This window comes from Acinetobacter sp. WCHAc060042, assembly GCF_003231195.1.
Taxonomy (GTDB): domain Bacteria; phylum Pseudomonadota; class Gammaproteobacteria; order Pseudomonadales; family Moraxellaceae; genus Acinetobacter.
The window spans coordinates 1-44,569 of record NZ_QKVN01000031.1; the positions used below are offsets into that span (position 1 = coordinate 1).

Sequence of the window (44,569 nt, forward strand, 5' to 3'; positions counted from 1 at the left end):
ATATAATCTATTTTGTATTGATGATATCTACTTATAAAGTTGAAATTACGTAATGTCTATTTTTGGATTTCATTTAAATATATTTACTAAATAAATCTATTTAAATGAAATAAGACTGTCCATATAGAACAGCCTTATTCTATTTAAAGCTAAAATTTTTTAAAATAGAGCAATAATGCTTAACTAAAGAATATTAGCCCCTTTTAAAAAGTGCTCACGTGCTCTAATACGTTCAATCCATGCTTTTAAGTGTGTATGATCATGCTGACGTTCAACATCTAAATTGAACCAGTGATTAAGTGCTAAGGCCAAAGGAATATCGGCAACACCAAAATGAGAGCCAGACAAATAGGGCTGTTCAGCCAGCTCAGTATTGGCAACATCCAGTATTTTTTCTAGTTTTTCTGCTGCGACCTTAACCGCGGCTAAATCTCTTTTGTCTGGTGCTTGACGAACCAAATTAAAGAATACAATCCCAAACACAGGCAGGACGGTGGTGGTGTACCAGTCAATCCATTTCTCTGCACTAAAGCGTAAGCGTGGATCTTCAATCCATAATAAATTTTTTCCATACACTTCAGTTAGATAACGTAAAATAGTGTTGGACTCCCACAGAACTGTGTCACCGTCTTGAATGACAGGAATCAGGCCATTGGGATTGAGCGTTAAAAATTCAGCTGTATCCGTCAGGCCATACTGCTGACCCGCAGGAATGTGTTCAAACTCAAGTCCAAGTTCGGCTGCTAGCCACAGTACTTTGTGGACATTTAAAGAGTTAGGCCTACCCCAAATAGTGATGCTCATATATTTTTCTCAGAAATTTTAGAATATAAAAGTGCGTTACTTTGGTGGAATCTAGCATTTAAGCAATCGTCATTCTGAACAGTCAAAAGACCTAAGCGATATTGCAATTTCACCAAAGTATTTAGATTTAAAAGATTTTAGAAGCGGTAATTAACACGTCCGTAGTAATAACCACCATAGAGTCCAAAAGGTGAAAGCTGTGCATAGTAATTCTCACCTAAGCCATCAACAATGTTGGATTTTTCAGGGTAAGTGTTGAACAAATTGTCTGCACCTAAAGTAAAGGATAGACTGTCCGTAAAGTTATATGTGGCATCTAGATCCACAATCCATTTGGCACCAAAAGTTTGATCTGTAGCTGCTGTTTCACTGCGTGCAATGTAACTACCATAGCGTGATAGGCGAGTATTTAAATCCAGTTTTGCGTATTGCCAATTTGCAGCCAACGTGAATTTGGTTTTCGGATCTGCATCGGTAATCATGCCCTTGGTACGACGGGTGATACGATCAATATTGATACCGTCCAATTGACTTGGATTATCCGCGATGGCTGTAATATCTGTTTCATTCCAGTTGAAACCTAAGCTCCAGCGGATACGACCATATTTCTCTAGTTGTTGGGTGTAGTCTGCAACAACATCGACACCATTGGTTTCTGTATCAAATAAGTTGGCATAATAGGTGACATAGTTGACGTTGGAAAAACCGTTTGCTGCCAAGATGTTATTGATGCCCGTTCCTGTAAGACCTGCCGTAGATGCAATACGATCTTTCAGCTCTATACGATAAGCATCGACTGCAAGATTAAAGTTTTTAAATGGGCTATAGGTTAGGCCTAGTGAAAAGTTGGTCGATTTGGTTGGATCCAGTGCTTCTGCACCGAGAGCTTGACCTAGCGCAGAGTCGGTACGTACCGACTTACTGTAGACATCGGAGCGAACACCATTGTTTACAGTACTGACAATACCTGTACTGGCAAAACCTTGTTGGTATAACGAGGGGGCAATAAAGCCTGTGCTGGCTGTTCCACGTACCGCCAGTTGAGGATTGAACTCATAACGGCTGTTAATTTTACCGTTAAAGGTATCGCCTGAACTGTCATCATAATGCTCAAAACGACCCGCTAAACCCACAAACCAGTTGTCAGTCACATCTAAACCTAAGTCTAAATAGGCGGCGGTGTTACTACGGCTAATATCGGCTTCATCTTCAGGTAACAGTACACGAGCACCAAAAGTTCCCACAGTCGCAGTTAAACCCGCATTATCACCTGTAGGAATAATATAACCGCCATTTTTATAGGCTAAAGGGTCGGTGGCTTTAGAAGACCAACCTTCTTTACGATAGTCTAGTCCCCAAGCAACATTTAGTGGCGTTGCACCAATTCCAATATCAAAGGTCTTTTTAAAATCAAGATTGCTGACCCATTGATAGGCATCGTATTTTTGTAAGCCAAATGATGTTGGGCTAGACGGACCAAGAGATGGATTTAAGTTGTTTTCAGTAGAGTGGTCTTGTGTATTTTTACCATAAGAACTACTCACATCCCATGCCCAACCGAGCACGTTATCTCCTTTTAGTCCCCAAACGGTTTGTACATCCGTTTCACTTAAAATGACATCGGGGGTTGTACCATTTGGAAAGATTTCAACAATGCCTGATCTGGAATTTGGACGACGGTAAGATGCACCAGTCGAGGCATCACGCCAGCCCGCAGTGGTGTAACTATATAACGTGGCTGCATCGCTTAGAGGAAGCTCAGCATTTGCAGAAACATTAAACTGTTCAACTGATGGCAGACCTAATTTATTTAAATTACGATCTACAGTTGCTTCACGTGGGTCATCTTGACCATTTACTTTTGAATAAATGTTGCCCGAAACGGCCCCTGCACGGGTGGTAGCATCCTGATTTTTTAGGTCAAAACCAAAATTAATAAATCCGTCTTGACCCAATGGTGCACCAACGTTGGCATTCAGTTGGAAGGTTTCTCCATTGCGGTCAGTGCCTGAATAATGCTCCCGACCACCATAGGTGGCACTAATATTGCCACCATGATCCGCTGATTTGAGCACAATATTGATTACCCCTGCAATCGCATCGGAGCCATATTGAGCGGCTGCTCCATCACGTAAAACTTCAACTCGTGCAATAGCACCAATTGGAATCAGATCTAAGTCCGCTGCTTGGTAGCCCTCGCCAAAACCGTATTTGTTAATGGCCAAAGCACCGACATGGCGACGTTTACCGTTGACCAGCACGAGTGTATGCCCACCACCCAAGCCACGTAAACCCGCAGAACGTGCAACAGCCCCATAACCATCGGGTTGGCTAGGTACGGTAGCCACACTAAAAGAGGGAATCACTTTTGCCAAAATATCTCTTAAAGCAAGGGTGTTACCTTGTTTGACGAGTTGTTCACCACTAATGATGTCCACAGGTGCGGGACTTTCAGTGATGGTACGAATACCACCACGGTTACCTACCACCACCACACTTTCGAGTTGTTGAACATCTTCTTTTTCAACAGGTGTTACATCTTTTTGCTGAATATCTTCAGCATAGAGAGAACCTGTCACTCCGCAAGTTAATGCAAAAAAAATGGATTGATAGAGAGGGGATATTTTAAAACCCGGCTTTTCAGGCAGAGGCTGTTTTAACTTGAATTGCAGCATTATGTTTTCCACTGATGTGATTTGGATGGCTTTGTTTGAATCAATAAACGAAAGAATGTGTATATTCTGTGAGTCAATATATAGACTGTTTTTTTATTGTTAAATATTAAATAGTCATTTTAATATCATTTTTAATTAAAAGTTTTTTTGTATTTTTAAATAAGTAATTCATTATTTTTTATAATAGATTATTTTTTTATTTAAAATTAGTTTTTGCTCTTTTTTATATAACTTTAAGTTTATTTAATATTTAATTTTCAAACCGTAAATTTGTTTAATAGGTTCCAACTTTAAATCTTCTGGAAAATAGAAAATGGGGCTGAGTTATAAATTAAGCATACTGGATAAATGCCCAAAAGCTGAAGGCATCAGTGCAGAACAGTCATTTAAAAATGCATTGCAAATTGCTCAAACAGCAGAAGCGTTAGGTTTCTATCGTTATTGGGTTGCTGAGCACCATTCCACGGCTTTGTTATCTAGTCCATCACCTGAAATCTTGATTGCATGGTTGTTGGCACAGACTAAAAGTATTCGAATTGGCTCGGGTGGGGTGATGTTGCAGCACTACAGTCCTTATAAAGTTGCGGAAAATTTTAATGTTTTGGCCAGTCTTGCGCATGACCGTGTGGACTTGGGTGTAGGCAAAGCACCTGGTGGTTTTCCTGTTTCAACTCAAGCATTACAGCTTGGTTTAGATCAGACACAAAAGGGCGACTTTAAGGCGCAGTTACAAGCATTAGATCATTATTTACATGCAAAGTTAGATCGAAATCAGCCTGATCAGGTTGCTGCAACACCAGCACCTCAGCAACTTGCAGAAAAGTTCTTATTGGGTGCGAGCATTGAAAGTGCTCGACTTGCAGCAGATTTAGGCTGGAATTTCGTATTTGCTGCGCATTTGAATGGCGATGCCAACTTGCTTCAAGATGCTTTGCAAACTTACTCAAGCTACTCCTCTGGGAAAAAGGCGATTGTTGCTGCACAAATTATTGTGGCAGATAGCCGCGATCAAGCGGAAGAACTGGCAGCAGGACTATCTGTTTGGACGTTGGAGCTTGAGAATGGTCAACGCGTAAAGATACCGAATGAACAAAGCGGGCAAGAGTTTTCGAGACAAGCTCAATCTGCAATTAAAAGCCTTAAAAAAGAGCAACTGAATATTATCAAAGGGACGGTCGATGATGTTCATCAGCAATTACATGCTTTGCATCAACAATTTGGTATCCATGAATTTATTGTGGAATCGCCACTGTTGGATCATGCAACACGTCTGAAATCTCTAACTTTACTGGCACAGCATGCTGTGCTTGCAGCCTGAGTTGGGGAAATTGATGCCAAATAGATCATTACTGGAACAGCAGTTGCTCCGTTGGAGACATGAGTTACACCGTCATCCAGAATTATCAGGGCAAGAATTTCAAACCACCGATAAGTTAAAACAATGGCTGTCTGAATACGGCATTGAAACTTCAACTTGGGGTTTAAAAACAGGACTGATTGCGGATATTGGTACGGGTCATCCAATTGTCGCTATTCGAGCAGACATTGACGCGTTACCCATTCATGAAGAAATCGAACAAGACTTTCGTTCGACTCACGATGGGGTTATGCATGCCTGCGGACATGATTTACATAGCTCGACCATTTTAGGCGCTGCGATTTTACTTAAAGCGCAAGTGTCTGAACTAAAAGGTACGGTGCGCGTTATTTTTCAGCCCGCTGAAGAAACCTATAGTGGTGCTTATGAGGTAATCAATAGTGGCGCCTTGGAAGATGTATCCGCCATTTTCGGTTTTCATAATGTCCCTGAGTTGCCTCTAGGCACTTTTGCGACACGTGCTGGTGCATTTTATGCCAACGTTGACCGCTTCAAAATTGTGATTAAAGGCAAGGGCGGTCATGCAGGGCGTCCGCATGAAACCAAAGACCCGATTGTTGTCGCGGCACAGTTGATTAGTGCAGTGCAAACCATTGCCAGTCGCAACATAAATAATTTGGATACCTGTGTGGTCAGTATCACCCAAGTGCATGGAGGCACCAGTTGGAACATCTTGCCAGAAGAAGCGCACTTGGAGGGTACGGTACGAACCCACTCTCCAGAGGTTCGCCTAGCTGTTGAACAAAAACTTAAACAAATTGCACAAGGTATTGCACTTGCTCATTCAGTTGAGATTGCTGTGGATTGGGACAATGGCCCAGCTGCATTAATCAATACTGCAACATGGGCTGAACTGAGTCAAAGCGTTGCACATGCGCAAGGTTATGAGGTGCAAGAGGCGCCGCTTTATTTGATCGGTGAAGATTTTGGCGCCTATTTAGAACAGATCCCCGGTGCATTTGTCAGTATCGGCAGTGCCAGTCACTTCGGTTTGCACCACCCCCAATATCAACCCAATGAATCTTTAATTTATCCAGCTGCTCAGTACTTTGCTGCCTTAGCAACACAAGCACTTGAGTCTATTCATAAACATGCAGAGGTCTAACATGAGTAATAACAAACAAATTCGCCTTGGAACTATCTTACACGGTGCAAACGGAAATATGTCTGCATGGCGCCATCCTGAAGCGGTGGTCGATGCCAGTATTAATTTTGAATTTGCCAAAAATGTAGCGCTTCAGGCAGAACAGGCAAAGTTTGATTTTGTCTTTGTGGCGGATGGTCTATATATCAATGAAAAATCAATTCCTCATTTTCTGAATCGTTTTGAACCGATTACGTTGCTTTCAGCCCTAGCCAGTGTGACGCAAAATATTGGTTTGGTGGGTACGGTGTCGACCTCGTATAGCGAGCCGTTTACCATTGCGCGTCAGTTTGCCAGTCTGGATCATTTAAGTGGCGGACGTGCGGGATGGAATGTCGTAACGACACCACTTGAGGGTACCGCAAAAAATCATACCCGCAAACAGCATCCTGAGCACAGTCAACGTTATGAAATTGCAGATGAATATTTGCAAGTGGCCAAAGGGCTTTGGGACTCGTGGGGTGAGGGTGCTTTCGTTCGCAATAAAGGAACAGGGCAATTCTTTGAACGCAGTAAATTACATACCTTGAATCATAAAGGTAAACATTTTGAAGTGGCAGGGCCACTCAATGTAGAGCGTTCGCCACAAGACCGCCCGATTCTATTCCAAGCAGGGGCATCAGGTGCAGGTCGTGCATTAGCCGCGAAACATGCCGATGCGATTTTTACCCATCAAGCCTCTTTGGAAGAAGCACAAGCATTTTACTTAGATGTGAAACAACAAGTGATTAAGAATGGTCGTGACGCAGATGATTTGCTGATTTTCCAAGGCATTGGAGTCTTGATTGGAGATTCTGCTGAGGACGTAGAGCGTCAATATCTTGAAACTGCTGCTTTGGTGACGATAGAGGACGCACTGAATTATTTGGGGCGCTTCTTTGAACACCATGATTTTTCTCAGTATGAACTCGATGCACCATTTCCAGAACTAGGCACACTGGGTGAAAACAGCTTCAAAAGTGGTACTGATGAAATTAAACGCAAAGCCAAAGCAGAGAGTTTAACCCTACGTCAGGTCGCACTTCAATCTGCCACACCACGTCCACCTTTTGCTGGAACGGTAGAAGAAGTCGCAGATCAGTTAGAGCTGTGGGTAAAAGAAGAGGCAACAGATGGCTTCATCATTGCGGGTGCAACCCCTAAAACTTTAGATACCTTCATCGAAAAAGTTGTGCCATTGCTGCAACAGCGTGGGCTATATCGTACCGAATATCCAGGCACTACTTTACGCTCTAGTTTTGGTTTAAAGCGACCAGACAATCAATTTGAACGATCAGAAAAGGAACAGATTCATGCGGTTGAATAAAACACCTTTGCCAATTGCTTTGGCACTGTTTCTAGGCATTTCTCTGGTTGGATGTGGTAAAGAACAGGCATCTACACAAACGGCCAGCTCAACAGCCGAGTCTGCAAAAGCGACCGATAAAACCGATTTTTATAGCCGTGAGCTTGCAAAGTTGAAAGAGAATATGACGCCGATTCATGTTGCTCACAATGCGGAAGCCAGTCAAAAAATTCCAAAAGATTTTAAGTTTGTAAATTCAGGTTATTTTACCGTTGCGGCTATTTCAGGAGCGCCACCTTTAAGTGTATTGGGGCCTGATAATCAAACCTATATTGGTACTGAAATTGATATTGCCCGTTTGATTGCAGACAGTTTGGGTTTAAAGCTGAAATTAGTTCGAACGTCTTGGGAGGACTGGCCACTTGGAGTGATTAGTGGCAAATATGATGCTGCCATTGCCAATGTCACCGTGACCAAAGAACGTAAAGAGAAATTTGATTTTGCGACTTATCGCCAAGACGTATTGGCTTTTTACGTCGCAGAGAAAAGTAAAGTTAAAACGATCAAAGGCCCTGATGATATTTCTGGTTTAAAAGTGATTGTTGGTTCTGGTACCAATCAGGAAAAAGTACTGCTGGACTGGATTGAGGACAATAAAAAGAAAGGGCTGCCACCAGGGCAGGCTCTTTATTACGATGATGGTGCATCTGCAAGTTTGGCGCTCCAGTCTGGGCGAGTTGATGCTTTATTTGGTCCTAATGTTGCCTATGCATGGCAAGCGGCAAATGGTGCAAAAATCCGTTTGGCAGGGACAGCACTTGGGGGAGGAACACGATCTGCCGAATTGGGTGTCACGCTCAAAAAAGGCAGTGGTTTGGTTGATGCGGTACAGACGGCTTTAAACGGGGTAATTCAAACGGGAGAATATCAAAAAGTCTTAGAACGGTGGGGAGCACAGGCAGAAGCGATTCAACATTCTGTCATTAACCCGCCAGGGCTGGGAGACTAAAATGTATAACGCCCAGACAGCGGTGGCTTTTGGTCTGACACTGGCGACTTTAAGTGTGATGGGTTGCTATAACAATGAGACAGCAACTCATGTGCAAGAAAATCATTTGAAAACTGCTTTTTCGGAAAAAGAGCAACAGACTTTAAGAAATAACATGGTGGCTATTCATACGACTAAAAATCTAGAGGCAATTGCTCAATTGCCTCAAGGTTTTAAGTTTGTAAATGAGGGTTATTTTACTGTTGCTGTGGGAACCAACAGTTTTCCACCCCTCCATGTTCTGGCCGAAGATAACCAGACCCGTATAGGTAGTGAAATTGATATTGCACAGTTAATTGCCGACAGTTTAGGTCTCAAGCTCCGAGTGATTCCAACCTCGTGGGAAAACTGGCCACTTGGTTTGGCATCGGGAAAATTCGATGCTGTATTCAGTAATATTGCGGTCACAGAACAACGTAAGCAGAAATACGATTTTGCAACCTATCGTCAGGATATGTTGGCTTTTTATGTGACCAAAGACAGCAAAATCCAAGCAATTAGAATGCCTGATGATATTGCTGGACTCAAAATTGTGGTTGGTTCTGGCACCAATCAAGAACGGCTACTGTTGAACTGGATTGAAAACAATCGACAAAAAGGGTTGAACCCAGCACAGCCCATTTATTTGGAAGATGGTGCAGCTACGGCTTTGGCATTGCAATCTGGTCGTGTCGATGCCTACCTCATTCCCAATGTAATGGGTGTATGGCAACAAGCCAATGGTGCCAATATTAAAGCAGTGGGCGCATTAGATGGGACGTGGTCGGTTGCTGTTGCTGTGAAAAAGGGTACAGGCTTAGTGAATGCTGTTCAATCATCTATAAACGGGGTCATTGCGAATGGGACATATACCCAAGCCCTATCACGTTGGAATTTACAAAATGAAGGAATTCCACAATCAGTGATTAACCCACTGATTCAGGATAAATAAGAGGTCATTATGCAAGAAAAATTTATCCAAATGCCTGTTGATGTGCCTGAAGCACAGCCTTTACTGGATCAGTTATTTGCTGAATATGAAGAAATTTATGGTGATTTTTTTTCACGTCAAGATGCTCAAGTCATTGATGAACGTAAAAAAGCCACACATCGGGAACGCTATGAAGGGGCGGAAGATTTTTTACCGCCACATGGATTGTTTGTGGTACTGAAACGTGATGATGAAGTGATTGCAATGGGTGCCTATAAACGCTATGACGCAGAAACCGCAGAGCTGAAACGGATTTGGTCACATCAAAACTTACGTAAACAAGGACTGGCTGCAAAAATAGTCAAAGAGCTGGAACGAAGTGCGCTTGCTGCGGGGTATAGCAAGATTTTTCTTACCACAGGGTTTAAACAAATTCCAGCCGTGAAATTGTATTTGAGTCTAGGCTATGAACCGCAGTTTGAACTCACTCCAGATTTTAATTTTGATCGTTATATTGGAGCACCTTTACATGGTGGGCTTCCTTTTAGAAAGACCTTACTGCAAAAGGAGGTCGCATGAGTCTAGAGCATTATAAAATCGTTCCAGCACGTCATCCACTGCGCTACATTGGAGTCGCATTTTCAGTATTAATTATTGCAGTGGTTGCTGAGTCGATTTTTTCCAACAAAAACTGGGGATGGCCTGTTTTTAGACAGTGGTTCTTTGACCCTGCGATTCTTCAGGGTTTGTTGATGACTCTGAAACTGACCTTTTGGTCAATCGTGTTTAGTTTAATTTTGGGCACCATTGTAGCCATGATGAGACTGTCTTCCTCATGGTTAATTCGCTCATTGGCATGGGTGTATATCTGGATGTTCAGATCATTACCACTGCTGTTGGTGTTGATTATTCTCTATAACTTTTCTTATTTATATGAATATATTAATGTCGGTGTACCGTTTACTGACACGGTCTTTGCCCAGTTTAAAACCATCAATGCATTGGATCAATTTTCAACGGCTTTAGTCGGTTTGGTGATTGTACAAAGCGCTTATACCGCGGAAGTCATCCGTGGTGGGATTTTGTCGGTCGATCATGGTCAATTTGAAGCAGCAGCAGCGTTGGGTTTGTCATGGTGGCGTCGTACAACACGTATTATTTTACCGCAATCTATTCGCAGTATCATTCCAGCGATTATCAACGAATGTGTCGGTTTATCTAAAGGCACATCAATTGTGTATGTTTTAGCAATGCCTGAACTCTTTTACACCGTACAAATGATCTATAACCGTAACCAAGAAGTGATTCCATTGTTGATGGTTGCTGCCGTTTGGTATGTCATCGTCACCAGTGTTTTTTCCATCGTCCAATGGTATATCGAAAAAATATTGGCAAAAGGCGAGCGGAAATCAGCCATTAATAGTTTTGCTTTTTTCAAGAAAACGCAGCCACACACGACTCAACCGCGTATAGGAGCTAGTTATGATCATTAATCAAGCAACATCTCCTGCAAATGGTCATATTCAAGTGAGCCACGTATTTAAAAACTATGCGGGACATGCGGCATTACAGGATATTAGCCTTGATATTCCTGCGGGCTCTGTCACGGTAATTATTGGTCCTTCAGGGTCAGGTAAATCAACGTTATTACGAACGATAAATCATTTAGAACGTGTGGATGCAGGATTTATTCAAATTGATGATGAGTTTATCGGCTATCGTAAAAAAGGTGATAAACTTTATGAGTTAAAAGAACGAGATATTTTAAAACAGCGTAAATCTGTCGGTTATGTGTTTCAGAATTTTAATTTATTTCCACATTTAAATGTTTTGCAAAATATTATTGAAGCACCCTTGGCCCATAAAAAACTCAGTAAAGATCAAGCCATTTTAAAAGCCAATCAATTATTGGGTTTAGTAGGGCTAAGAGATAAAGTTGAAGCATGGCCCAAACAACTTTCTGGTGGTCAGCAGCAGCGTGTTGCAATTGCCAGAGCTTTAGCCTTAGACCCTAAAGTGATCTTATTTGATGAGCCAACGTCCGCCTTAGACCCTGAGTTGGTAGGAGAAGTCTTGAATGTAATCAAAAGCTTGGCTAAATTAGGTAAAACCATGGTAATTGTAACGCATGAAATTGCTTTTGCACGAGAAGTTGCCGACCATGTGGTGTTTATGGATCAGGGGAGAATAGTTGAACAAGGTAGCGTTCAACAGGTTCTGGAGCATCCCAAAGAGGAGCGTACTCAAAACTTCTTGTCTCGGGTTTTATAATTTTAAATCTTATTTTTTTAAATATAAATCAGGTAATTTTCTATATTAAAATCGTTAGTGAATGTTAGAGCTGACGATTTTTTTATAAGCTTAATATTGTTGATAAGGTATGATTAAATCAATATAAATAGAATAAATTTCATCCTTTATAATCATTCTAAATTTATTTTTAATAGTGATTAAAATGAGCAGATTAATTTATTTGGATTATGCGGCAACAACACCTATTCTCCCTGAAATATCTCAAGCAATGATTCGATGTTTGTCTGTAGAAGGTGATTTTGGAAATCCTGCTTCACAATCGCATCATTATGGTTGGGATGCTGCAAAACATATCGCCACATCTAGGCAGCATGTGGCTGATTTAATTCATGCCAATCCGCAAGAAATTATTTGGACTTCTGGTGCAACAGAGTCAAATAACCTCGCGATCAAAGGAACTTTAGATCGTTATAAAAATCAAAATAAACACATTATTACCAGCAAAATAGAACATAAAGCCGTTTTGGATACCTGTGCAGACCTCGAAAACCTTGGTTTTCAGGTGACTTATTTACAACCTGAATTAGGTACAGGCGTGATTCATCCAGAACAGGTAGAACAGGCCATTCAACCCAATACGGTTTTAATTTCGCTGATGATGGTCAATAACGAAATTGGTACATTAACTGATATTCAAGCCATTGGACTATTTGCGTATCAGCATCAAATTTTATTTCATGTTGATGCGGCACAAGCTGCAGGAAAAACAGAGATTGATGTTCATGCGATGCATATTGATTTACTCAGCCTATCCGCCCACAAAATATATGGCCCCAAAGGCATTGGTGCGCTCTATGTGCGTCAAGGCATTCAAAAACACATCAAGACCCAAATTCATGGCGGTGGGCATGAACAGGGTTTGCGTTCAGGAACTTTAGCGACACATCAAATTGTTGGGATGGGGGAAGCCTGTAGACTGGCTAAAATAAACTTAGTTGAAGAACAACAACGTATTCAAAAATTCAGGAATCAATTTTTAACGAGTTTACAGGCTTTAACTCCTGTGAAACTTAATGGTCATCCTACCGAACATGTTGCCAATTATTTGAATGTCAGTTTTTTAGGTGAGCAGGCCAATTCTATTTTTTCGGCGGTTAAACAGGTTGCTGCGGTTTCGAGTGGATCGGCCTGTAATTCACATCATGCAACTCAGTCTCATGTATTAAATGCTTTAGGACTGAATGAGGAACTCGCTGCACATACGGTGCGCTTTAGCTTTGGAGCCTATACGACAGATGAGCATATAGAAACAATATTATATAAAGTCCAATTTGCTATAAATTCTAAAGATTTCTGTGTTCAATTATCAGCTGTTTAAATCATCGAAGTTTTGATGAGTTGCAAACGATAGGGGGGTAAAATACCCCTAATATAAAGAGGCATCGTCTCAATTCTTGAGTATGAATGAGTGTATTCGTTGTTTACTCAATTATTTTGGTTTTCTACAGATTGTAATATGACCAATCTGAGGAATATTTATGGAATACTAAGATGAGTGTAAAACGCAGGCTCCAATAAATTGATGAATAAGCAGGGTAAATAATTTAACATTACACCAGGTATGGTGGCAGTCGTAGATATTAAAACAGGGCACAAGACGGTGCTGGACTATTTAATTAAACCGTTTAACAAAGCCAAAGAAGCACTGCGTGAACGCTAATATCCATCCACTGTTTTGAAACAATAAAAAAGCCAACGCATGTAATGTCATCGTTGGCTTTTTTATTAAGTTACGGGTTTTAAGGATAAGCGTTAGAGCTGAAAATTTTCCTGAAATAGACTCTATTGTTAAGAATTTAAGCTTTGGTTTTGGTTGAAACCCAACACAATAAAGCCCCGAGACAGACCATTAAAGCACCTTGCCAAAAACTGAAAGTTAAATGCGTACTTAAAATGACGGCGGAAACCACAGCGGAAAATACAGGAATAAAATACGACGCAGCAGCCAATAGGGTGACATTGCCATGCAATATAGCAATATTCCATGCACCATAGCCCATACCCATCGCAAAGGCTGCAAGGACTAAATAAATGGTGGGTTGCAGTTCAAAATTCAAAGTGCTTTCACCTAACAACAACCATTTAACCCACAGCACAATTGAAACTAAAATGAAAAAGAGCGTCACCCCATTTTTACCATTTGCCATTTTTGCGGTGATGGTGCAATAAGACGCCCAAAGTACGGTGCCGAGTAATGCTAAGCCATAACTTAGAGGGTTATTTTGAACGTTGCTTAGCATGCCCTCAAGGCTTAATCCTTGATCACCGCCTAATACCCAACAAATTCCAACTAGTGAGATAAAAAAGCCGGGTACGATGAGAAAATTGGCTTTTTGTTTATTAAATACAATCGCAAAGATAATGGTAAAGGTCGGCCACAGGTAGTTCACCATACCAACTTCAATGGCTTGTCGACTACTGGTTGAGTAACCAATGGACAGGGCAAGGCAAATTTCATAAGAGACAAACAGTAAACTTCCCCATATCAGATAAGGAAGAGGAAATTCTTTTAACCGAGTCCAACCAAAGGAGAGCAGCAAAAAAACAGAAGCCAATGAATAAATGAGGGCGGCTCCACCAATCGCTCCAAAGCTGTTGCTCACCTCTTTAATCAGAGCAATAATTAAACTCCATAATACAATGGCAGCCAGACCAATCCATGTTGCTTTCGTCGAGTTCATTTTGTTTGTAGTCTTTAACATATTCATTTAATTTGTAAATTCTGGTGAGTATTTCCATTGTCTGGTTTAAATACAGATTTACAGAGCAATTTTAGGGCTACTGAGTGTCGCCGATATTATACGAAAAAATGGGGGGCTAGTCGCTTATAAACCTGATGAAGAATCACGTGAATTTACTTCATCTCAAGGGGCCGTTCATGCTGCTTGAGAATATTTGCCAAGCTTTGTACAGCACGTTCCATTTGCATCAGCTCAAAATCTCCTAAACCAAACACTAATCCAGAGCGTTTACGTTCCAATGAAAAGGTCGGGGAAACCGCTTTAATCGCAATGCCAGCATCTAGTGCCGCTTGAGCGATTTCCCGATCATCCATGTAATCTGCAAGCCATAGCACCATATGCATACCTTGATCTCCAGCTTGTAAATAACCTAAGTGTTTTGCAATATAACGCTCAATCATGCCAATCAAATATCGACGGTTCTCAGCATAGACATTGCGAATCCGTCGAATGTGACGTTCTAAATAACCTTCTTGAATAAAGGCAGCCAGAACATGCTGATCAGCAGAGGGAGGATGACGGTCGATCAGAACACGTAATCCACAAAAAGGGGACACCAAAGCTTTGGGCAGTACGGCATAGCCGAGGCGTAGTGATGGGAACAGTACTTTGCTAAATGTCCCTAAATAGATGACTTGTTCAGGTGCTAACCCTTGCAAGGCTGGAAAAGGTTGACCACTGTAGCGCAGTTCACTGTCATAATCATCCTCAATAATCCAAGCGCTTTGCCCTTTGGCCCAAGCGAGTAATGCGGTTCTTCTGGCTAAACTCATGGGCATCCCAATTGGATATTGGTGAGATGGGGTGACAAAGGCTGCACGGGCATTTGGCGCGAGGTTTATACCTGTATCGACTTGAATTCCTTCTTCATCTACGGGCACACGAACAATATGTAAGGGTTGTATTGAGTTTTCTAATAGGGCAGTTGTCCCTCGATAAGCAGGGTCTTCGACCCAGACCTGATCTTGTGCTTTAAATAGAATCTGACTACAGATATAGAGTGCCTGTTGGATGCCACTAGTAATGACTATTTGTTCAGCTTCACAGTGTACAGAACGAGAGCGTCGTACATAGTCAGCAATCGCAACACGTAAGGAAAATACACCTTGTGGGTCATCATACCCAGAGGGTGCTGCGACGTCCCGTGCGCGGTAGCGATTGCCAAATTTTCTCCAAATATCATTTGGTTGGGTGCGACCAACAGGTACAGAGACTGCAAAGGGAAGATGGGGAAGCGGTTTAAATTCTTTCAATACTTCAGCATAAGCCTGAGCTGCGGGTGTTAGCTGAACGTGAGTAGGATCAGTATTTCTCCGCTCTTGAGCTTGCTGACGCTTTGAACGTGCCAAGTTATCTGAAACAAAAGTGCCTTGACGCGCACGTGCTTCTAAAACGCCCTCAGCCAAGAGCTGATCATATACTTCAATTATGGTGCCCCGTGAGACACTTAATGTGATCGCCAATTCACGTGACGAGGGTAAAGGGTCGCCCGCTTGTAAATCGCCATTTTGTACTGCTTGTCGTAAGGCTTGAATGAGTTGGGCGGCTATTTTTCCCTGTATTTTATTAAGCTTTGTGATAGAGGGAAGTTCTACGACTTTTGCCATTCTTGCCATAATTCTGGTCTACTCAAGGTAATACATACTGGTACTTTTGAATAATCCAATTAAACCAGAGAATTTACAACAACAAATACAGCAATAATGAGCTCAAGGAGGCAAAGCTGTGTATATCCCTGCAGAATTTGAAGTAACCCAAGTTGAAAAGCTACATCAGCTCATACAGAATTATCCATTGGGTATTTTGTTTACCCATGGACGAAGTGGTTTAGATGCAAACCATTTACCTTTTGAGTTACAAGTCGATCATACTGAACTTGGGATGTTACATGCTCATGTTTCTCGACATAATCTTGTTTGGCAGGATGTGAATAATGGGGATGAAGTGATGGTGGTCTTTCGAGCGGGAGATGCTTATATCTCACCGCAGTGGTATCCCAGCAAACAAGAGCATCATCAGCAAGTGCCGACATGGAACTATCGAGTGGTACATGCTTATGGTCGAGTAACTATTCGAGATGATGAGCGTTATGTGCGTGGTGTGGTGGCACGTTTGACACGAACTCATGAAGCAACACAGCCAGAGCCATGGAAAATGTCGGATGCACCTAAGGATTATCTTGAACCCATGTTAAAAGCAATTGTAGGGATTGAAATTGAAATTACGCGTTTGCAGGGCAAATTGAAACTTGGACAAAACAAAGATCAGCGAGATGTTCTAGGTGTGGCAAATGCACTGAAAGAAACCGGGCAGGTTGAGATTGCAGACGCGATGCATCTGATTGCCGCATCAAAAATCAACTCGATCTAGCCACAGACGATCCAATTTAACGAATTGAAATATAAGGAATGAGCCATGCAGTGCTTCAAACCTGTAGTTTTACAGGGTGAACGAATTACATTAAAACCGCTTAAGTTGGAACATGCACCAGCACTGTGTGATGCAGTGCGTGATGGCGAGCTATGGAAACTATGGTATACCCGCATTCCTTCACCTGAGCAGATGACTGCTGAAATTCAACGCCGCCTAGATTTACAGCAGTTGGGGAGTATGTTGCCATTTACGGTGGAAGAACGAGATAGTGGGAGGCTGTTAGGGATGACGACTTTTATGAATATAGAAGCCGAGCACCGCCGTGTTGAAATTGGCTCAACATGGTATAGCCAGTCCGCGCAGCGCAGTTATGTCAATACGGAGTGTAAAAATCTGCTGCTTACGCATGCATTTGATATTTTGAATTGTATTGCGGTTGAGTTCCGTACATCCTCTTTTAATTTTAAAAGTCGGACGGCAATTGAGCGTTTGGGGGCAAAATTAGATGGGGTGCTTAGAAGTCATCAAATTGTACAAAACGATATTTTAAGAGATACGTATGTGTACAGTATTTTAAAAACTGAATGGCCTGCAGTACAACAACATTTGAAGGCACTTTTGAACAAGAGATAACGTTTTGTCTAGCTGACGCGTTTCATGAGAGAAAAATAATACATAAAAAAGCGGCATTACTTTCATATGAAAATAATGCCGTAGTCTTACATCTCGATAATGTTTCTTATGAAGTAAATTATTAATATTAGAACTTGAGTTTTTTAGTAACTTGCTTTTAAAGTTAAAAGGAAACTACGGGGTTCGCCATAAAAATTACCATAACCTGGATAGCCAATAGTGCTGTAATAAGTTTTATCAAAAATATTATTTAAATTAAGTGCAATATTCCATTGGGGATTAATATCATAAGCCACACGCGCAGACCAAACTGCATAATTGGGTTGAACTAATTCAATAGTCGTCCATGCGCCATCAAATTTTTGTGTTGCTGGATTGAATGCTCTCACTGAGCCACTAGCATAGGTTTTACTTTGTGCTATCACACCACCTCCTACTTCCAAACCATCAAGCAATTGATCAAGTTGATATGTAGTCCAAATTTTTAGCAGATTTTTAGGTGTGTAAGTATTGTATGGGTTATCTGTATTGTCTTTTTTCTCATTTTTATTGTAAGTATATCCAACAGATAAATTCCAGTCTGGCGTAATATTACCATTTAACTCAACATCGACACCCTTGCTTTCCATGGTTCCTGTTCCGATATAACAGCATGATGAGTTGCTATTTGGGATACTTGTCCATGTGTTATAAACTTTCTCCTTTTCTTTTTTAATATTGAAGTAAGCAATAGATGCAAGTAGGTTCGAATTAATCTGATGTTTGATCCCCAATTCAATGTTGCGACCTGTTAAAGGATCGAGCCCAGGACCATCGGCTGCAATTAAATAATTACGTTGATTCTTATAAATTTCCGCATAACTTGCATAAGTTGTAGTTGATGGGAAAATATCATATGTAATACCATAATAAGGGACGAAGGTTTTGTCTTCCGTATAAGTATTTCGAATATTTGTTTTATGATTGTCAATAGTTAATTCATCTTTGAAGGTATATCGACCACCAATAATTAATGCTAAATCGTCAATCGGTCGTACTTTTAGAGAGCCATACAGTGCTGACTTACTGCTTTCATTGGTATTGTTTGTGCTCCATGTCGCAGGTGGATAATCCCATTCTGGAGGTGCAACACGGTTAAACGCATCTCCATCTGCATAATAGGTCCAGTTTTGTTTATAATCTTTTTGATTATTGGTATGGTCAATACCTAAGATAAGATCTTGTTTTTGTTCAAATAAATTAAAACTACCTTGTAAGTTTAGATCTAAAGATGTTTCTCTAAAGCTGGTATCATCTTGATAACGCCACCATTGGCTTTGATGAGTGTCATAGCTGACGGCACCTTCCATTTCAGCGCCATTAATAGCATCATCACCAATGTTGTGACGGACATTTAACTGTGTTTTCCAGTCATCATTAATTTGGTGTTGTAGATTGGCAAAGAGGGCAATATTTTCACGCTCTACCCAGCTCCACGGTGCACCCATTGTCGTGCTGCGTGGTAAACCTAAATCTGCGCCATCCTCCCAACGAGGTAAACTTGCATTAAAAGCGTCGGTTTTATCTTTCTGATAGCTTACACCTGTAAATAGTGTGGTTTCTGGCAATAAGTCAAAGCTTAATGCACCATAAATCATTTCACGACGGTTATGTGTTGGTTTGTAGAAAAAGTCCTGATCTTGGAAAACTGTGACCAAGCGACCTTTAATACTTTGATCTTGTGTTAATGAACCTGTTGCATCTAATTCAGTGCGATAGTTATTCCAACTACCTGCAGAAATCATGCCGTTAATGGACGTTTCAGCTTTTGGGCGTTTTGAGGTTAGATTAATAACCCCCCCAGCTTCACCTGCACCAAATAGACCATCTGCACCACGGAGTACTTCTACAGACTCGTATTGCGCCAAATCAGCACTGTTACTTCGGTCCTGCAGGCTGGATGCACTACCACCATCGTAACGAATATTTTCAATCTTTAGACCGCGAGCACTGTAGTTATTGTTCAACCAAAGTTGCTCACGTGTTACACCTGTTGTTTGTACCATTACATCATCAAGCGTTTTTAAACCTTGCTCATCAATACGTTGCCGAGACATGACGGTTACAGAGTGGGGAACATCTTTAATGTCCTGAGCTTGTTTTCCAACATTGGTTATATTCTGACTAGTAGCTTTAAGGGAAATAGTTGCAAGTTGAGCTGATCCATCTGGATTCGTCGCCTGACTACCTTGAGCATTTTTATTGGCTTGGCTATGAATAGCTTCGAGTTGAACATCTCGTGTTTCAGCTTGAACTCGTTGTTTCGCTTGAATGCTGTAACCACCATGATTTACTTTTACTGCAACCAAAGCATAAGGCTGTAATAATACAGCCAGAGCCTCATCGACTGCATAATTACCTTTTAGTGCTTTGGCTTGCAAACTTGAGAGTGTCTTTGCGTCATAGCTGATCGTGGTACCCGTTTGGATTGCGAGTTGCTTCAATGCCTGATCCAAAGGGAGTTTTGTAATATTCACAGGATAAGTTGTGGCAGCATAAATAGCAGTAGTGGTAAGGCTTCCTGCCATTAGTGGCATGCCCCATAAAACTGCCCGAATAGCCATTGCTAATCTACTTTTTGCCTGATAATCCTTCATGCGGTGTTCTCGACTGGGAGTGTATTTCTGTATAAGTCGAGTCAGCTCAAAAAAAGGGTCATATTTTTATCTTTTTTTTATTTTTAATAGATATGAACTGTAATAATCCAGCTCAAGCTGATGGGTATAGGCCAAGTTCTCTAGGCTTTGTTTTGGGTTTTTTAATGAAAATACGCCTGAAACATGCACATTTTCAAGCTCAGGAGCGAGAAAATAGGTTCCATTTTGATAACGGTACAATTCATCTAGCACTTTTTTAAGTGGCCATTGCTCCACAACCAGTAGATGTTGCGTCCAATACGGTTGCTCATTCTTCAGTGGATTGATGGCTGAAATTGTATCGGCATCAAAACTGGTACGTTGGCCTTGTTGTAAAAGTTTGCGTGTATCTGTTTTGGCAGGATATAAGGCTACCGCATGTTCATAAACTTTGACTTTAGTGCGATATTCATCTTCTTGGCGAACTGTAAACTGTGTACCTAAGGCTTCAATCTTTCCATCTTTGGTCATGACTATAAATGGGCGATGCTTCGGATCTTTTGCCGTCTGAATATAAATCTCACCTTCAACCAATTCAACTTGTCTGGTTTGTTTTGAAAAGTCGATATTGACATAACTATTACTGGCTAAAATCAATTCTGTACCGTCCGCTAAAGGCACAGTTTTAATTTCACCCACTTGGCTATGGTAATCAGCTTGTAGCTTTGCCCAAGGGATACAATAAAGGCTTAAGCCAATAATGCAGAACCCTGATAATCCAAACAGCATATTGTGCTTTAAAGAGGTGCTAAATGTATGTTTAGACTTAACTAAGGTATCTGGTTGGAAAGAATTGGGTAAATCAGACAATCCTTGTGTAAAACGTTCAATCTGTGAAATAGCCAAAGCATGTTCTTTATTTTTTGACTTCCACTGCTCAAATTGCTCTCGTTGTTCCTCGGTTACCTCTCCAGAATGAATCAGTACCAGCCAATCGGCTGCTTCATCTAGGATATGATTAGGTAAAGAAGAGTGCTGTGGCATAAGTGTTATAATAAGATGAATTAATCAACAGGATTATAAAGACTTATACAAGCTAAAAAAGCCTGTTTCATATCTCTTTTTACCGTTGCTTCAGAAATATTCAATTTCTCACTAATCACCCGATAGGTGAGACCATCTAACTGGGACATTAGAAAGACCTGTGCTGTACGCGTCGGTAGCTTCTCAAGCATGCGATGTACTTGATAAAGCGTTTCTCGAATGCACACCTCATGCTCTGCCGAAGGGTAGTAGTTTTCAGGTAACTGAGTCAAAGCATCTAAATACAACCTTTCAACATGTTGATGTCGCCAGTGATCAATAATCACATGTTTTGCAATACCCATGAGCCATGCTTGAGGCTCTTTAATTTTTTCAAAACAGTATTCACTTTTAAGTGCACGATAAAACACCTCCTGACTCAGGTCTTCAGACTGATGATGATGTTGCAATTTATGTTTAAACCATGACAACAGCGTGGTTTGGTGTGTGCTGTATATCTGGCTAAACCACATTTTTTTTTGGACATTTAAGTTCATATTTTCAACTCATGACCCTAGAAAAATATCCTGAATCTCACCAGTAAAAGTGGAATAAGTAAATGAATGGTTGAATATTAATGATAATCATTATTAAATGCAATTACAAAACGCAACATTTACTGTGAGCTTTTTTAGGTTTTCATCCGTCTTATAAATAGATATGCGTGATTTGTAATAAGAAGTGTCAATTTTTTAAATACTTAATTTGATCAAATTTTAAAAAATTGTATGGGTCTTATCGTTTTGAACAGTACGTGTTGGGCGAGAATTTTTTGTAATGAATAGGAAATGTAATGAGTGAGCCATTGAACAATAACGACCCAGCAAAGCATTTTCTTCATCGTCGAACATATTGGATTGGATTGATTATTGTCATTTTGTTGTTAGGCATGGGAGGGCTGTATTGGAAAAATACTATGTCGCAGCCTAGCGAAGAATATAGTCAATGGGATAAACCTGTGCCTGTACGTATCGTGTCTGTACAGCGACAAGACTTGCAGGTGGAAATTAAAGCCATCGGTACAGTTGTTCCGACCCATACAGTGAATGTGCAAACTCAGGTTTCTGGTGTTCTCAAGCAGATTTATTTTAAAGAAGGTCAGACGGTTCAAAAAGGACAACTTCTTGCTCAAGTTGACCCTGCACCATTTCAAGTGGCTTTGGCACAGGCAGAAGGCACACAACAGCAAAACTTAGCGCAACTCCGAAATGCAGGAACGGAGTTAGCACGTTATCAACTGCTTTTTAAGCAAGACTCAATTGCTAAACAACAAGTAGAGCAACAGCAAGCTTTAGTCAATCAGTTGAAAGGGCAAATACAGGCCAATCAAGCTGAGGTTGATGCAGCCAAATTACAATTGTCTTATACCAAAATTTATTCGCCGATTAATGGTCGAGTTGGTTTTCAGCAGAAAGATGCAGGTAATTTAATACAGGCCAATGACACGACAGGTTTGGTCAGCATCACTCAAGTTCATCCTATTTATGTACAGTTTTCAGTGGCTGAACATGATTTGGCTCATTTGCGTAACAACATGAAACAGGGACATCAAGTCCCAGTCAAGGCATGGGATAAAGCAGAACAAAAGCAGCTTGCGGTTGGTCATGTACAGGCGTTGGATAACCAGATTGATGCCAATACAGGCACATTAAAGATTAAGGCCATTTTTGATAATCGTGATGATGTCTTATTTCCCAATCAGTTTGTCAATGTTCGTTTAAATGCACACACTATTCGAAACGCTGTCAGCATTCCAAGTGACGCCGTGCAACATGGGGCCAAAGGGACTTATGTGTATATCGTTAATCCGAAGAAAAAAGCAGAAATTCGTATGCTCACTTTGGGTTTAAGTTCTAACGGTCAGATTCAAGTTTTAACAGGCTTAAACGGAACGGAGCAGGTGGTTTTAGAAGGGATTGATCGTCTTGCAGAAGGCAAAGAAGTTCAAATTGTCTCGGATCAACCTCAAGCGATGGCCACATCAAAACCTGCTGTTGGATAAGACATGAATATTTCAAAGTTCTTTATTATCCGTCCAGTCGCAACCACGTTGTTGATGTTGGCATTGCTGTTTAGTGGACTATTGGTTTGGCGACTTTTACCCGTATCAGCCCTACCACAGGTCGACTATCCCATTATTCAGGTCTATACCTTTCAGCCTGGGGCAAACCCCGACACGGTACAACGGACTATCACTGCACCGCTTGAACGGGAAATGGGCAAAATTGCGGGCTTAAAACAAATGTCTTCGCAGAGTTCTGTCGGGGCATCTGTCATTACCTTACAGTTTGAGTTAAGTGCTGAACTGGGTGTAGTGGAGCAAGAAGTACAATCTGCACTAAGCACTGCCAGCAGTAAATTGCCAAGTGATTTGCCAACACCACCTGTATATCGAAAGGTCAATCCGGCCGATGTGCCGGTCATTACCTTAGCAATTAGTTCAGAAACTTTACCCCTCACCACGGTTTATGACATGGTGGATACTCGGGTGGCACAAAAGCTATCTCAACTGACCGGTGTGGGTATGGTGAGCCTTGCTGGTGGGCAACGACCAGCAATACGGGTGCAAATGAATCCTGCTGCACTTGCCGCTTATAAAATAAGTGCCGAAGATGTCCGCACGGCAATCAATGCCGCCAATGCCAGTCAACCCAAAGGCAGTTTTGATGGGCCATATCGCAGTACCATGCTGGATGCCAATGATCAAATTCGTTCAATTGGAGACTATGAAAGCCTTATTTTACGCTGGAATAACGGTGCCCCAATTCGATTAAAAGATGTGGCACAGGTGATTGAAGGCAGTGAAGACCGCTATATGGCGGCATGGGCAGACAGCCAAACTGCCATTTTGGTGAATGTACAGCGTCAACCGAATGCCAACGTGATTCAAGTGGCCGATCAGATTAAGCAATTGTTGCCTGAGCTGCAAAAGAACCTGCCCGAAAACGTCAAAATTCGAGTACTGACCGACCGTACAGAGAGTATTCGTAGTTCAATCCACGATGTGCAAAAGGAATTAGTCTTTGCGGTTTGTTTAGTCGTAATGGTAACTTTTCTCTTTTTGAGAAATTTATCTGCCACCATTATTCCGAGTATTGCCGTTCCACTTTCAATCATTGGTACGTTTGTACTGATGTATTTTTTAGGTTTTTCAGTCAATAACCTGACTTTAATGGCGCTGACCATTGCCACAGGCTTTGTGGTGGATGATGCGATTGTGATGTTGGAAAATATTGCACGACATCGTGAAGCTGGTGAGAGCCTCATGCAAGCGGCATTCAAAGGGTCGAAGGAAATTGGTTTTACGCTCATTTCTTTAACCATTTCATTGATCGCAGTTCTCATCCCGCTACTGTTTATGGGTGATGTCGTCGGACGTTTGTTCCATGAGTTTGCAGTGACTTTGGCGGCTGCAATTGCAATTTCTCTAGTGGTCTCTTTAACCTTAACGCCAATGATGTGTGCTTATTTGCTCAAAGGCAAAGCTTCACTAAAAGAAGCAGAGCATCAAACTTCAGCGAATAGATGGAGTCTAGATGGCATTATTCAGCAGTATGGAAAAGCTTTACAATGGGTATTTCGGCATCAAACCCTGACACTGACAGTTATGCTCAGTACAGTGTTATTCGCAGGGTTCTTGTATTGGATGATTCCGAAAGGCTTTTTCCCTGTGCAGGACAGTGGCGTTATCCAAGTAGTGACTGAAGCCCCAGACGATATTTCATTTCAAGCCATGAGTGAGCGCCAGCAAGCACTAGCGGCTAAAATTTTAAAAGATCCCGCTGTTGAAAGCCTGTCTTCATTTATTGGTATTGATGCCAATAACCCGAAACTCAGTAATGGCCGAATTCTTATTAACTTAAAGTCCCATGCAGAACGAGCGGGTGCAGATCAAGTGATGGCACGTCTGCGTGAAGAGTTGGTTCATGTTCAGGGTATTCAAGCTTGGATGCAACCTGTGCAGGAGCTAAGTATTGAAGATAAAATTAGTCGAACTCAATATCAGCTCAGTTTGACAGCAGCAAAAAACACAGATTTAGCGCTATGGACACCTGTCTTGGTAGATGCTTTACGCCAACAACCTGAGTTTGCAGAAGTGAGCAGTGAAAATGCTGGGCAAGGTTTACAGGCGTATATTGATGTCAATCGAGATGCAGCAGCGAGATTCGGCTTAACAGTAGAAGACATTAGTTTGGCTTTGCAAAATCTATTTGCACAGCGACAAATTGCAACTTTATATACCCAGTCGAATCAGTACCGCATTGTGCTCGAGCTGGCGCCAGAATTAACTCAAGGTATACAAGCTTTAGAACAAAGCTATATCCATAATGCCAGCGGAGAGCCGATTTTACTCAGTTCTGTGGCCAGTATTGTGCAAAAACGTGTCCCAATTATTTTACAGCAGCAAGCTCAATTTCCTGCCAACGGTATCTCTTTCAACCTTGCAACAGGCGTCGCTTTGGGAGATGCCATCCAAGCCATTCAACGTGTGGAACAGCAGCTCAATTTACCTGCTGAAGTTAAGCTTCAGCTACAAGGGGCGGCTGCTGCATTTGAAAACTCGCAACAGCATACCTTTTGGTTGGTGATTGCAGCGATTGTGACCATGTATATCGTGCTTGGGATGTTGTATGAGAGCTTTATTCATCCCATCACTATTCTTTCAACCTTACCGTCTGCCGCAATCGGGGCTTTATTGGCGCTGTTTATGGTAGGTCGACCACTCGATATGATTGCTTTAATCGGAATTATTTTATTGATCGGTTTGGTGAAGAAAAACGGCATCATGATGGTGGACTTTGCTTTGGCAGCGCAGCGCCAAGAGGGTCTTTCACCTCAGCAAGCGATTTATCAGGCAGCGTTGATGCGATTCCGCCCCATTTTAATGACGACATTGGCGGCATTGGTCGGTGCAATTCCACTCATGTTGGCATCTGGTTCAGGGGCTGAATTACGCCAGCCTCTGGGGATTGTCATGGTTGGTGGTTTGATTTTAAGTCAGGTGCTGACCTTATTTACCACGCCTGTGGTCTATTTGTTTTTTGACCGTTTACAGCATGCTTTTCAAAAACCAAAGCTGCCTTTAGCTGAATTTGATGAAACAAGGAGCGAGTCTTGAAACTGCTCTCTGCTTTGGTTCATCGTCCTGTTGCCAGTGTGTTATTGGGCATAGCGATTGTATTGCTTGGTGTATTGGCGTATTTCCGCTTACCCGTGGCGTCCTTACCTCAGGCAGATATTCCGACCATTGTGGTGCGGGCCAGTTTACCTGGAGCAAGTCCTGAAAGTATGTCGGCAACCGTTGCAACACCTTTAGAACGGGCCATGATGGGCGTTTCTGGGGTAAAAGCGATTAACTCTTCCAGTAGTCAAAATGCAACGCAAGTCACTTTGCACTTTGACTTAGATACGGACATTAATGAAGCGGCGAGAGAAGTACAGGCTGCGATTAATGCTGCAATGTCGCAACTTCCATCAGGGATGCCCAGCCCACCTGAATATTTCAAGGTTAATCCAAGCCAAAGCCCAATTTTTTATTTGGCATTGAGTTCAGAGCATTTATCTGCGGGTAAATTATATGAAATTGCCAGCAATCAACTCCAGCCCAATCTTGCGCAGATAAGTGGTGTCGGTGAAGTTGAAATTGATGGCGCATCTATGCCAGCGGTGCGGATCACCTTAAATCCGAATGCACTTATTGTACAAGGCGTTTCATTGGAACAAGTCCGTACTGCAATTGAAAAAAGTAATACAGTACAAGCGTTGGGCGTGGTTGAAAGAGATCAACTTCGTTGGCAAGTTGCACTGTCGAATGATTTAAAACAGGCGCAAGATTTTGCCAACTTGGTGATTCATCGTAACGCACAAGCAATCGTACGTTTAAAAGATGTGGCTGAGGTGCAAGATTCTGTTGAAAACCGCTATGTCAGTGGTTTTCATAATGGTAAACCCGCGGTGATTATCAAAATCAGCCGTCAACCCAATGCCAATACTGTTGCGACCATTGATCAAATCAAAGAAAAACTGCCTGAACTAAAATCACTCATACCCGCAGACACACAATTGACTACGGTGATGGATGGTTCTGAAATCATTCGCGCAGGCTTAGCGGAAGCCCGAGATACGCTGTTGTTTTCCATGCTGTTGGTGATTATTGTCGTTGCTTTAATGTTAGGGCGTGTACAAAGCGCCTTTGTACCAAGTATTGCCATGCTGGTGACGTTGGTGGGTGCTTGTAGTTTGGTGTATTTGGCAGGTTTTTCGCTCAATAACCTCTCCATTATGGCGGTGATTGTCGCTATTGGATTGGTGGTGGATGATGCGATTGTAGTGCTGGAAAATATTGAGCGTCATATTGAGCAGGGAGACTCTCCTGTACAGGCCGCCATTAAAGGGATTCAGGAGGTGGGGCTGACTTTAGTGGCCATGAATTTGGCATTGGTGGTGATTTTCATTTCAGTGCTGTTTATGGGCGGTGTGATTGAGCGGCTGTTCCGTGAGTTTTCACTGACCTTAGTTTTTATTGTAGTGTTATCCGTTTTTGTGTCCTTGGTGTTAACACCAAGCTTATCTGCACGTTGTTTAAAACCGTTAGAGAGCGACCAACATCAGCCTTTATATCAATTTAGCCATCGTTGCATGCAGCAGTTCAATCATGCTTATTTAATATCTTTAAAATGGATGCTAGCACATGGCTATGTCGTGATTTTATTTTGGCTAGGTGCGATTGGGGCCTCATTCTATGTCTATCAGCACCTCCCTAAACGAGTATTGCCTGAGCAAGATACAGGACGAGTTGAGGCTTTTATTCGTGGTGATGACGGGTTTTCTTTTCAAATTATGCAACCCAAAATTGCAGCCTTTAGCCAAAGCTTGCTGAGTGATCCTGCTGTAAAAGATGTGGTTGGAACTTCAGGGGGAGCAGGTGGAACCACCAATTCCTTTTTCATGGTGAGTTTAAAACCCAAATCGGAACGTGAGGGGCAAAGCTCACATGCCATTGTCGAGCGTATGAAAAAAAATGCGCCGTGGCAGGCTGGAGCAATTTTCTCAGCACGTGTGGAACAGGAATTAGAACTGGATGATCCTTTTTCAAGTGGCAGTGGGCAAGATTATATGCTGTTACTACAGTCAGACGAGGTTGCACAGCTACGCAAATGGGTGCCGAAAGTTGCACAGGCCATGCAAAAACTGCCTGAACTTGAGGAAGTCGAAACCATGGGGGATGAAGGTGCACAGCATGTCACCCTAGATGTAGACCGTGAAGCAGCACGTCGTTTGGGCGTTGATATTGAAAGCATTTCGAGTGTATTGAATAATTCATTTTCACAGCGCCAGATTTCAACCATTTATGATCAGACCCAACAGTTTCATGTGGTCATGGAAGTAGATAAACACTTCACGGAACATCCTGAATCCTTAGCCAATGTACAGGTTCCCAATAAAGATGGACAGGCTGTGCCACTGCGTAACTTTGCGACATGGTCTTATGGAATTACCAATGATCGGGTGTATCGACGTAATCAATACGCCGCGATGGGTATTGGTTATGTGGTGAAACAGGGCTATAGCTATGAACAGGCTGATGCCGCGATCCGATCTGTCCTCACTGAAGTGATGTTGCCAAACAACGTTTTTATGACCACAGATAAAGATGTCGAGGCAGAAAGTTTACAAGCGGGATTAAGCACCCCCTTACTGATTCTTGCGGTGATTGTGCTGATTTATATCGTGCTTGGGGTGACCTATGAAAGTGTGGTGCATCCATTAACGATTTTATCGACTATACCTGCTGTGGCTTTGGGTGCACTGTTGACCTTATGGATATTTAACTTTGAGTTTACCCTGATTGCATTATTGGGCATGTTTTTACTTATTGGTATCGTGGTGAAAAATGCCATTTTATTGATTGATTTTACTTTATATGAACGGCGTGCAGGAAAGTCAGCATTTCAAGCTGTGTTGTCTGCTGCGGCTCTACGTTTTCGTCCGATTTTAATGACCAATACTGCAGCATTATTAGGTGCGATTCCGCTGGCTTGTAGTTGGGGTGAAGGGGCAGAGTTACGTCAACCTTTGGGTGTGGTCATTGTGGGTGGTTTGGCGCTTGGACAGCTTTTAACTTTGTATACAACGCCTGTTTTGTATTTGCTCTTTGAAAAATGGGCTGAATCTTGTTCAAGATTTAAACGTAAATTTGTGCTGCAAAGCTTAGACAAATAGATAAAGAAATAGGAAAATAGAATGTCAGGTTTGGTTTATAAAAATGTCTTCAGCCTAAGTTGTGTATTGTTGTTGACTGCATGTAGTTCTACGGCGGTCGTACGTCCTCCTGAATATAAAACACCGATGATTCAAGCGGCTGATCAATACAAATATGCGGTGCTTAATTGGACAGAAACCGCAAAGTTAAAAGGTAAGACAGCTGCATGGTGGGACATTTATCAAGACCCTATTTTAAGTCAACTGTTGCAACAGTTAAATGCAGAAAACTTAAATCTAAAACAGGCCGAAGCACGCTATAGACAAGCCAATGCTTTACTTGAGCAGCAAAAAGCCAGTCGTTCTGTCAATCTAAGCTTAGAAGGCGCTGCCAACCGTAATGGTGCAAAGCATGTTTCTCCAAATAGCCAGTTTAGTACAGGGGTTCAGGCCAGTTGGATTCCCGATGTGTGGGGACGTGTAGCAAAAGCGATAGAGGAACAACAGGCAAATTTAGAAGCGGTGCAGGCTGACTTAGCCGCAGTCAAGTTAAATCAGCAGTTATTGGCGACTGAGGCTTATTGGAACATTCGTGTTTTGGATGCGCAGCTTGATGTATTACAGCAGACCCAAAAAAGTTACCTACGTTCGGTGCAAATTTTAAAAAACCAATATACAGCAGGGATGATTGCGCGGGCAGATGTAATACAGGCAGAAACGCAGTTGAAACAAGTGCAAATACAGCAGATCGAAACGCAGCGTGAACGCAATTTACAGGAAAATGTGCTGTCAGTCTTACAGGGTAAAAGTGTGGCTCAGTTTCAATTGGCAAAACGTCAGCAACGTTTGAGTATTCCTGCTGTACCTGCGCAGCTACCCAGTCGTTTACTCATGCAACGTCCCGACGTGATTCGTGCAGAGCGGGAGCTTGCGAGCACACATGCGCAGTTGGGTTTAGCGCAAACGGCTTGGTTACCAGATCTTAGTATTGGTCTTAATGCGAGTTTAAATAGTCAAGTGTTGGGCCAATTGTTCCAAGCCCCTGCATACTTATGGTCTACGGGATTAGAAGCGGCTTCGGTTATTTTTGATGGTGGAAAACGTCAAGCTGAAATTGCTCAAGCGCAGGCAAGCTATGACGAAAAATTAGCAGCCTATAAGCAAGCTGTACTTACGGGCTGGAAGGAAGTCGATGATGCCTTAATGCAGACTTCAAGTTTGAAGCAACAACAATTGGAACAAGCTCAGTTGCTACAACTGAGCAAAGAAAATGAACAAGTGGTGATGCGACGTTATAACGCAGGTTTAGTGAGTTATTTGGAAGTGGTCACGGCGCAGAATTTAAGGCTACAAGCTGAACAGAGCACATTAGAGTTGCAACAAATCCAATTAAAAAATACAGCGCAATTAATCACTGCATTGGGTGGAAATATTTCCTAAACCTTGATTTTTTCACATGTTTATTGACTCAAATGGCAAAGCCTTGCATCTTGGTTTTCAGATGCAACGCTTAAACTATTTATTTGAAAGTAACAGTGAAACAGAAAGTATGTGTAATTGGATACTGATTATAATGAACAGACTGTTTATAAAAAAAGTGCGCCTGACACTGCCCCAAAGAGCATGACCCACAGTGGATGAATTTTTTTAACTAAGCTTAAACCAGTAGCGACGATAACGATTGCGATGAGTAACCAGTTCTGAGCAGATGCAGCGGCAATAATATAGGCACTAACCAAAACCAAACCGACGGTAATGGGTTTCAACGCCTTTTCAAACATGCTACGTAGTGGGTGATCCTTAAACTGATTCCAAAATTTGAGTGCAAATACAGTCAGTACAGAAGAGGGCCCAAACTTCGCCAGTGAAGTCACGAACAGCCCAGCAGGCCCAGCCACATGCCAGCCGACCAAAGGTACAATCATCATATTGGGGCCTGGAGCCGCTTGAGCCATGGCAAACATGGTGCTGAACTCTGTAGCAGTAAGCCAGCGATGCACTTCAACCACCTGATGTTGCATCTCAGGCAAAATGGCATTGCCTCCACCAAAGGCCAATATAGAAAGCTGGGTAAAAACGATGGCTAAGGTGAGTAAAATCATGCGTTTTTTCCTCTTTTTTTCAAGCTTAAGACCGCGACATTGATGCCTACTAAAATCAGTAAAGTCAGTGCCAGTGGAATTTTAATGATCAACATAAAGACGATGGTTAGCGCGATAGTAAAGATTGTGAGGTAGCTTTTCAGAATCGGTTTCAACATTTTTAAACCCATGGCAAACAGTAAACCTGCTGCCGCTGCTGCCAGCCCCTGAATCATGTGCTGAATCACGGGGATACTTTGAAATTGTGCATAGAGTTCATACAGCAAAATCACAATCACCGTCGGTGCAAAAATTAATCCGAGAACGGCACTAATCGCACCTTTAACTCCCTGAAATTCATAGCCAATCGCAACAGCCATATTGATGATGTTTCCACCAGGGAGGATTTGACAGACACCCAATAAGTGTGTGAACTCTTCCGTGTTGAGCCATTTTTGGTCTTCTACAACCATTTGGTGTGCAAGTGGCAATACACCACCAAAGCCCATGAGTCCCAGCTTCATAAAGCCTGCAAATAGTTCCCGAGAAGTCGGGTGGGTTATTTGTTCAGCAGGGAGCACTTCAGTGTTCATGTCTTTCACCTTTTGTTGAATGAGCTCAGTATGAACCTGTAGAGATATGTTGAAAAATGCTATTTTTGACGTTATATATACTGAAAAAGTATGTTTGATGGGGCAGACATGATTGATATCCATAAACTCAGAGCATTTGTTGCAGTGGTAGAAGAAAGTAATATTTCGCATGCCGCTGTTCGTTTGAATATGCAACAACCACCGTTGACACGGATTATCAAAAGCTTGGAAGAAGAACTGAATGCGCAGCTATTAAAGCGTTTGCCGCGTGGTGTTGAGGTCACAGAAGCAGGTAAGGTTTTGTACAAAGAAGCCCTTGCGATATTAGCGCATGCACAGTTAATTCCCAAACGTGTGCAGGATATTTCTTTGGGGGTCGAAGGTCAGATTAATATTGGCTTTACCAACTCGGTTGGCTTACATCCATTTTTACCAGCGTTGCTGCGTAACTTTCGGGAAACTTTTCCACGTGTTTCAATTCATTTGGAAGAAGATGGCAGTAGCTCGCTGATTGATTCCATTAGCAATGAAAAAAATGACATTGTGTTCTTACGAAAACCTGCACCTATTGGCCTCGGTTTAACCAGTTTGCATGTACTGGATGAGCCGCTCATTGTGGCTCTACCCAACAATCATCCTTTGGCTGAGCAAGCCGAACCGATTCATTTGCTAGATCTTGAACCGCATGATTTTGTGCTATACCGACGTTTAGCTGGGCAAGATCTATTCGATAATATTTTGGCCAGTTGTTATCAAGCAGGTTTTAGTCCAAAAATCGTACAAGAAGCGCCACGTTTAACTTCAAGTTTAAATTTGATTGCTGCCGGAATTGGCTTATCCATCGTGCCTGAAGCCATCCGTGACTTTTGGAATAAGCAGATTGTTTATAAAGCGCTCAAGGCCAATAATCCGTGTATTGCACCGATTTATGCAGTGTATAAAGAAAATATAGATCACATCCGTTTGCAGCACATTTTAAAATTATTACAATAATCTGTTGTATATCTAGCACTTTATTCTGCCTGACAAGCGCTGACTTAAAGTGCTAAGGTAGAGTATTGATGTGATGTATCCAAGTTTTATAGATATAAGGAATGCTCGTACAGAGTAAAAATATAATATTTAGTGATATGAGGTGTTTAGCCCATGTTTTTTAATAAAGTTTCCTTTGCACTTACAACTGTGCTTTCTTCCTCTGTGTTGTTGACAAGCGGTTGTACATCCAGTCCGTCTAGCACGGTTTCAAATACACAACAACAAATGAAAAATGCCTTGTTGGTCTATGGTGGCCCCATTTTAACCATGCAAAGCATGCAGCCCAGCTATGTCGATGCCATGTTAATTCAAGATGGAAAGATCCGTTATACAGGTGCATTGTCTGAGGCTGAAAAGCTTGCGCCACAGGCGAAACGTCTGAATTTGAATCACAAGACAGTCATCCCAGGCATTATTGATGCCCATAGCCATTTAAACTCTGTCGGTATGCAGCAAACCGTGGCTAATTTATATCCGCCACCAGATGGCAAGGTGGTGAGTATTGCCACATTGGTTCAAGAAATGAAGGCGTGGGCAAAGCAAAATCCACAGTTTATAAAAGCCACTTCTGGTTGGATGATTGGCAATGGTTATGATGACGCCCAGCTACAAGAGAAAGTTCATCCAACAGCCTCGGACTTAGATCAGATTTCAACGACTCAACCCGTGCTGATTTTGCATCAATCAGGACATTTGGCTTCTGCAAATCACAAGGCACTCGAATTGTTAGGCATTAATGAAAAAAGTAGCAATCCTAGTGGTGGGGTGATTCGACGCGTGGTCGGGACAAATATTCCAAATGGTGTACTGGAAGAAAGTGTCGTGATTGAGGCAATGATGCAAGCTTTTAAAACCGTACCACCTGAAATCATGCAACAGATGGCATTGACTGCAGTACAGACCTATATGGCAAATGGCTATACCACGGTACAAGAGGGACGAGCTGATCGTGGCACTTCAGAGCTTTGGCGTAGTTTGGCCAATCAAAACAAATTAGCGATTGATGTTGTCTCTTATCCCGATATTAGTTCTGAACAGGCATATATGCTTGAAAAAGGGGTAAGTAAAAACTATGTCAATCACTTTAGAATTGGTGGCGTGAAAATTAGCTTAGATGGTTCACCCCAAGGTAAAACAGCATGGTTAACCGAACCTTATGTGGTTCCACCCGAAGGGAAAGATAAAAACTATCGTGGTTATCCTGCATTTCCAGAACAAAAAACAGTTCAGCAAATGATTGATTTGGCTTTCGAGAAACAATGGCCTATTTTGGCACATGCCAATGGTGATGCCGCGATTGATCAATACCTCAATGTGATTGCTAATGCGCAAAAGAAGTATGATGCTTCAAAGCGACGTGATGTGATTATTCATGCGCAAACCATGCGTGAAGATCAACTGGATCGGGCGAAACAGCTTCACCTAATTCCCTCATTTTTTTCTTTGCATACCTACTACTGGGGGGATTGGCATGTGGCACAAACATTAGGTGAAAAGCGTGCTGAACATATTTCACCGACAGGTTCAGCTTTAAGAAAAGGCATGATTTTCACAGAGCATCATGATGCTCCTGTCATCCCACCGAAAAGCATGATAGTACTGGATGCAACGGTTAATCGCACTACGCGAACAGGCAAAGTTTTGGGTGAGGCGCAGAAAGTCAGCCCGTATATCGGACTTAAAACGATGACAGACTGGGCTGCATATCAGTATTTTGAAGAAGATATTAAAGGCACTTTAAGTACAGGGAAATACGGTGACTTTGTTATTTTAAGCGCCAATCCAATCACTATTGAACCGTCTAAAATCAAAGACATCAAAGTCCTTGCAACTTATAAGCAAGGACAGTTGGTTTATCAACGATAAAGTTGTTTAGCGGCGGCTAAACCTGCGACTGAAAAGGTCATGAGATGTTTGACCAAAAGCGCAGGTTCAACTTTCGAAACATTTTTAAGTGGCCCAGGTAAGTTTGAATCAGCGATAATCAGCATCATGCACGGTGCAACTGTGCTCAAAACGCAGGCTAATAATGCAGGGTGGTTTTCATCAATACCTGAGACTTGGCTAATGATCTTTTTGATTAATAGAAATTTTCTTGCGCCCTCAGTTTGCATAAAATCGTATAAATGTGTGGTGGGCGAAAAAAGTTCCCGAATAAATACTTTGCTGTGCCACACATCCGTTTCAACCAATTTGCTGATCAGGGTTTCAAAAAAAACTTCTAGTTTTTCAGTTGGGGTGCGGGAGCTGTTTAATAAAGCCAACAGCTTTTCTTCATCAATATAATGCGTATGTGCTTCGGCTAATACGGCACGATATAGACCATCACGACCGTCGAAGTGATAGTTAATGGCAGCCAAATCGACTTCGGCAAGCTTCGCAATCGCTTTGCTGGTGGTTTTTGCAAAACCATTCTGAGCAATTAAACGACCTGCTGCATCCAAAATTTTCGACTTGGTTAAGTCACCATCGCTACGTCCAGCTCTAGACATTGTTTACTCTGCGTAAAAAATTATGAGAGGAGTATATCTTTTTTTACTTAATTATTGTAGTTTAAATTTAATTTAAATTTAAACTTGTATTAAAAATAAGCAAAGGTCTGGTGTGCATGAAAAAGAGTCACGTCGCGGTGCTGATTGGATTGGTCTTGCTTGGATCGGCAGTCGCATATTGGTGGTTGAATCGAGATAAGGACGATGCGCAGCACATCGTGTTGTATGGCAATGTTGATATTCGACAAGTCTCTCTTGCTTTTGAAACCGCAGGGCGTATTAAAAATATGACTGTTCAGGAAGGCGATCGTGTCAAAAAAGGCCAAGTGCTAGCGCATTTAAATACAGAATCTTTAAGTATCCAAGCCCAACAAGCGGATGCGCAATTGCAGGTTCAACAGCAAACTTTAAATGAGCAAGCCGCGGGCAATCGACCTGAAGAGATTGCCCAAGCAAAGGCACAAGTTGGATCAGCTAAAGCACAACTCGAAAATGCCGATAAACAATATCAACGTCTAGCGGTGTTAAACAATAGTTCGCTAGGCCAAGCGGTGAGTAAGCAAGAAGTTGATACAGCTAAAAGCACTATGAAAACAGCCGAAGCAGCTTTGCGTGAAAGTGAAGCCAATTTGCAGTTGCTGTTAAAAGGGGTGCGCAAAGAAGATCGCGAAGCGGCAAAAGCACAATATGATTCGACTAAAGCGAGTTTGGATTTGATCAAATATCAAATTGCACAAAGTGAATTACGCTCACCTGTGGATGGTGTTGTACGGGCACGCTTACAAGAGGTGGGCGATATGACGACATCTAGCAAATCGGTTTATACCATTGCTTTAACTGATCCAAAATGGGTACGCGTCTATGCCAGTGAGACAGAGCTTGGACAAATCAAAATGGGTTCAACGGCCACCATTTTGCGTGATTCACAACCAGATCAGCCAATCACTGGAAAAATTGGTTATATCTCCTCTGTTGCTGAATTTACCCCGAAAACCGTTCAGACCGAGGACATTCGTACCACGTTGGTCTATGAAGTTCGTATTTATGTCAATGATCCGAATGACCAGTTGAAAATGGGACAACCTGTGACGGTCAATATTGATAAATCTTCCAAAGCAAAAACAAGCGAGTAAGTCGATGTCTTCAGATTGCGTGATGATCGCTCAGGATTTAAAGCAAGTTTTCAAAGCTGAGCAAAAAGGCGCTGAAGATGTGTATGCGCTGCAAGGACTGAATATGCAAATCAAGGCAGGACAATTGGCTGCTTTGGTTGGGCCTGATGGCGCGGGGAAAACCACATTGCTGAGATTGATTGCAGGTTTGTATGAGCCTACTGCTGGAAGCTTGGAAGTTCTTGGGATTGATGTGGCCAAAGACCCTCAGTCTGTACAAGATCGTATCAGCTATATGCCTCAGAAATTTGGTTTATATGAAGATTTAAGCATTCAAGAAAATTTAGATTTATATGCCGACCTACATGGTGTACCTGCGGATGTACGTAAAGAACGCTTTGATCGCTTGCTTAAAATTACCGATTTAGCACGATTTTCAGAGCGACCTGCGGGGAAGTTATCTGGAGGGATGAAGCAAAAGTTGGGCTTGGCTTGTACTTTAGTTCGTTCACCAGAGTTATTACTGCTCGATGAACCCAGTGTTGGGGTTGACCCGCTATCACGCCGTGATTTGTGGATCATCATTGAACAGTTAGTGAAAGATGAGAACTTGAGTGTCATTATCAGCACAGCGTATATGGATGAAGCGGAACGTTGTCATGATGTGTATGTCATGTTGGAGGGGCAAGTCCTCAAACAGGGTTCACCTGAAGCACTGACAGACTATGCCAAAGGTCAAACATGGCAAGTGAAACCGAGTCAAGGGATGAAGGCGAGGGTGTTACAAGCACATCTATTGGATAATCACAAATACATTGCAGATGCAGTGCCTAAAGGCGATGTGGTACGTTTTATTACCCGAACTGAACATCCGATTCTTCCGCCTGATCAACTGCCACAAGGTGTTGTTGCAGAAGCGAGAGCAGCAGAACTTGAAGATGCATTTATGTTGCTTTTGCATGAAGCAAAGCATGTAGAAAAAAACACCGTAGACTCAGGTGTGGCTGAGAATAACGATCTGGCGATAACAGGATTAAACACAGATCAAAGCTATGCCCAAAGCAATGAGCAGAGCATTAATGCAAACATCGTTCAGACCAAGCCGATCAATGCTGAAAAAGTCCCGAATACGAAAGTGCGTTTAGACAGCAACGCAGATTTAGATAGTAAAGCAGAAGCACCTGTCATTGTGGTTCAGGGTCTCGTGCGTACATTTGGTGATTTTACCGCCGTGGCCAGTACCTCGTTTGATGTATCACGTGGGGAAATTTTCGGATTGCTTGGGCCAAATGGTGCCGGCAAAACCACGACGTTTCGTATGCTGTGTGGTCTGCTTCCTGCCAGTAGTGGTGTACTCGAAGTAGCGGGGATGAATCTGCGTACAGCACGTGCACAAGCGAGAGCCAAAATTGGTTATGTATCTCAGAAATTCGCCCTATATGGCAACTTAAGTGTTTTGGATAACTTAAAGTTTTTTGGCGGTGCGTATGGATTATCAGGCAAACATCTAAAGCAACAAATTGATCAGGCATTACATCAGTTTGAACTCAAGCCACATGCTAAAAGTGGTGATTTACCCAATGGCTTTAAGCAGCGTTTGTCGATGGCCGCAGCACTGTTACATCAGCCTGAAATTGTGTTTTTAGATGAACCGACCAGTGGTATCGACCCGTTGGCGCGACGTGCGTTCTGGTACACCATTGGTGAGCTCGCCAATCAAGGCATTACTATTATTATCACCACACATTTTATGGAAGAAGCAGAATATTGCGATCGTATCGCGATTCAGGATGCAGGGAAAATGTTGGCACTTGGTACACCCAAAGACATCCGAAGTATGGTGCATGGTGAAGGTGTCAATGATATGAACAGTGCTTTTATTGCGATTGTGGAGCAATCTCGTGCGAGTCAGCAAGTAAAAGAGGCGAGCGTATGAGACGAGATCAAATGAGGAGAGCTGTATGAGTCATCGCTCAGCATTTTGGACAAGGCTCATTGCACTGACACGCAAGGAGACGAAGCAGTTATTGCGTGATAAAAGTAGCATGGCGATCGGTTTTATTTTACCCATTATTTTGATATTGCTTTTTGGATACGGCCTGTCTTTTGACTTGACCAATGGTCGTGTCGGTGTGGTCGATCAAAATCCGACACCACAAAGTAGCCAAGTCCTCAGTGGTTTAAACGGCTCGAAATATATCACGGTGATCCATTATCCAAGTTTTGCACAAGCGCAAGCGGCAATGGGGGATGATGATATTGATGCCATTCTCAATGTGCCCAGTGATTTTGCAGCGCAATATGCCAATGGTTCTGCCACGGTGCAGATTATCAATAATGGTCGTTCCACCAGTATAGCGTCTTCACTACAGGGCTATATAGCCAGTGCCTTAAATACGGTGAGTTCAATACAAGCTGACCGTACCAACAGTAGTTCAACTACAGGTGTAATCAGTGTAGATCAGCGTATGTGGTTCAATGAGTCGGGCAATAGTACCTGGTTTTTAGTGCCTGGTTTGATTGTGTTGATTTTGACTTTGGTCGGTGCATTTTTAACGGGGTTACTGATTGCACGTGAGCGAGAACGTGGCACTTTAGAAGCAATGTTTGTAACACCCATTCGCCCTTTGGAAATTGTTTTATCCAAGTTAGCACCTTATATCGTGATTGGTATGGTCGATATTGTGGTCTGTCTGTTGGCGGCACATTACTTATTTGAAGTTCCTATTCGCGCATCACTTTTATCGGTGATCAGTGCATCATTTTTATATTTAATGGTGTCTTTATTACTAGGGTTAATGATTTCAGGGGTATCGCAAAGTCAGTTCCAAGCCAGTCAAATGGCACTTTTAGCGAGTTTCATGCCTGCCATGATGCTGTCAGGTTTTGTGTTTGATACACGAAATCTGCCTTTAGTGGTGCAGATCATTAGCAATGTATTGCCTGCAACACATTATATGACATTGGTCAAAACCTTATTTTTAGGTGGAGATGACTGGTCTTTATGGCTCAAAGAATGTGGCATTTTGTTGATTTATATTGTCGTGCTCACTGTGATTACAGCGCGTACATTGAAAAAGCGTCTGAGGTAAGAACATCATGCAACAATTCATGGCGACATTTCAGCGCTGGTTTCATTATCTTGTGGTGCTAACCAAAAAAGAATTTTTGACTATTTTGGTTGATCCTGTCAATCGGATAACATTGATTATTCCTATATTTCTGCAAGCTCTGCTCTTTGGTTATGCTGCCAGTTATGATGTCAATCATGTAGATTATGCTGTGCTGGACCAAAGTCATAGTCAGGCTTCGCAGCAAATACTATCGCATTTGGATGGTTCGGGTGTATTTAAACGCACAGCAGATTTGCAGAATACGGCCCAGATTCAACAGGTCATTAATGACCGTTCAGCACTTGCAGTGATTACGATTCCCACAGATTTTGAGGATAAGCTCAATAATAATGAATCTTCGGCAATCCAAGTGGTCTTGGATGGTAGGAACTCGTCTACGGCAGGCATGGCGGGCTCTTATATCAGCAGTATAGTGACCCAGGTCAATCAAGAGCGGTTGGGTTCAACGTCTGCAGTTACCGTTCAGTCACGCACATGGTATAACCCAAATTTAGAGTCCAGATGGGGCATGATGCCATCTTTGATTGCAACATTAAGTATGATGCAGACGCTTTTACTTTCTGCTTTATCTGTGGCGCGGGAGCGGGAGCAGGGAACGTTTGATCAGCTCTTGGTGACGCCTTACACACCGACGCAGATTATGATTGGTAAGGCAATTCCACCCATACTGATTGGTGTGATTCAGTCTTCGATTATTTTAGCGATCATCCTGTTTTGGTTTCAGATCCCGATGAATGGCTCATTGTTGCTGATTTATTTTGGATTGTTTGCTTTTAATATTGCAGTCGTTGGTGTTGGGTTGTCTATTTCGGCGATTGCGCTGAATATGCAACAAGCCATGCTGTATACTTTTTTTCTGATTATGCCTTTGACGCTTTTATCAGGTCTATTAACGCCAGTTCAAAATATGCCAAATGTGTTGAATTGGCTGACTTATGCCAATCCGCTTCGTTTCGGTATTGACTTGGTACAACGGGTATATTTAGAAGGTGCAGGCTTTAGTCAGGTGAAATGGGACTTTTTGCCGATGCTGATTTTGGCGTTGATCACCTTGCCTTTGGCTGCATGGTTATTTAAAAATCGTTTGTCATAGCGGAAATATGGGTGATACATATTTTATGTGATACGAGGAAGTTCATGTGTTTGTCGTTAAATAACGCATTCAATGTTGCCTAAGCATCAAAAAAAACGATTTTTGCATTGTATTTCTAGCTTAAGCTTTTTATTATTGCCCGCTTGTTTTCGCGATCAGCTTGGAATGGAACCTTGAGTAATTTTCTAACCGAACACCTGATTCATCGAGATGAAGACTTCATGGTCATCCATAAGCCTGCAGGTATACTCACCGTTCCGGGGAAGACAGAAGACTTACAAGATTGCATGATCAATCGTTTAGTCAGACTTGAACCTAAAACTCTACTGATCCACCGTCTTGATCGTGATACTTCTGGTATCTTGGTTTTTGCTCTCAGTCGTTGGGGACAAAAATCCATTTCTCGTCAGTTTCAAGAACGTCAAACCGATAAAACCTATCAAGCGATTGTGGCTGGTTATTTAGAGGGTCAGGGTATTGTTGATGTACCTGTTATTTATGATCCTGCACGTCCACCGTTACATATTGCAGAGCCCAGCCATAACAAGCCTGCTGTGACGGAGTGGAAGGCCTTAGAGCATTTTGAAATACAGGGCCAGTCCGTGACCCGCGTAGCACTCACCCCAATTACAGGACGCTCACATCAACTTCGTGTACACATGCAGTTTTTAGGTCATCCTATCGTTGGAGATACGCTTTATGCTTCTCCTGAGCAGCAAGTAATCATGCCAAGATTGTGTTTACATGCAGAGCGTCTGAGCTTTCACCATCCTCAAACGGATGAACGTGTCGAATTTATTTGTCCAGTACCGTTTTAAGTCATTGGAATCATCAAATTTGCTCACTTTTTTAGTGAGCTTTATGTCAAAATATATTGCTTAAAGGTGTATAATTTTGCTCAAATATCAAACAGTGTTTGAGCATTAAATTTGCAGTCCTATACTTGTAGATAAAGGTGGAAAAATTGCAGCAGTTTGCTATTGGTCAACGTTGGTTATCAGATACTGAAACGGAACTAGGTCTAGGAGTTCTTATTGATGTAGATGAGCGATCTGTCAGCATCTTATTCCCTAAAAGTGATGAAACGCGTGTTTATGCACGAAATAATGCACCTTTATCCCGTATCATCTTCAACGTGAACGATGAGCTGCAAGATCAAGAAGGGACGAAGTGGATCGTTGAGTCTCAAGAAGACCGTCACGGCGTTGTGCGTTATAACGTTGTACGTCGTTTAGAAGATGGCACAGAAGAGCGTAAATCACTGAATGAAACTCGCATTGGCGCTCAAATTCAGTTGTCTAAACCGCTTGATCGCTTATTGGCAAGTCAAATTGACTATAAAGAATGGTACGACTTACGTATTGAAGCGATGTTGATGCAAGCCAATATGAAGTCGAGTCCTTTACGTGGCATGGTTGGTTCACGTGTCGGCCTGATTCCACACCAGTTATATATTGCACACGAAGTGGGTCAGCGTTTTGCTCCCCGTGTTCTTTTAGCCGATGAAGTCGGCTTAGGGAAAACCATTGAAGCTGGGTTGATCATCCATCAACAGCTTAAAACGGGCCGTTCAGAACGCATCCTAATTTTGGTACCCGATTCACTGCAGTATCAATGGATGATTGAAATGCGCCGCCGTTTCAATTTGAACTTCTCGTTATTTGATTTAACCCGTACGGCTTCAATCAAAGAGCATGACCCTGATCTCAATCCATTTTTAACAGAACAATGCATCATTGCCTCAATTGATTTAATGATTGACCATGATGACTTACGTGAACAAGCCCTAGAAGCTGGTTTTGATCTGTTGGTGGTCGATGAGGCACATCACTTGATGTGGAATGAGGAAGACGGTGGCAATGACCGTTATGACTTGATCGAAGAGTTAGCAGAAAAAACACCGGGTGTTTTGCTGTTAACTGCAACCCCAGAACAGCTAGGTGTAGAAAGCCATTTTGCGCGTTTACGTTTACTTGACCCACAGCGTTTTAGCTCTTTAGATCGGTTCTTGGATGAAGAAACCCAGTATCAGCAAACTGCAAAAATTGCTGAAGTGCTCATGTCAGATATGCCACTTGAAGAAGGGCATTTGACAGCGCTTGAAGGTTTGTTGGGGCACCGCATTGAAGATGCACCTGAACAACGCTTCCGTGCCATTCATGAGCTTTTAGACCGTCATGGTACAGGGCGTATTTTGTTCCGCAACACCCGTGAAGCTATTCAAGGCTTCCCAGGTCGTGACTGTCAGCCTGCACCTTTGCCTGCCCCAGAAAACTGGTCTAAAGACGGTAAATTACGTGAACAAATGTGGCCAGAAGAAGCACAACTTGACGGTGCTTGGATGGAAGCTGACCCACGTGTCATGTGGCTCATGGAAAAACTACGTACAGACTTAAAACACAAAAAAGTGTTGCTGATTGCACGTAGTGGTCCAGTGGTTGAAGCACTTGAAAATGTACTCCGCTTACATGCAGGTATTCGTACCGCGATGTTCCATGAAGGCATGAGTTTACTTGAGCGTGACCAAGCCTCGGCTTACTTTGCCGAAGAGTCTTATGGTGCACAAATTTTACTGTGCTCTGAAATTGGTTCTGAAGGTCGTAACTTCCAGTTTGCATCAGATCTGATTTTATTTGATTTGCCTGCAAACCCAGATGTACTTGAACAACGTATTGGTCGTTTGGATCGTATTGGTCAAGAAAACCGGATTCAAATTCATGTGCCATATCTAATTGGCACAGCGCAAGAACGCATGTTCCGTTGGTATAACGAAGCATTAAATATTTTTAGTAATATCTCTCCAACTGCGCAAACTTTACAAGAAAACTTTATTGTTGAATTGAAAGATTGCTTACTGGCAGATAAAGGTCAGCAGTTTGATGACTTACTCGAAGCGGTCAGCGTACAACGCGAAGCATTAGAGGCTGAGTTACAATCAGGTCGTGACCGTTTGCTTGAATACAACTCATGCCGTCCAATTGTGGCGCAAGAAATCGTGCAAGCGCTTGAAGAATATGATGACAATACCACTTTGCCAATGTTTATGAAGCGCTTTATGGCGTCGACAAATATTGATTTTGACGAGCAAAGCAATGGTACTGTGATCATTAAACCAACCGATCAAATGCAAGTTCAAGGTTTAACCTTGGACGAAGAAGGTATGACAGCGACTTTCTATCGTGATCAGGCTCAGGTACGTGAAGATGCTCAGTATTTAACCCTTGAGCATCCATTTACTGAAAGTGTGATGGAAATGATCAACACTCAAGGTTTTGGTAGTACTAACGTTGCAGTGTTGAAGTCAGCTGCTTTACCGCAAGGTTCGGTGCTGTTAGAAGTTTGGTTTAAGGTCGATGTGGTGGCACCGAAAGCATTGAATTTACCTTCAAGCTTACCGCAACAATTGGTTCGCGTCTTGCTGAGTGAAAAAGGTCAAGACCTGTCGCAGAAAATTGCGCCTGAAATTTTAAAACCGTATTTGCATCATTTGGATGGCAATAGCTGTCGCCAAGTGGTGAAAGCACGCCGTGAAGTGATTGAACAGCGTTATGTGCAAGCATTAGAGCTTGCACGTTCGGCTTTACCGAATTTTGTGCAACAAGCGAAAGAAGTCTACGGTAGTAAGTGGCAATACGAAATTGACCGTCTGACTTACTTAAAGCAGTTTAATCCGAGTATTCGTGAAGATGAGATTTTGCGTCTACAAAAACTGCAAAAAGAAGGTCTTGGTTTACTCGATGGTCTATCGGTCACACCAGAAGCCATTCAAGTGATGGTTGTGGTTAAACCATAATCGCAATTGCTGTATGAAAAGCACCTTCGGGT

33 protein-coding genes and 1 pseudogene are annotated in these 44,569 nt (G+C 42.2%); 24 read left to right on the forward strand and 10 right to left on the reverse strand.

The annotated features are described in order from the left end of the window. Positions 1–183 precede the first annotated feature (183 nt). The gene (locus DPG01_RS13410) at positions 184–804 is read right to left on the reverse strand and encodes a glutathione S-transferase family protein (RefSeq protein WP_110975428.1); all 621 of its coding nucleotides are present in this window, start codon (positions 802–804) and stop codon (positions 184–186) included. 137 nt (positions 805–941) lie between these two features. Next, the gene (locus tag DPG01_RS13415; RefSeq protein WP_110975429.1) at positions 942–3,479 is read right to left on the reverse strand and encodes a TonB-dependent receptor plug domain-containing protein; all 2,538 of its coding nucleotides are present in this window, start codon (positions 3,477–3,479) and stop codon (positions 942–944) included. A gap of 313 nt (positions 3,480–3,792) precedes the next feature. On the opposite strand from DPG01_RS13415, the gene DPG01_RS13420 reads away from it, so the two are divergent. The 10 genes and pseudogenes from DPG01_RS13420 to DPG01_RS13465 form a co-directional block, all read left to right on the forward strand. Beyond that, positions 3,793–4,797 (forward strand): MsnO8 family LLM class oxidoreductase, encoded by a 1,005-nt coding sequence (locus DPG01_RS13420; RefSeq protein WP_110975430.1) that lies wholly within the window; start codon positions 3,793–3,795, stop codon positions 4,795–4,797. Positions 4,798–4,810: 13 nt separating this feature from the next. Further along, positions 4,811–5,962 (forward strand): amidohydrolase, encoded by a 1,152-nt coding sequence (locus tag DPG01_RS13425; protein WP_110975431.1) that lies wholly within the window; start codon positions 4,811–4,813, stop codon positions 5,960–5,962. 1 nt (position 5,963) lies between these two features. Continuing rightward, positions 5,964–7,307 carry an LLM class flavin-dependent oxidoreductase gene (locus DPG01_RS13430; RefSeq protein ID WP_110975432.1) on the forward strand — a complete coding sequence of 448 codons (1,344 nt, stop codon included), beginning with the start codon at positions 5,964–5,966 and terminating at the stop codon, positions 7,305–7,307. Continuing rightward, a complete protein-coding gene (locus DPG01_RS13435) occupies positions 7,294–8,295 on the forward strand; it encodes an ABC transporter substrate-binding protein (protein WP_110975433.1) in 1,002 nt (333 codons plus the stop codon). Before DPG01_RS13430 ends, DPG01_RS13435 begins: the two co-directional genes overlap by 14 nt. A gap of 1 nt (position 8,296) precedes the next feature. Beyond that, positions 8,297–9,265 carry an ABC transporter substrate-binding protein gene (locus tag DPG01_RS13440; protein WP_110975434.1) on the forward strand — a complete coding sequence of 323 codons (969 nt, stop codon included), beginning with the start codon at positions 8,297–8,299 and terminating at the stop codon, positions 9,263–9,265. Positions 9,266–9,274: 9 nt separating this feature from the next. After that, positions 9,275–9,823 carry a GNAT family N-acetyltransferase gene (locus tag DPG01_RS13445; RefSeq protein ID WP_086209386.1) on the forward strand — a complete coding sequence of 183 codons (549 nt, stop codon included), beginning with the start codon at positions 9,275–9,277 and terminating at the stop codon, positions 9,821–9,823. Further along, positions 9,820–10,737, forward strand: a complete 918-nt coding sequence (locus tag DPG01_RS13450) for an amino acid ABC transporter permease (protein ID WP_086209385.1) — start codon at positions 9,820–9,822, stop codon at positions 10,735–10,737. Before DPG01_RS13445 ends, DPG01_RS13450 begins: the two co-directional genes overlap by 4 nt. Further along, positions 10,727–11,515 carry an amino acid ABC transporter ATP-binding protein gene (locus DPG01_RS13455; RefSeq protein WP_110975435.1) on the forward strand — a complete coding sequence of 263 codons (789 nt, stop codon included), beginning with the start codon at positions 10,727–10,729 and terminating at the stop codon, positions 11,513–11,515. Before DPG01_RS13450 ends, DPG01_RS13455 begins: the two co-directional genes overlap by 11 nt. A 184-nt stretch (positions 11,516–11,699) precedes the next feature. Continuing rightward, positions 11,700–12,875 (forward strand): cysteine desulfurase family protein, encoded by a 1,176-nt coding sequence (locus DPG01_RS13460; RefSeq protein ID WP_110975436.1) that lies wholly within the window; start codon positions 11,700–11,702, stop codon positions 12,873–12,875. A gap of 192 nt (positions 12,876–13,067) precedes the next feature. Beyond that, a pseudogene (locus tag DPG01_RS13465) lies at positions 13,068–13,217 on the forward strand (secretion protein HlyD); the annotation flags it as partial. A gap of 136 nt (positions 13,218–13,353) precedes the next feature. Here DPG01_RS13465 and yddG read toward each other — a convergent pair. Further along, on the reverse strand, positions 13,354–14,238 hold the full coding sequence (yddG, locus tag DPG01_RS13470; protein WP_110975452.1) for an aromatic amino acid DMT transporter YddG: 885 nt from the start codon (positions 14,236–14,238) through the stop codon (positions 13,354–13,356). A gap of 173 nt (positions 14,239–14,411) precedes the next feature. Beyond that, positions 14,412–15,914 (reverse strand): PLP-dependent aminotransferase family protein, encoded by a 1,503-nt coding sequence (locus tag DPG01_RS13475; RefSeq protein ID WP_110975437.1) that lies wholly within the window; start codon positions 15,912–15,914, stop codon positions 14,412–14,414. Positions 15,915–16,023: 109 nt separating this feature from the next. Here DPG01_RS13475 and DPG01_RS13480 point away from each other — a divergent pair, with 109 nt between their 5' ends. Together DPG01_RS13480 and DPG01_RS13485 are read left to right on the forward strand one after the other, a co-directional pair. Beyond that, positions 16,024–16,668, forward strand: coding sequence for an FMN-binding negative transcriptional regulator (locus DPG01_RS13480; protein WP_110975438.1), 645 nt, complete (start codon positions 16,024–16,026; stop codon positions 16,666–16,668). Positions 16,669–16,713: 45 nt separating this feature from the next. Beyond that, positions 16,714–17,304 (forward strand): GNAT family N-acetyltransferase, encoded by a 591-nt coding sequence (locus DPG01_RS13485; protein WP_086209379.1) that lies wholly within the window; start codon positions 16,714–16,716, stop codon positions 17,302–17,304. Positions 17,305–17,447: 143 nt separating this feature from the next. Here DPG01_RS13485 and DPG01_RS13490 read toward each other — a convergent pair whose 3' ends face one another. The 3 genes from DPG01_RS13490 to DPG01_RS13500 all read right to left on the reverse strand — a co-directional run bounded on the left by DPG01_RS13490 (position 17,448) and on the right by DPG01_RS13500 (position 21,499). Then, on the reverse strand, positions 17,448–19,907 hold the full coding sequence (locus DPG01_RS13490; protein ID WP_228157005.1) for a TonB-dependent siderophore receptor: 2,460 nt from the start codon (positions 19,905–19,907) through the stop codon (positions 17,448–17,450). Positions 19,908–20,006: 99 nt separating this feature from the next. Next, entirely contained in the window at positions 20,007–20,963 is a 957-nt protein-coding gene (locus DPG01_RS13495) for a FecR family protein (protein WP_110975440.1), read from the reverse strand. Positions 20,964–20,983: 20 nt separating this feature from the next. Beyond that, positions 20,984–21,499, reverse strand: coding sequence for a sigma-70 family RNA polymerase sigma factor (locus DPG01_RS13500; protein ID WP_110975441.1), 516 nt, complete (start codon positions 21,497–21,499; stop codon positions 20,984–20,986). A gap of 296 nt (positions 21,500–21,795) precedes the next feature. Between DPG01_RS13500 and DPG01_RS13505 the strand changes: the two genes are divergently transcribed. Genes DPG01_RS13505 through DPG01_RS13520 form a run of 4 tightly spaced genes read left to right on the forward strand, consistent with a single transcriptional unit; the run spans position 21,796 to position 30,644 of the window. Next, positions 21,796–23,004, forward strand: coding sequence for an efflux RND transporter periplasmic adaptor subunit (locus tag DPG01_RS13505; RefSeq protein ID WP_110975442.1), 1,209 nt, complete (start codon positions 21,796–21,798; stop codon positions 23,002–23,004). A 3-nt stretch (positions 23,005–23,007) separates the two neighbouring features. Beyond that, positions 23,008–26,121 (forward strand): multidrug efflux RND transporter permease subunit, encoded by a 3,114-nt coding sequence (locus DPG01_RS13510; RefSeq protein ID WP_110975443.1) that lies wholly within the window; start codon positions 23,008–23,010, stop codon positions 26,119–26,121. Continuing rightward, a complete protein-coding gene (locus DPG01_RS13515) occupies positions 26,118–29,225 on the forward strand; it encodes an efflux RND transporter permease subunit (RefSeq protein ID WP_110975444.1) in 3,108 nt (1,035 codons plus the stop codon). Before DPG01_RS13510 ends, DPG01_RS13515 begins: the two co-directional genes overlap by 4 nt. A gap of 21 nt (positions 29,226–29,246) precedes the next feature. Continuing rightward, positions 29,247–30,644 (forward strand): efflux transporter outer membrane subunit, encoded by a 1,398-nt coding sequence (locus DPG01_RS13520; RefSeq protein WP_110975445.1) that lies wholly within the window; start codon positions 29,247–29,249, stop codon positions 30,642–30,644. 146 nt (positions 30,645–30,790) lie between these two features. On the opposite strand, the gene DPG01_RS13525 is transcribed toward DPG01_RS13520, so the two are convergent. Together DPG01_RS13525 and DPG01_RS13530 are read right to left on the reverse strand one after the other, a co-directional pair. Next, a complete protein-coding gene (locus tag DPG01_RS13525) occupies positions 30,791–31,306 on the reverse strand; it encodes a chromate transporter (protein WP_110975446.1) in 516 nt (171 codons plus the stop codon). After that, the gene (locus DPG01_RS13530; RefSeq protein ID WP_086209370.1) at positions 31,303–31,878 is read right to left on the reverse strand and encodes a chromate transporter; all 576 of its coding nucleotides are present in this window, start codon (positions 31,876–31,878) and stop codon (positions 31,303–31,305) included. Before DPG01_RS13530 ends, DPG01_RS13525 begins: the two co-directional genes overlap by 4 nt. 108 nt (positions 31,879–31,986) lie before the next feature. Between DPG01_RS13530 and DPG01_RS13535 the strand changes: the two genes are divergently transcribed. Both DPG01_RS13535 and DPG01_RS13540 read left to right on the forward strand, forming a co-directional pair. Next, complete coding sequence (locus tag DPG01_RS13535; RefSeq protein WP_086209596.1) at positions 31,987–32,871, forward strand: LysR family transcriptional regulator; 885 nt, start codon at positions 31,987–31,989, stop codon at positions 32,869–32,871. Positions 32,872–33,024: 153 nt separating this feature from the next. Further along, complete coding sequence (locus DPG01_RS13540; protein WP_110975447.1) at positions 33,025–34,779, forward strand: amidohydrolase; 1,755 nt, start codon at positions 33,025–33,027, stop codon at positions 34,777–34,779. Here DPG01_RS13540 and DPG01_RS13545 read toward each other — a convergent pair. Further along, positions 34,770–35,405 (reverse strand): TetR/AcrR family transcriptional regulator, encoded by a 636-nt coding sequence (locus tag DPG01_RS13545; RefSeq protein ID WP_086209368.1) that lies wholly within the window; start codon positions 35,403–35,405, stop codon positions 34,770–34,772. The two genes, DPG01_RS13540 and DPG01_RS13545, sit on opposite strands and share 10 nt — an antisense overlap. A 116-nt stretch (positions 35,406–35,521) precedes the next feature. On the opposite strand from DPG01_RS13545, the gene DPG01_RS13550 reads away from it, so the two are divergent. The 6 genes from DPG01_RS13550 (at position 35,522) to rapA (ending at position 44,537) form a co-directional block, all read left to right on the forward strand. After that, on the forward strand, positions 35,522–36,538 hold the full coding sequence (locus tag DPG01_RS13550; protein ID WP_110975448.1) for an HlyD family efflux transporter periplasmic adaptor subunit: 1,017 nt from the start codon (positions 35,522–35,524) through the stop codon (positions 36,536–36,538). A gap of 4 nt (positions 36,539–36,542) precedes the next feature. Beyond that, on the forward strand, positions 36,543–38,453 hold the full coding sequence (locus DPG01_RS13555) for an ATP-binding cassette domain-containing protein (protein WP_110975449.1): 1,911 nt from the start codon (positions 36,543–36,545) through the stop codon (positions 38,451–38,453). Between the two features lie 25 nt (positions 38,454–38,478). Beyond that, on the forward strand, positions 38,479–39,609 hold the full coding sequence (locus tag DPG01_RS13560) for an ABC transporter permease (protein ID WP_110975450.1): 1,131 nt from the start codon (positions 38,479–38,481) through the stop codon (positions 39,607–39,609). Positions 39,610–39,628: 19 nt separating this feature from the next. After that, positions 39,629–40,744, forward strand: a complete 1,116-nt coding sequence (locus DPG01_RS13565) for an ABC transporter permease (RefSeq protein WP_110975453.1) — start codon at positions 39,629–39,631, stop codon at positions 40,742–40,744. 131 nt (positions 40,745–40,875) lie between these two features. Continuing rightward, positions 40,876–41,562 (forward strand): RluA family pseudouridine synthase, encoded by a 687-nt coding sequence (locus tag DPG01_RS13570; protein WP_228157006.1) that lies wholly within the window; start codon positions 40,876–40,878, stop codon positions 41,560–41,562. A 137-nt stretch (positions 41,563–41,699) separates the two neighbouring features. Continuing rightward, on the forward strand, positions 41,700–44,537 hold the full coding sequence (gene rapA, locus DPG01_RS13575; RefSeq protein ID WP_086209363.1) for an RNA polymerase-associated protein RapA: 2,838 nt from the start codon (positions 41,700–41,702) through the stop codon (positions 44,535–44,537). Positions 44,538–44,569 lie beyond the last annotated feature (32 nt).

What these genes read in the sequence shown, in the direction of transcription:
- DPG01_RS13410 (WP_110975428.1), bottom strand. Translation starts at nt 804, where the DNA reads ATGAGCATCACTATTTGGGGTAGGCCTAACTCTTTAAATGTCCACAAA.
- DPG01_RS13415 (WP_110975429.1), bottom strand. Translation starts at nt 3,479, where the DNA reads ATGCTGCAATTCAAGTTAAAACAGCCTCTGCCTGAAAAGCCGGGTTTT.
- DPG01_RS13420 (WP_110975430.1), top strand. Translation starts at nt 3,793, where the DNA reads ATGGGGCTGAGTTATAAATTAAGCATACTGGATAAATGCCCAAAAGCT.
- DPG01_RS13425 (WP_110975431.1), top strand. Translation starts at nt 4,811, where the DNA reads ATGCCAAATAGATCATTACTGGAACAGCAGTTGCTCCGTTGGAGACAT.
- DPG01_RS13430 (WP_110975432.1), top strand. Translation starts at nt 5,964, where the DNA reads ATGAGTAATAACAAACAAATTCGCCTTGGAACTATCTTACACGGTGCA.
- DPG01_RS13435 (WP_110975433.1), top strand. Translation starts at nt 7,294, where the DNA reads ATGCGGTTGAATAAAACACCTTTGCCAATTGCTTTGGCACTGTTTCTA.
- DPG01_RS13440 (WP_110975434.1), top strand. Translation starts at nt 8,297, where the DNA reads ATGTATAACGCCCAGACAGCGGTGGCTTTTGGTCTGACACTGGCGACT.
- DPG01_RS13445 (WP_086209386.1), top strand. Translation starts at nt 9,275, where the DNA reads ATGCAAGAAAAATTTATCCAAATGCCTGTTGATGTGCCTGAAGCACAG.
- DPG01_RS13450 (WP_086209385.1), top strand. Translation starts at nt 9,820, where the DNA reads ATGAGTCTAGAGCATTATAAAATCGTTCCAGCACGTCATCCACTGCGC.
- DPG01_RS13455 (WP_110975435.1), top strand. Translation starts at nt 10,727, where the DNA reads ATGATCATTAATCAAGCAACATCTCCTGCAAATGGTCATATTCAAGTG.
- DPG01_RS13460 (WP_110975436.1), top strand. Translation starts at nt 11,700, where the DNA reads ATGAGCAGATTAATTTATTTGGATTATGCGGCAACAACACCTATTCTC.
- yddG (WP_110975452.1), bottom strand. Translation starts at nt 14,238, where the DNA reads ATGAACTCGACGAAAGCAACATGGATTGGTCTGGCTGCCATTGTATTA.
- DPG01_RS13475 (WP_110975437.1), bottom strand. Translation starts at nt 15,914, where the DNA reads ATGGCAAGAATGGCAAAAGTCGTAGAACTTCCCTCTATCACAAAGCTT.
- DPG01_RS13485 (WP_086209379.1), top strand. Translation starts at nt 16,714, where the DNA reads ATGCAGTGCTTCAAACCTGTAGTTTTACAGGGTGAACGAATTACATTA.
- DPG01_RS13490 (WP_228157005.1), bottom strand. Translation starts at nt 19,907, where the DNA reads ATGGCTATTCGGGCAGTTTTATGGGGCATGCCACTAATGGCAGGAAGC.
- DPG01_RS13495 (WP_110975440.1), bottom strand. Translation starts at nt 20,963, where the DNA reads ATGCCACAGCACTCTTCTTTACCTAATCATATCCTAGATGAAGCAGCC.
- DPG01_RS13500 (WP_110975441.1), bottom strand. Translation starts at nt 21,499, where the DNA reads ATGAACTTAAATGTCCAAAAAAAAATGTGGTTTAGCCAGATATACAGC.
- DPG01_RS13505 (WP_110975442.1), top strand. Translation starts at nt 21,796, where the DNA reads ATGAGTGAGCCATTGAACAATAACGACCCAGCAAAGCATTTTCTTCAT.
- DPG01_RS13510 (WP_110975443.1), top strand. Translation starts at nt 23,008, where the DNA reads ATGAATATTTCAAAGTTCTTTATTATCCGTCCAGTCGCAACCACGTTG.
- DPG01_RS13520 (WP_110975445.1), top strand. Translation starts at nt 29,247, where the DNA reads ATGTCAGGTTTGGTTTATAAAAATGTCTTCAGCCTAAGTTGTGTATTG.
- DPG01_RS13525 (WP_110975446.1), bottom strand. Translation starts at nt 31,306, where the DNA reads ATGATTTTACTCACCTTAGCCATCGTTTTTACCCAGCTTTCTATATTG.
- DPG01_RS13530 (WP_086209370.1), bottom strand. Translation starts at nt 31,878, where the DNA reads ATGAACACTGAAGTGCTCCCTGCTGAACAAATAACCCACCCGACTTCT.
- DPG01_RS13535 (WP_086209596.1), top strand. Translation starts at nt 31,987, where the DNA reads ATGATTGATATCCATAAACTCAGAGCATTTGTTGCAGTGGTAGAAGAA.
- DPG01_RS13540 (WP_110975447.1), top strand. Translation starts at nt 33,025, where the DNA reads ATGTTTTTTAATAAAGTTTCCTTTGCACTTACAACTGTGCTTTCTTCC.
- DPG01_RS13545 (WP_086209368.1), bottom strand. Translation starts at nt 35,405, where the DNA reads ATGTCTAGAGCTGGACGTAGCGATGGTGACTTAACCAAGTCGAAAATT.
- DPG01_RS13550 (WP_110975448.1), top strand. Translation starts at nt 35,522, where the DNA reads ATGAAAAAGAGTCACGTCGCGGTGCTGATTGGATTGGTCTTGCTTGGA.
- DPG01_RS13555 (WP_110975449.1), top strand. Translation starts at nt 36,543, where the DNA reads ATGTCTTCAGATTGCGTGATGATCGCTCAGGATTTAAAGCAAGTTTTC.
- DPG01_RS13560 (WP_110975450.1), top strand. Translation starts at nt 38,479, where the DNA reads ATGAGTCATCGCTCAGCATTTTGGACAAGGCTCATTGCACTGACACGC.
- DPG01_RS13565 (WP_110975453.1), top strand. Translation starts at nt 39,629, where the DNA reads ATGGCGACATTTCAGCGCTGGTTTCATTATCTTGTGGTGCTAACCAAA.